Source organism: Asaia krungthepensis NRIC 0535 (assembly GCF_025995175.1).
GTDB lineage: Bacteria > Pseudomonadota > Alphaproteobacteria > Acetobacterales > Acetobacteraceae > Asaia > Asaia krungthepensis.
The window spans coordinates 57,193-108,081 of sequence record NZ_BAPV01000008.1 but is presented as its reverse complement, the minus strand read 5'-3'; the positions used below and the strand labels follow the sequence as shown (position 1 = coordinate 108,081).

The 50,889-nt window shown below is 61.1% G+C and carries 41 protein-coding genes and 2 tRNA genes (1 of these 43 only partly in view); 29 read left to right on the top strand and 14 right to left on the bottom strand.

Annotated features, from left to right (window positions below; genetic code table 11):
* Together AA0535_RS06015 and AA0535_RS06010 are read right to left on the bottom strand one after the other, a co-directional pair.
* Window positions 1-1,762, bottom strand: a 1,762-nt coding sequence (locus AA0535_RS06015) for a DEAD/DEAH box helicase (protein WP_408868476.1), incomplete at its 3' end; no start/stop codon positions are given.
* Window positions 1,763-2,411: 649 nt separating this feature from the next.
* On the bottom strand, window positions 2,412-2,864 hold the full coding sequence (locus AA0535_RS06010) for a hypothetical protein (protein ID WP_264815018.1): 453 nt from the start codon (window positions 2,862-2,864) through the stop codon (window positions 2,412-2,414).
* Between the two features lie 130 nt (window positions 2,865-2,994).
* On the opposite strand from AA0535_RS06010, the gene AA0535_RS06005 reads away from it, so the two are divergent.
* From AA0535_RS06005 to clpX, 5 genes are all read left to right on the top strand, one after another.
* Window positions 2,995-4,464, top strand: a complete 1,470-nt coding sequence (locus tag AA0535_RS06005; protein ID WP_264815017.1) for an NAD(P)H-hydrate dehydratase — start codon at window positions 2,995-2,997, stop codon at window positions 4,462-4,464.
* A gap of 29 nt (window positions 4,465-4,493) precedes the next feature.
* Window positions 4,494-4,578, top strand: a tRNA-Leu gene (locus AA0535_RS06000).
* Between the two features lie 102 nt (window positions 4,579-4,680).
* Complete coding sequence (gene tig, locus AA0535_RS05995) at window positions 4,681-6,012, top strand: trigger factor (protein WP_264815016.1); 1,332 nt, start codon at window positions 4,681-4,683, stop codon at window positions 6,010-6,012.
* 142 nt (window positions 6,013-6,154) lie between these two features.
* Window positions 6,155-6,793, top strand: a complete 639-nt coding sequence (locus tag AA0535_RS05990) for an ATP-dependent Clp protease proteolytic subunit (RefSeq protein WP_127102581.1) — start codon at window positions 6,155-6,157, stop codon at window positions 6,791-6,793.
* A 203-nt stretch (window positions 6,794-6,996) separates the two neighbouring features.
* Complete coding sequence (gene clpX, locus AA0535_RS05985) at window positions 6,997-8,265, top strand: ATP-dependent Clp protease ATP-binding subunit ClpX (protein ID WP_264815015.1); 1,269 nt, start codon at window positions 6,997-6,999, stop codon at window positions 8,263-8,265.
* A 144-nt stretch (window positions 8,266-8,409) separates the two neighbouring features.
* On the opposite strand, the gene AA0535_RS15750 is transcribed toward clpX, so the two are convergent.
* The gene (locus AA0535_RS15750) at window positions 8,410-8,616 is read right to left on the bottom strand and encodes a hypothetical protein (RefSeq protein ID WP_373319288.1); all 207 of its coding nucleotides are present in this window, start codon (window positions 8,614-8,616) and stop codon (window positions 8,410-8,412) included.
* Between AA0535_RS15750 and lon the strand changes: the two genes are divergently transcribed.
* The 14 genes from lon to recO all read left to right on the top strand — a co-directional run bounded on the left by lon (window position 8,516) and on the right by recO (window position 25,367).
* Complete coding sequence (lon, locus tag AA0535_RS05980) at window positions 8,516-10,879, top strand: endopeptidase La (RefSeq protein WP_373319287.1); 2,364 nt, start codon at window positions 8,516-8,518, stop codon at window positions 10,877-10,879. The genes AA0535_RS15750 and lon overlap by 101 nt on opposite strands.
* Window positions 10,880-11,133: 254 nt before the next feature.
* Window positions 11,134-11,418: an HU family DNA-binding protein gene (locus AA0535_RS05975; protein WP_127102578.1), complete on the top strand. Its 285-nt coding sequence runs from the start codon at window positions 11,134-11,136 to the stop codon at window positions 11,416-11,418.
* A 49-nt stretch (window positions 11,419-11,467) separates the two neighbouring features.
* Window positions 11,468-11,542, top strand: a tRNA-Val gene (locus tag AA0535_RS05970).
* Window positions 11,543-11,564: 22 nt separating this feature from the next.
* Complete coding sequence (locus AA0535_RS05965) at window positions 11,565-12,305, top strand: biotin--[acetyl-CoA-carboxylase] ligase (RefSeq protein ID WP_264815012.1); 741 nt, start codon at window positions 11,565-11,567, stop codon at window positions 12,303-12,305.
* A 10-nt stretch (window positions 12,306-12,315) separates the two neighbouring features.
* The gene (locus AA0535_RS05960) at window positions 12,316-13,107 is read left to right on the top strand and encodes a type III pantothenate kinase (RefSeq protein ID WP_264815011.1); all 792 of its coding nucleotides are present in this window, start codon (window positions 12,316-12,318) and stop codon (window positions 13,105-13,107) included.
* 34 nt (window positions 13,108-13,141) lie between these two features.
* Window positions 13,142-14,788: a ribonuclease J gene (locus AA0535_RS05955; protein WP_122049448.1), complete on the top strand. Its 1,647-nt coding sequence runs from the start codon at window positions 13,142-13,144 to the stop codon at window positions 14,786-14,788.
* A 69-nt stretch (window positions 14,789-14,857) separates the two neighbouring features.
* On the top strand, window positions 14,858-16,198 hold the full coding sequence (gene proS / locus AA0535_RS05950) for a proline--tRNA ligase (RefSeq protein ID WP_264815010.1): 1,341 nt from the start codon (window positions 14,858-14,860) through the stop codon (window positions 16,196-16,198).
* Between the two features lie 2 nt (window positions 16,199-16,200).
* A complete protein-coding gene (locus tag AA0535_RS05945) occupies window positions 16,201-17,448 on the top strand; it encodes a lipoprotein-releasing ABC transporter permease subunit (RefSeq protein ID WP_264815008.1) in 1,248 nt (415 codons plus the stop codon).
* The gene (locus AA0535_RS05940; protein WP_264815006.1) at window positions 17,441-18,139 is read left to right on the top strand and encodes an ABC transporter ATP-binding protein; all 699 of its coding nucleotides are present in this window, start codon (window positions 17,441-17,443) and stop codon (window positions 18,137-18,139) included. The genes AA0535_RS05945 and AA0535_RS05940 overlap by 8 nt, the downstream gene beginning before the upstream one ends.
* A gap of 44 nt (window positions 18,140-18,183) precedes the next feature.
* On the top strand, window positions 18,184-21,603 hold the full coding sequence (gene dnaE / locus AA0535_RS05935) for a DNA polymerase III subunit alpha (protein ID WP_264815005.1): 3,420 nt from the start codon (window positions 18,184-18,186) through the stop codon (window positions 21,601-21,603).
* Between the two features lie 195 nt (window positions 21,604-21,798).
* Window positions 21,799-22,368, top strand: a complete 570-nt coding sequence (locus AA0535_RS05930; RefSeq protein WP_264815004.1) for a hypothetical protein — start codon at window positions 21,799-21,801, stop codon at window positions 22,366-22,368.
* A 259-nt stretch (window positions 22,369-22,627) separates the two neighbouring features.
* Window positions 22,628-23,410, top strand: coding sequence for a 30S ribosomal protein S2 (rpsB, locus tag AA0535_RS05925; RefSeq protein ID WP_035439212.1), 783 nt, complete (start codon window positions 22,628-22,630; stop codon window positions 23,408-23,410).
* A 208-nt stretch (window positions 23,411-23,618) separates the two neighbouring features.
* Window positions 23,619-24,524 carry a translation elongation factor Ts gene (tsf, locus tag AA0535_RS05920; protein ID WP_264815002.1) on the top strand — a complete coding sequence of 302 codons (906 nt, stop codon included), beginning with the start codon at window positions 23,619-23,621 and terminating at the stop codon, window positions 24,522-24,524.
* A gap of 33 nt (window positions 24,525-24,557) precedes the next feature.
* On the top strand, window positions 24,558-25,367 hold the full coding sequence (gene recO / locus AA0535_RS05915; RefSeq protein WP_264815000.1) for a DNA repair protein RecO: 810 nt from the start codon (window positions 24,558-24,560) through the stop codon (window positions 25,365-25,367).
* Between the two features lie 78 nt (window positions 25,368-25,445).
* Here the strand turns inward: recO and AA0535_RS05910 are convergent, their stop codons facing one another.
* On the bottom strand, window positions 25,446-26,339 hold the full coding sequence (locus tag AA0535_RS05910; RefSeq protein WP_264814997.1) for a Brp/Blh family beta-carotene 15,15'-dioxygenase: 894 nt from the start codon (window positions 26,337-26,339) through the stop codon (window positions 25,446-25,448).
* A gap of 16 nt (window positions 26,340-26,355) precedes the next feature.
* Complete coding sequence (locus AA0535_RS05905) at window positions 26,356-27,066, bottom strand: bacteriorhodopsin (protein WP_264814994.1); 711 nt, start codon at window positions 27,064-27,066, stop codon at window positions 26,356-26,358.
* A gap of 243 nt (window positions 27,067-27,309) precedes the next feature.
* On the opposite strand from AA0535_RS05905, the gene parC reads away from it, so the two are divergent.
* Window positions 27,310-29,532: a DNA topoisomerase IV subunit A gene (gene parC / locus AA0535_RS05900; RefSeq protein ID WP_264814991.1), complete on the top strand. Its 2,223-nt coding sequence runs from the start codon at window positions 27,310-27,312 to the stop codon at window positions 29,530-29,532.
* On the opposite strand, the gene AA0535_RS05895 is transcribed toward parC, so the two are convergent.
* The gene (locus tag AA0535_RS05895; protein WP_306310224.1) at window positions 29,533-30,390 is read right to left on the bottom strand and encodes an arginyltransferase; all 858 of its coding nucleotides are present in this window, start codon (window positions 30,388-30,390) and stop codon (window positions 29,533-29,535) included.
* 385 nt (window positions 30,391-30,775) lie between these two features.
* Here AA0535_RS05895 and AA0535_RS05890 point away from each other — a divergent pair, with 385 nt between their 5' ends.
* Complete coding sequence (locus AA0535_RS05890; RefSeq protein WP_264814990.1) at window positions 30,776-32,194, top strand: phospholipase D-like domain-containing protein; 1,419 nt, start codon at window positions 30,776-30,778, stop codon at window positions 32,192-32,194.
* Here AA0535_RS05890 and AA0535_RS05885 read toward each other — a convergent pair.
* Both AA0535_RS05885 and AA0535_RS05880 read right to left on the bottom strand, forming a co-directional pair.
* Entirely contained in the window at window positions 32,178-32,849 is a 672-nt protein-coding gene (locus AA0535_RS05885) for an endonuclease/exonuclease/phosphatase family protein (protein ID WP_264814989.1), read from the bottom strand. The two genes, AA0535_RS05890 and AA0535_RS05885, sit on opposite strands and share 17 nt — an antisense overlap.
* 59 nt (window positions 32,850-32,908) lie before the next feature.
* Entirely contained in the window at window positions 32,909-33,964 is a 1,056-nt protein-coding gene (locus tag AA0535_RS05880) for an AI-2E family transporter (RefSeq protein WP_264814988.1), read from the bottom strand.
* A gap of 94 nt (window positions 33,965-34,058) precedes the next feature.
* Here AA0535_RS05880 and AA0535_RS05875 point away from each other — a divergent pair, with 94 nt between their 5' ends.
* Window positions 34,059-34,901, top strand: coding sequence for a sulfurtransferase (locus tag AA0535_RS05875; RefSeq protein ID WP_264814987.1), 843 nt, complete (start codon window positions 34,059-34,061; stop codon window positions 34,899-34,901).
* A gap of 13 nt (window positions 34,902-34,914) precedes the next feature.
* Window positions 34,915-36,138, top strand: a complete 1,224-nt coding sequence (gene metC / locus AA0535_RS05870; RefSeq protein ID WP_373319285.1) for a cystathionine beta-lyase — start codon at window positions 34,915-34,917, stop codon at window positions 36,136-36,138.
* Window positions 36,139-36,142: 4 nt separating this feature from the next.
* On the opposite strand, the gene AA0535_RS05865 is transcribed toward metC, so the two are convergent.
* From AA0535_RS05865 to AA0535_RS05855, 3 genes are all read right to left on the bottom strand, one after another.
* On the bottom strand, window positions 36,143-37,633 hold the full coding sequence (locus AA0535_RS05865; RefSeq protein ID WP_264814985.1) for a YifB family Mg chelatase-like AAA ATPase: 1,491 nt from the start codon (window positions 37,631-37,633) through the stop codon (window positions 36,143-36,145).
* Between the two features lie 79 nt (window positions 37,634-37,712).
* On the bottom strand, window positions 37,713-38,963 hold the full coding sequence (serA, locus tag AA0535_RS05860) for a phosphoglycerate dehydrogenase (protein ID WP_264814984.1): 1,251 nt from the start codon (window positions 38,961-38,963) through the stop codon (window positions 37,713-37,715).
* A gap of 55 nt (window positions 38,964-39,018) precedes the next feature.
* Window positions 39,019-39,819: an inositol monophosphatase family protein gene (locus AA0535_RS05855; protein ID WP_264814982.1), complete on the bottom strand. Its 801-nt coding sequence runs from the start codon at window positions 39,817-39,819 to the stop codon at window positions 39,019-39,021.
* Between the two features lie 155 nt (window positions 39,820-39,974).
* Between AA0535_RS05855 and AA0535_RS05850 the strand changes: the two genes are divergently transcribed.
* The 4 genes from AA0535_RS05850 to smpB all read left to right on the top strand — a co-directional run bounded on the left by AA0535_RS05850 (window position 39,975) and on the right by smpB (window position 43,019).
* Window positions 39,975-40,706: a 3-deoxy-manno-octulosonate cytidylyltransferase gene (locus tag AA0535_RS05850; RefSeq protein ID WP_264815024.1), complete on the top strand. Its 732-nt coding sequence runs from the start codon at window positions 39,975-39,977 to the stop codon at window positions 40,704-40,706.
* Entirely contained in the window at window positions 40,703-41,542 is an 840-nt protein-coding gene (locus AA0535_RS05845) for a prephenate dehydratase (RefSeq protein ID WP_264814981.1), read from the top strand. The genes AA0535_RS05850 and AA0535_RS05845 overlap by 4 nt, the downstream gene beginning before the upstream one ends.
* Window positions 41,543-41,627: 85 nt before the next feature.
* The gene (gene dapA / locus AA0535_RS05840) at window positions 41,628-42,524 is read left to right on the top strand and encodes a 4-hydroxy-tetrahydrodipicolinate synthase (protein ID WP_264814980.1); all 897 of its coding nucleotides are present in this window, start codon (window positions 41,628-41,630) and stop codon (window positions 42,522-42,524) included.
* A gap of 3 nt (window positions 42,525-42,527) precedes the next feature.
* The gene (gene smpB / locus AA0535_RS05835; protein WP_264814979.1) at window positions 42,528-43,019 is read left to right on the top strand and encodes an SsrA-binding protein SmpB; all 492 of its coding nucleotides are present in this window, start codon (window positions 42,528-42,530) and stop codon (window positions 43,017-43,019) included.
* A gap of 884 nt (window positions 43,020-43,903) precedes the next feature.
* Here the strand turns inward: smpB and AA0535_RS15725 are convergent.
* Window positions 43,904-44,575 (bottom strand): cold-shock protein, encoded by a 672-nt coding sequence (locus AA0535_RS15725; RefSeq protein WP_304500893.1) that lies wholly within the window; start codon window positions 44,573-44,575, stop codon window positions 43,904-43,906.
* Between the two features lie 294 nt (window positions 44,576-44,869).
* On the opposite strand from AA0535_RS15725, the gene AA0535_RS05820 reads away from it, so the two are divergent.
* Entirely contained in the window at window positions 44,870-45,910 is a 1,041-nt protein-coding gene (locus AA0535_RS05820) for a lipid A deacylase LpxR family protein (RefSeq protein WP_373319284.1), read from the top strand.
* A gap of 132 nt (window positions 45,911-46,042) precedes the next feature.
* Here the strand turns inward: AA0535_RS05820 and AA0535_RS05815 are convergent, their stop codons facing one another.
* Together AA0535_RS05815 and recG are read right to left on the bottom strand one after the other, a co-directional pair.
* Window positions 46,043-47,641, bottom strand: a complete 1,599-nt coding sequence (locus tag AA0535_RS05815) for a GGDEF domain-containing phosphodiesterase (protein WP_264814978.1) — start codon at window positions 47,639-47,641, stop codon at window positions 46,043-46,045.
* Between the two features lie 140 nt (window positions 47,642-47,781).
* A complete protein-coding gene (gene recG / locus AA0535_RS05810) occupies window positions 47,782-49,896 on the bottom strand; it encodes an ATP-dependent DNA helicase RecG (protein WP_264814976.1) in 2,115 nt (704 codons plus the stop codon).
* A gap of 118 nt (window positions 49,897-50,014) precedes the next feature.
* On the opposite strand from recG, the gene mfd reads away from it, so the two are divergent.
* A protein-coding gene (gene mfd / locus AA0535_RS05805; RefSeq protein WP_264814975.1) for a transcription-repair coupling factor crosses the window boundary here: on the top strand, window positions 50,015-50,889 show its start. 2,581 nt of this gene lie beyond the right edge of the window; 875 of the gene's 3,456 nt are visible here — the first part of the coding sequence; it begins with the start codon at window positions 50,015-50,017; the stop codon falls past the right edge of the window.

Here is a 50,889-nt window from a genome sequence, read left to right as displayed (position 1 = left end):
CGCCATGGCGGTTGTGGCGGCCACCGCGATCCTTCCCGTGACGGCGCTCCCGACGCTCGGGCTGGGTGCCCTCCTGCTCCGGATCGGCCCACGGCAGCGTCTCGATACCGTCGATCTCGATCATGGGAATCGGGGCGTGCTTCAGCTTTTCGATTGCCTCGGCCAGCTGCTTCTGGCGCGGCGTGGCCAGGCTGAATGCATGGCCGGTCTTTCCCGCGCGACCGGTGCGGCCGATACGGTGGATGTAATCCTCTGCATTGAACGGCAGGTCGAAATTGAACACATGCGAAAGCCCGCCGATATCGATGCCGCGCGCGGCCACATCGGAGCAGACAAGGATCTGCAACTCACCCGCCTTGAAACGTTCGAGCGTCTTGAAACGCAGCGACTGGGCCAGATCGCCATGGAGATGACCGACCGCGAAGCCATGCTTGTGCAGCGACTTGTAAAGGACGTCGACATCGCGCTTGCGATTGCAGAACACGATGGCGTTCTGCACATTCTCGCGCTTCAGCAGCTTGCGCAGAACGCGGCGCTTATCGGCCTCATCGACGACAAGGAGCGCTTCCTCGATGGTTGTCGCGACCGAAGAGGGGCGCGATACCGTAATCTCTTCCGGCAGATGCAGGAACTGATCGGCCAGCGTGCGGATTTCTGGCGCCATGGTTGCCGAGAAAAGCAGTGTCTGACGACGAACGGGCAGCATGGAGACAATACGGGTGATATCGGGGATGAACCCCATATCAAGCATGCGATCGGCTTCGTCGATCACGAGTATGCTTGTCTGGGTCAGCAATAACCCGCCACGATCGAACAGATCCATCAGGCGGCCCGGCGTTGCAATGAGGATATCCACGCCCTGGTTCAGCACCGCGCGCTGATCGGCCATGCTCTCGCCGCCAATCAGCAGCGCATGGTTCAGGCGCAGATGCTTGCCGTACAGGGTCAGGTTCTCCGCTACCTGAAGGGCGAGTTCACGCGTCGGCTCCAGAATCAGGGAGCGCGGCATGCGCGCGCGGGCGCGCGATCCGGCCAGACGCTCGAGCATCGGAAGCGTGAAGGAGGCCGTCTTGCCTGTACCCGTCTGGGCCACGCCAAGCACATCCTGCCCGCCCAGAACCACGGGGATAGCCCGGGCCTGGATCGGAGTTGGATGCTCGTACCCCATTTCCTCAATGGCGCGCATGATCGGCGTGGAAAGGCCGAGTTCGGAGAAAAGCGGCTTGGGCGCGTCGACGAGAGCCTTCATCGCCTCATCGAGAGGCGCAGCCGTGATCTCGGGCTCGGCCGCCGGGGCAGTTTCACCGGTGGGAGCCGAAGAGCTCTCCGCGCTCTTGCGGCCTCCGCGGCCGCGACGCCCGCGCGATGCGGCCGGAACCTCGGCCGGGGCTTCACCGGCAGGTTGGGCAACGACGGAAGAGACGGGCTCGGCCTCCTCTACGGGCTTTGCGGCGATGACCGGCGCATTGTCCTGCGCGTCGGCTTTCGCTTTGGCATCCTTCACCGCGGCGCGACGGGCCGGTGCAGCGGTCGTGCTCGAGGCATTGCGCTTGCGTCCTGGACGCCCCTTGGCCGGAGCTGCTTCACGGGGGAGTTCGGCAGGGGGCTCTGCTTGTGTCTCGGCTGCAGCCTCGGCAGGCTTTGCCCTCGCCTTTGTGGCGACTTTCTTAACCGTGGAGGTCTTTGCTGCGGCCTTCGGGCCGGGCTTGCGACCGCGCGCGGGCTTTGCCGCCTCGGTCTCTGCCGGGGCAGGCGCGGGGATCTCGGCAACAGATGCCGCGACCGGGTTCTTGCGCGGGCGACCGCGACCGCGCTTGACAGGCGGCGCTTCAGTCGCAGGTGCCTCAGCGGCGACGGACTCCGCCTTGACCTCGGGAGCTTTGGCGGCAGCCGCTTTGGCTGGAGTCCTAGTTGTCTTCGTCTTCGTCGACTTGACGGAGTCTGTCTTGATGTCGGTCTTCACAAGCTTGGTGGGCTTGCTCGATGCTGCTTTCGTGCCGGCGCCAGGCGTTTTTGCCGCTGCACTCCGTGGCTTACGGGCAGTTTTGACCTTGGTGGTGCCTGTCTCTGTTTCGGGCTGCGCGTCGCGCGGCTGCGTGTCAGACACGGCCTCCATCACGGGGTGTTCCGTCTTCGAAGTGGAACGTTTCTTGCGTGAGGGGGAGGTTTTTGCGGAACCTGCGGTCGATTTTGCGGTCAAACTGCTCTCTGATAACTTTGGAGGTCTAGAAATGATGCGATGCTTCGGCATGGCATATTTACAGAGCGGCCAACGAAGATGGCTGGCCAATCGCCTGTGCGTTATCCCGAAATCCTGCAAAAGGCAAGATTTTACGGCGTTCCAGGCAGGCACTACGCCTTACGGCCCTGTGGGCCGGGTTTTGCGTCAAAAAGAACGTGGGATAGGGGGCTCAGACATTCCCGCCCATGGCGGCGAAAAATACCGTTAGCACCCCGACTGCCACCATCAAGATAACACGCTTGCGTACGGCATCGAAGAGTGCAGGCTGAGGGCGGATGGCACGACGCAGGCTCTGAAAAGGACCGAAATAAGCGCTCAGGAAAATCAGCGCCATGATGAGCGCCAGGCCCTGCATGATATTGATCGGCAAGGTCATGGAACCGAAACCGCCCATATGAATGACCAGCAGCCAGCCCGTGATCAGGGCCGTGGGTACGATATGGAGCAGAGCGCGAAAATAACGCGCGATCAGCTGGATCTGGACATTCTGTCGCTGCGCCGGTTCGAGCAGGGCCACTGTGCTGCGGCTGACGAGCGCCGCATACAGCCCGCCGCCAATCCAGTAAGCCATGCATAGCAGGTGCAGCGCAAGGATGACGCTCCAAAGATACGGGTTGGACATGAGGGCTCCACGGATAAGTCAGGGCGACGGGCAGGCACTCCTCACAAGGGTGGGATGATGCATACCGGCGGTTTCTTGCAACGTTCCCTAGCAGTCTGCGCAAAATCATCAACAGCGGAGTAAGCCCGAGATGCATTCAGCCCTGCGTTTTTCCCTCCCCACACCTCAGGAATGTGCCGTCATGGATGAGATGGCGGGGCGTTCGGTCGGGATCATTGCCCTGATGGAGCGTGCCGGATGGGCTGTGGCGCGGGCCATCAGGGCACGGTTTGCGCCGTGCCGCGTGCTGGTGCTGTGTGGTCCGGGTAATAACGGGGGTGATGGCCACGTGGCGGCGCGTTATCTTGAGCGCGCTGGCTGGCCTGTGCAGGTGGCCTTGCTGGCGCCGCCGCGCGAGGGCGGTCCCGCGGCCGAGGCAGCGGCTCGGTTTTCCGGGCGGCGGGTAGAGTTCTCCGCTGAAAACGCCGCGCGTGCAGATCTGGTGGTCGATGCGATTTTCGGCGCAGGTCTTGACCGCGCCCCCTCTGACACCGTCATGGCGGTTCTCAGAGCGTCACGCCGACTGGTGGCGGTTGATCTGCCGAGCTTCGTTAACGGATTGACCGGGGCAGTTCTCGCTGAAAGGCCTCCTTATGAGGTCAGTGTGACCTTCGTTCGCCCAAAGCCCGGCCATGTGCTCTATCCCGGGCGCACCCTGTGCGGTGAGGTCGTCTGTGCGGATATCGGAATGCCGTCGGACTGTATTGCTCACGCGCAACCACGGATATTCCTGAACCGGCCCGGACTATGGTCTATCCCGGCCATGACGGCGCAGGATCATAAATACAGCAGGGGCGTGGTCAGTCTCTGCGCTGGAAGGGTCATGCCGGGGGCGACGCGCCTTGCCGCGGCGGGCGCCCGCGCCAGCGGGGCAGGGCTGGTGCGAATCAGTGCCGGCGTGTCTGCCGAGGCTTACAGGCTGGGTGCGCCAGGGCTGGTGATCGATGACGCGCCGCTCGAGGCGCTGCTGGAAGATACGAGGCGCAATGTCTGGCTTTGCGGACCCGGCCTGACCCCGGATGAGGTCGAAGACACTCTGCCGCTGCTGGTTGCGTCGAAGAAATGCGTCCTTGCTGATGCAGGCGCGCTTGGCTGGGCGGCTGGGGCTCCCGAGAAGCTGAGGGGTGTCTCGGTCATCACCCCTCATATCGGAGAATTTACCAGGCTCTTCGGCGCTCCCGGTGACGATCTGGTGTGCGCGGTGAGGAGCGCTGCTGGTCGTATCGGGGCTGTTGTGCTGCTCAAGGGGGCCGTCAGCGTGATTGCAGCCCCTGATGGCCGCGTTGCACTCAATGATCACGCAAGCCCGGCGCTGGCCACAGCGGGCTCGGGCGATACGCTGGCCGGTGTGATCGGAACTCTGCTTGCTGCGGGCATGCCTCATTGGGACGCCGCCTGTGCAGGGGCGTGGCTCCATGGTGAGGCAGGGTTGCGCGCGGGAAACTGGCCCATTGTCGAGGCGCTGGACGCCCATCTGGGCGATGCCCGCGCCGAGGCGATCGATCAGGCGCGGCGCCTGTCTTGTGAAACGGACAATCTTGCTGTAAAGCGGCGCGCTTGACGGTGCAGCCCTGGCTGAACCGAGTATGTGCGGGCGTGGTGGAATTGGTAGACACGCCAGATTTAGGTTCTGGTGGCGCAAGTCGTGGGGGTTCAAGTCCCTCCGCCCGTACCAAAAAATTTCTCCTTAGTCGGGGCTTCCTGCCTTGCCCGTGCTGCGATGAAGCCGGGCGCGGGGCCCCGATGGCAACCCGGTCAATAGAGGATCGCCTGACAGATGCAGGTTACCCAAACGCAATCCGAAGGTCTGAAGCGCGGCTTTACCGTCACTGTGCCGGCTGGCGATCTGGAGGCGCGACGCGCCGCTCGTCTCGCCGAGCTCGGCCGCACCATCAACCTGCCTGGCTTCCGCCCTGGCAAGGTGCCCGCCTCGCTCGTCAAGCAGCGTTATGGCGCCGCCCTGAATGGCGAGATCCTCGAGCAGGCCGTCAACGAAGCGACCAACAAGGTGCTGGAAGACAACAAGCTGCGCCCGGCTGTGCAGCCGAAGGTCGAGCTGGTCTCCGGTGGTGAGGGCGAGGGCGATCTGGAATTCAAGATCGACCTCGAAGTTCTGCCCGAAATCGCCGTTCCTGACCTGTCGGGTCTCGAACTCACCCGCCTGACGGCTAAGCCGAGCGATGAGACCATCGACAAGGCTCTTGCCGAACTCGCCAAGCGCCAGCGCAGCTTCGAGACGATCGGGGAAGACCGCGCTGCCGGTAAGGGCGATGTTGTGAACTGCGACTTCGTCGGCAAGCTCGACGGCACGCCGTTCGATGGCGGTACGGCGCAGGACGTCAATGTCGAAATCGGTGGCGAGGGCTTCATTCCCGGGTTCGCTGAGCAGCTCGAAGGCATGAAGGCCGGCGAAGAGAAGGTGATCACGGTCACTTTCCCCGCCGAGTACCAGGCCAAGGAACTGGCTGGCAAGGAAGCGACCTTCGACATCAAGGCGAATGCGCTCAAGACTCCGGTTGATCCGGCGCTTGACGATGAGCTGGCCAAGAAGATCGGTTTCGAGAATATCGCCCAGGTTCGCGACATCATCGTCAAGCAGGCGGAAGGCGAGTACGGCCAGCTGTCGCGTCTGCGCATCAAGCGCGAGCTGCTGGATGCCCTGTCGGGCAAGACCGACTTCGAAGCGCCCGAGAGCATGGTTGAAAGCGAGTTCGGCCAGATCTGGCAGCGCGTCGAGCAGGATCGTGCCTCGGGTGAGATGGATGAGGAAGACGCGGGCAAGGATGAAGACACCCTGCGCGCCGATTACCGCAAGATTGCCGAGCGTCGCGTCAAGCTGGGTCTGCTTCTGGCAGAAATCGGCCGCACCAAGGAAATCACGGTCACCCGTGAAGAACTGATGCAGGCCGTCCGCCAGGAAGCCATGCGCTACCCCGGTCAGGAGCAGGCCGTTTTCGAGTTCTTCAGCAAGAACCCGCAGGCAGCCGATGGTCTGCGCGGCCCGATCCTGGAGAACAAGGTCGTCGATTACCTGATCGAGCTGGCCAAGGTCACCGACAAGGAAGTGACGCCGGAAGAACTGGCTGAAATCCCGCCTGCCGATCTCTGATCGGCTGAGTCGCGCCGCGACTCTTGGAGTCCGTTCGTTTTTTGACGGACGGGCTCTAGGCGTTCATGGTGGCCATACCAAGATGAGAGAAGTCACGCACCGGCCCTGATGGGGCCGGTGCCAGTTAGGAACGGAAATGGCCATGAGGGATCGCGATCCTGTCGAGATCTTCAACAACGCGCTCGTACCGATGGTCGTCGAGCAGACGTCACGCGGTGAGCGCGCTTTCGATATCTATTCCCGCCTGCTTCAGGAGCGGATCATCTTCCTGACCGGCCCGGTCTATGACCAGGTGGCCGCTGTCATCTCGGCCCAGCTCCTGTATCTTGAGAGCGTGAACCCGAGCAAGGAAATTTCCTTCTACATCAATAGCCCCGGCGGTGTGGTCTCGGCCGGTCTCGCAATGTACGACACCATGCAGTATATCCGCTGCCCCGTGAGCACGGTGTGCATTGGTCAGGCCGCTTCCATGGGATCGCTGCTTCTGGCGGCAGGTGAGAAGGGGCGTCGGTTCTGTCTGCCCAACGCCCGCGTGATGGTGCATCAGCCTTCCGGCGGCGCTCAGGGGCAGGCTTCCGACATCGAGATCCAGGCGCGCGAAATTCTCGAGATCCGCAAGCGTCTGAACGAGATCTATCGCCACCATACGGGCCGCAGCCTTGAGGAAATTGAGCAGAAGCTCGAGCGCGATACCTATCTTTCGGCTGACGAGGCCAAGGCTTTCGGGCTTGTGGACGAGGTCGTTCAGGCTCGCCCCAAGAGTGTTGCCGAGCAGGGCTGATCCTGCTTTCCGGTTGTGAGGTCCGGCCCTCCTGCCGGGCCTCAGGCAGGGTTTTCAGGCCCTGCATCGCCCCCATGCCAAGTATCCTATTATTGCCCCGTGCCGGGAGGGGCTTGCCGGGCTCTCGCTGTCCGGCCTAAGTTTGGAATTCCCCCGACGCGACGTGACCTGACGGTCGCTCGGGTCGGGGAGGAGGAGCAACGATGACGAACAAGACCGGCGATTCGAAAAACACCCTGTACTGCTCGTTCTGCGGCAAATCGCAGCATGAGGTACGCAAGCTCATTGCCGGTCCTACCGTCTTCATCTGCGATGAATGCGTCGAACTGTGCATGGATATCATCCGCGAAGAGCACAAGACGCATCTTGTGAAGTCGCGCGACGGTGTGCCGACCCCCAAGGAAATCTGCAAGGTTCTCGATGATTATGTGATCGGCCAGTTCATCGCCAAGCGTGCGCTGTCTGTAGCTGTCCATAACCATTACAAGCGTCTGGCTCATGCCCAGAAGAGCAATGATATCGAGATTGCAAAATCCAATATCATGCTCATCGGTCCGACCGGATCGGGCAAGACCCTGCTGGCCCAGACACTGGCACGTATTCTCGACGTGCCCTTCACGATGGCCGATGCCACCACACTGACCGAAGCTGGTTATGTGGGTGAGGACGTCGAGAACATTATTCTGAAGCTGCTTCAGGCCGCCGATTACAATGTCGAGCGCGCTCAGCGCGGCATTGTTTACATCGATGAGATCGACAAGATCTCGCGCAAATCCGACAACCCGTCGATCACGCGCGACGTGAGCGGCGAGGGGGTGCAGCAGGCGCTTCTGAAGCTGATGGAAGGTACGGTCGCCTCGGTGCCGCCGCAGGGTGGCCGCAAGCATCCGCAGCAGGAATTCTTGCAGGTCGACACGACCAACATGCTCTTCATCTGCGGCGGCGCTTTTGCCGGGCTGGACAAGATCATCTCGGCCCGCGGCAAAGGGTCGGGCATTGGCTTCGGGGCCGATGTGCAGAATCCCGACGACCGCCGTCTGGGTGCCGTGCTGCATGACGTCGAACCCGAGGATCTGCTCAAATTCGGTCTGATCCCCGAGTTTATCGGTCGTCTGCCTGTGGTCGCCACGCTTGAGGATCTGGATGAAGACACGCTGGTGGCCATCCTGTCGAAGCCCAAGAATGCGCTTGTGAAGCAGTATCAGCGCCTGTTCCAGATGGAAGGCGTCGCGCTCACCTTCACCGATGACGCACTGGTGCAGATTGCGCAGCGCGCTATTGCCCGCAAGACGGGCGCGCGTGGGCTGCGCTCGATCATGGAGGCCATCCTGCTCGGTACCATGTTCGATCTTCCCGGTCTCGATGGCGTTGAGGAGGTCGTGATCAACAAGGATGTCGCTGAAAATCGTGCGGCGCCCGTTTATGTTTACGGCAAGGGCAAGGCCAGTGAGCCTGCCGAGCAATCGGCCTGATCCTGCGGGGTAAAACCGGAGGGGCGCCTTGCCGCGGTACCCCTCCATTCTCATATACAAGGTGGCCGCCTGTACAGGCGGTGCTTACGCGGCGTCGTTCACGCCAAATTTCGGGTGACCTTGCCGAGATCGTCCTCGAGGAGATCAAGATTCCATGACTGAGAAAAAGAGGAAGACCGCGGCGTCCAAGCTGAATACCGCCGCTCGTGCGGAAGAAGCCAAGACGAAGACCGTCGAGACGATTGCTGTCCTGCCCCTGCGCGACATTGTTGTCTTCCCGCATATGATTGTTCCGCTCTTTGTCGGGCGTGAAAAATCGGTTCGTGCCCTGGAGGCCGTGACGCGTGACAACAAGCAGATCCTGCTTGTTGCGCAGAAGAACGCCTCCCAGGATGATCCGCCGGCCGAGGACATCTACCGCTTCGGTACGGTGTCGACGATCCTGCAGCTGCTGAAACTGCCGGATGGCACGGTCAAGGTACTGGTCGAGGGCATCCGTCGCGCGCGTATCAAGGAATTCCACGACGTTGACGGCCATTTCGAGGCCGAAATCGAGGATGTGGAGGACGCACAGGAGTCCGGAAGCGAAGCCGAAGCGCTCGGACGCACGGCAATCTCCCAGTTCGAGCAATACATCAAGCTCAACAAGAAGATCGCGCCGGAAGTCATGGTCTCGCTGAACCAGATCGAGGATCTCTCGAAGCTGGCCGATACGATTGCGAGTCATCTGAATCTCAAGATTGCCGAGAAGCAGGAGATTCTGGAGGGCGGTTCGGTCAGCCAGCGTCTGGAGCAGGTTTTTGCTCACATGGAGCAGGAAATCGGCGTTCTTCAGGTTGAGAAGAAGATCCGCAATCGCGTCAAGCGCCAGATGGAAAAGACGCAGCGCGAATACTATCTGAACGAGCAGCTCAAGGCGATCCAGAAGGAACTGGGTGAAGGCGAGGACGGGCGCGACGAGACCGCTGAAATCGAAGAGCGGATCGCCAAGACGAAGCTCAGCAAGGAAGCGCGTGAAAAGGCGCTGGGCGAACTGCGCAAGCTGCGCGGAATGAGCCCCATGTCCGCTGAGTCGACTGTGGTGCGTAATTACCTCGACTGGATCCTGTCGATCCCCTGGAAAAAACGCTCCAAGGTGTCGCGTGATTTTGCGGCTGCGGAAGAGGTGCTCGAGTCCGAGCATTACGGCCTGGAAAAGGTCAAGGAACGCATTCTTGAATATCTGGCGGTGCAGACGCGCTCGCAGAAGCTCAAGGGGCCAATCCTTTGCCTTGTTGGCCCTCCGGGCGTCGGCAAGACTTCTCTGGCGCGCTCCATCGCCAAGGCGACGGGCCGTCAGTATGTGCGCATGTCGCTTGGCGGTGTGCATGATGAGTCTGAAATCCGCGGTCACCGTCGCACCTATATCGGATCGATGCCGGGCAAAATCGTGCAGGGCATGAAAAAGGCCAAGACGTCGAACCCACTCTTCCTGCTCGATGAAATCGAGAAGATGGGGTCAGACTGGCGCGGCGATCCATCTTCTGCCTTGCTCGAGGTGCTGGACCCCGAGCAGAACAGCACCTTCAACGATCATTATCTCGAAGTAGATTACGATCTGTCGGACGTGATGTTCGTTACCACGGCGAACAGCCTCAACATGCCTCAGCCTCTGCTCGACCGCATGGAGATTATTCGTCTCTCGGGCTATACTGAGGATGAGAAGGTCGAAATTGCCCGACGCCATCTGGTGGGTAAGCAGGCCGAAGCGCACAACCTCAAGCCGCATGAATGGTCGATCAGCGACGCAGCGCTGCGCAGCTTGATTCAGCATTACACGCGCGAAGCAGGCGTTCGTAATCTTGAGCGTGAGATCGCCAAGATTGCACGCCGGGTTGTCAAGCGGCTCGTCACATCCTCAGTCGAGACGATTGCCATCACCCCTGAAAACTTGGGGGAGTTCTCCGGGATTCGTCGGTTCAAGCACGGCGAAACTGAGTCGGAAGACTTGGTGGGCATGGTATCGGGTCTCGCCTGGACTGAGGTCGGTGGCGAGATTCTGACCATCGAGAGTGTCATGCTGCCGGGTAAGGGCCATGTTAAGGCCACCGGCAAGCTGGGCGAGGTCATGCAGGAGAGTGTGTCTGCTGCCGTGTCCTATGTCCGCTCGCGGGCCCAGACCTTCGGTATCAAGCCGTCGCTCTTCGAGAAGCGCGACATCCATGTGCATGTCCCTGAAGGGGCAACGCCCAAGGATGGTCCATCTGCGGGCGTAGCTATGGCGACGTCGATCGTCAGCGTCATGACCGGGATTGCCATCAAGCGCGACGTGGCAATGACGGGTGAGATTACCCTTCGTGGTCGCGTGCTCGAAATTGGCGGGTTGAAGGAGAAGCTCTTGGCAGCAACGCGCGCTGGTATCGCAACGGTGTTCATTCCCAAGGACAACGAAAAGGATCTGGCGGAGATACCTGCGAACGTGAAAGACGCCTTGACGATCATCCCCGTTTCTCATGTCGATCAGGTTCTGGCTGCGGCTCTCGTTCGGCCGCCGGAGGCAATCGAATGGGACGAGGAGGACGATGTGCCGACAACACGCGCCGCTGAAAGCCTGTCGAGCCAGTTGCCACACTGAAGTATCATAAGAGCGAAACGTATGATGGCCGCCCTTTCCGGGCGGCCATTGTCGTTTTTGGAGCATAGCACAGGCATGGAGATGGTACTCAGGTGAGTGCAGGAAAGACGCATCCTGCGCTAAAGCGTTAATCGGTCCGCCCGGGGCGTTATCTGCGCTGTTGACGTTAGGGAAAACGGCTTCATAGTGCGGTGCAAGACGCGCCGAAGGATCGGCATCGCAACGGATCACGATCAGTTCTAAAAGGGAATGAGATGGACAAGCCGCTGAACAAACAGGAGCTCATCGCGGCCGTCGCTGAGAAGACCGATCTTCCCAAGGCGAAGGCGGGTGACGTGGTCGAGGCCCTGTTCTCGAGCATTGAGGAAGCGCTGGCCCGCAAGCAGGAAGTCCGCCTTGTCGGATTTGGCTCCTTCGTGACCGCCACGCGCAAGGCGGCCAAGGGGCGTAATCCGCGTACGGGTGAGGAAATTGATATCCCCGCTTCGGTTTCTGTCCGTTTCCGCCCCGGCAAGGGCTTGAAGGATGCCGTCAGTTAACGTATCCCCTTTTTCACGACAGGCGGCGATTCGTTCTCGCCTGTCCTGAGGGCGATTAGCTCAGCGGTAGAGCGTCTCGTTTACACCGAGAGGGTCGGCGGTTCAATCCCGTCATCGCCCACCATTCCTCAGACTACGGAAGCGCGATGAGCCTGACACCAGGCTTTCCCTGGACCCTGACCTGTCACGAGACACTGGGGTCCACCTCCGACACCTGCAAAATCGAAGCAGAAAATGGCGCGCCTCACGGGAAGGCTGTTCTCGCCTTCCAGCAGAACGCCGGCCGCGGAACGCGCGGGCGTGTATGGAGTGCTCCCGAGGGTAATCTCTCCTTCTCTTTCATCTGTCGTCATCCACGCATCGGACCGCTCGTCGAGGCCATGCCCTTCATGGTGGCCGTGGCGCTGCATGACGCACTCTCACCCCACGTACCCGACGTCTCGCTGCGCCTGAAGTGGCCGAATGATGTCACTTGCCAGGGTGCCAAGCTCAGCGGCGTGCTGATCGAGCGGGGGGGAGGGATGGAAAACGGCTGGATCGTGACGGGTATCGGCACCAATCTTAAATCTGCCCCGCAGATCGAGGGACGCAAGACAGTCTCTCTTGCTGCCCTCGGTTCCAGCATAGAACCTGCCCCCCTGGCGCACGAAATCCTCGACCGGTTCGGGGGCTGGCTCGCCCGTTGGGAGCGCGATGGTTTTGCGCCAGTGCGCGCTGCCTGGCTCGACCGTGCGCATGAACCGGGTTCGCGGCTTGCGGTCCAGAGGGGGGGGAACTATATTGAGGGTTTCTTCGCAGGTCTCGATGAGTGCGGTCGGCTTCTCCTGCAGACCGACCGCGACGAGGTTCAGATAATCGCGGCGGGGGATACTCTACTGCTTGGGTGAAGGATGGTCTGTGCTTCTCGTTGTCGACGCCGGTAACACGAATATTGTCTTTGCCGTCCATGACGGTAAGGATTGGCGCGGCACATGGCGTATTTCGACCAACGATCAACGGACCTCCGATGAATATGCCGTCTGGTTGCTCGGCCTGATCGAACTCTCCCATCTCAATCATCGCGCCATCTCACGCGCCATTATCGGTACGGTCGTTCCGGCCGCCCTGTATCATCTCCGCCGTCTTTGTCGCGAGTGGCTCGATATCGAGCCGCTTATCGCAAACAACGCCCTGGATTGGGGGTGTCCGGTCAAGGTCGACACACCGGCAGAGGTCGGCGTCGATCGTCGCCTGAACGGCCTTGCGGCCCAGCATTTCTTCGGTGGTCCTCTCGTGGTGGTCGATTTCGGGACCGCGACGACTTTCGATGTTGTCGATGAAGACGGGGCGTTTTGCGGCGGGGCGATTGCGCCGGGAGTCAATCTGTCGCTCGAGGCGCTTCATCAGGCCGCCGCGCGTCTGCCGCGCATCAGCGTCGGGCGTCCGTCTTCCGCTATTGGACGGAGCACGACTGTCGCCATGCGATCGGGGCTTTTCTGGGGGTATGTTGGTCTGGTGGAGGGAATTGTCTCGCGCATCGCGCTTGAGATGGCCACGCCGATCAAGGTGATCGCCACGGGCGGCCTCGCTCCGCTTTTTTCTGAGGGAACAGATCTGTTCCAGCATGTTGCCCCAACACTCACGCTTGATGGGCTGCGCCTTCTGGCTGCGCGCAATGCCACGGGCGAATTTATTCCGGCACCAGGATGAAGGTGCGTTTTTTTGACTCTTTTAGGACCATTCGATGAGCATTACTGAAAAAGGTCTGGCCTTCCTGCCGCTCGGCGGGACGGGTGAGATCGGCATGAATTTCAACCTGTACTGTCTCGATGGCAAATGGCTTGCCATTGATTGCGGTATCGGGTTTTCGGGCAACGATACGCCTGAAGCTGAAATACTCATGCCTGACCCACTTTTCATCGCCGAGCGACACAAGAGCCTGTGTGGTCTTGTGATCACCCATGCGCATGAAGACCATCTCGGCGCCGTCGCGCATCTCTGGCCGCAGCTGCGCTGCCCGATCTACGCCACACCCTTCGCCAGCGCCGTTTTGCGCCGTAAGCTGGGTGAAGCGCATCTGCTGTCGCAGGTGACCATTCATACCATCCCGATGGGCGGGCATTTCGCGGTCGGGCCGTTTGATCTCCAATTCATCAACGTTACGCATTCCGTGCCTGAGGCCCAGTCGCTGGTGCTGCGCACCCCCTATGGCACGATCGTGCACACAGGCGACCTGAAGCTGGATCGCGAGCCTGTAGTGGGCCCCCTGACCGATCTCGACGCTTTCAAGGCTGTGGGCGATGAGGGCGTTCTGGCCATGGTGTGCGACAGCACCAATGTCTTCCGTGACGGGATTTCCGGCACAGAAGGCCAGGTGCGGGACTCCATGGCCGATCTGATCAAGACGCTGCATGGCCGCGTCGCGATCACCTGCTTTGCCAGCAATGTGGCACGTGTCGAGAGCATCGCGCGTGCGGCGAAGGCGGCCGGGCGTCAGGTGATGGTTGTCGGGCGTTCTCTGCGTAATCTCGAGGTTGCTGCGCGCGAATGCGGCTATCTGCAGGATATCCCGCCCTTCCTCGATGAGCGCGAGGCGAATTCGGTTCCGGATAACCGCTTGCTGATGATCATCACGGGCAGCCAGGGCGAACCCCGCTCGGCCCTGTCGCGCATTGCCTCGGATGTTCACCCGAACATCTCGCTGGGTGAGGGCGACACGGTCATCTACTCATCGCGCATGATTCCCGGCAATGAGCAGGCGGTCATGGCGGTGCAGGATAATCTCACCCGTCGCGGCGCCACAGTGCTGACCGACAAGGATCATCTGGTCCATGTATCGGGCCATGCCACGGCGGATGATCTGCGTCATCTCTACAGCCTTGTGCGCCCCAAGTTGAGCGTTCCAACCCATGGCGAGTGGCGCCACCTGACCGCTCATGCTGCTCTCGCTCGTGAAACTGGGGCTGAGGCGATCCTGCTTGAGGATGGTGACCTGCTGCGACTGGGCCCGGATCACGCCGAGGTGGTGGATACCGCCCCCACGGGTCGTCTCGCGCTCGATGGCGGGCGTCTGCTGCCCATGACCGGCGGCGTTCTGGCGGCGCGTCGCAAGATGCTGTTCAACGGCATGGTCATCGCCAGCTTTGCGGTTGACGATGAGGGCTATGTGATTGGCATGCCCAAGATCAGCGCCCCCGGCCTTCTTGAGTCGGAAGACCCCGAAAGCACGCGCATCTCGGAAGAATTTGCCGATGCCATTGACGAGATCCCCGATGATCTGCGCCAGGACGACGATGCCTTCCGTGACGCGGCCAAGACGGCCCTGCGCCGCGCATTGGGGCGCAAGCTCCAGAAGCGCCCTCTTGTCGATGTCCATCTGCTGCGGGTCTGATTCCGCAGCCTTTGCCACCACCGCGCCCTGACGGGCGCGCCATTTTCTTTTCCAGAACGGTCATTCACGATGCGCCTGTCCCGCAGCTTCCTGCCCACCCTCAAAGAAGTGCCCGCCGAGGCCCAGATCGCCTCGCATCGACTGATGCTGCGTGCCGGTCTCGTGCGTCAGACATCGGCAGGTATCTATGCCTGGCTCCCGGCAGGTCTGCGCGTACTGCGCAATATCGAGCAGATCGTACGGGAAGAGCAGAACGCCATCGGCGCCCAGGAAGTGCTGATGCCAACCGTCCAGTCTTCCGAATTATGGAAGCGCTCCGGCCGTTATGACGCCTATGGACCGGAAATGCTGCGTATCCGCGACCGGCAGGACCGCGAGCTGCTTTATGGACCGACCAATGAGGAAATGATCACCGATCTTTTCGGTCAGGCGGTCAAATCCTATCGTGAGCTGCCCCAGGCGCTTTATCACGTACAGTGGAAGTTCCGCGACGAGCTCCGCCCTCGTTTTGGCGTGATGCGTGGCCGCGAATTCTTCATGAAGGATGCCTATTCCTTCGACGCGTCCTATGAAGACGCCGTTGCCGCCTATCGCCGCATGATGCTGGCTTATCTGCGCACCTTCCAGCGTCTGGGTGTGCGGGCCGTGCCCATGAAGGCCGATACCGGGCCTATCGGTGGCGATCTGAGCCATGAATTCCTGGTGCTGGCCCCCACGGGTGAGAGCGGCGTCTTCTTCGACGCAGCCCTTGAGGAGCAGGACTGGCTGCATGAGGCCGTCGACATTGCCGACCATGCGAGCCTTGACGCCTTCTTCAGCGGCGTCACGAAATTCTATGCCGCTACCGACGAGATGCATGACGAGAAGGCGTGGGAAGACGTGCCTGCCGAGCGTCGTCGTGAGGGGCGCGGTATCGAGGTCGGGCATATCTTCTATTTCGGCACCAAATACACCGAGTCCATGGGGATTTCGGTCAGCGGTGCCGATGGCAACCAGTTTTTCCCGGAGATGGGGTCGTACGGCATCGGTGTGTCGCGCCTTGTCGGCGCAATTATCGAAGCCAGCCATGACGAGGCCGGGATCATCTGGCCGGACTCGGTTGCGCCTTATCGCGCTGCCATTCTGAGCCTGAAGCCCGGCGATGAAGCCGTGGATGCACTGTGCGAACAGCTCTATGCCGCAGCGCCTGACGCATTTCTGTATGACGATCGCGGCGAGCGTGCAGGCGTGAAGTTCAACGATGCCGACCTGATGGGTCATCCCTGGCAGATGATCGTCGGCCCGCGCGGTGCGAAGGAAGGCAAGGTCGAACTCAAGCGCCGTGCGACCGGCGAACGCTTCGAGCTGACTGTGGAAGAAGCACTTGCGAAGGTGCTGGGTACTGATTCAGCAGGCAAGGACGCCGCCTGATCATGTTCAACCGCTTCGAGCGCGTGGTGGCGGGGCGCTATCTGCGCGCCCGTCGCGGAGAGCGCTTCGTTTCCATCATTGCGATTTTCTCGCTTATCGGCATCGCGCTCGGCGTGGCGACGCTCATCATCGTCATGGCGGTGATGAACGGGTTTCGCGCTGATCTGATGGGCCGCGTGCTCGGGCTGAATGGCGATCTGAACATCTTCAGCGCGGGGCACAGCATCACCAATTACCAGGATGATGTTGTTGCCATACGCGAGGTCAAAAACGTCACCCGCGTCACGCCGATGACCGAGGGGACCGTGCTCATCGATGCCGGAAATTATTCCACGGGCGGCGTGGTACGCGGGATTTTACCGTCTGACCTCCGAGACCTGCATGCCCTGAGCGACAATATCACCGACGGCAAGCTGGATGATTTCAAGGGTGACGATGCCATTGCGATCGGCACGACTCTGGCCGCACGTGCCGGATTGAGTGTGGGCAGCAAGCTGACGGTCGTTTCGTTAAATGGCCGTGCGACACCGTTCGGGAACATGCCGCGCGTCAAGGCCTATCATGTCGTCATGATTTTCGATGCGGGCGTTAACGACTACGACACCAGCGTCGTCCTCATGCCGATGGAAGCCTCGCAGCGCTATCTGATGATGCCCGGCGCGGTATCGCTCATTCAGGTGGCGACCCGCGACCCGCTTGAGGTTACGCCTGTCACACGCGCCATTGCCCAGCGTCTGGATGACCCAAGGCTGCGTGTGATGGACTGGACCCAGAGTAATAACGCGTTTCTGGGCGCTCTGACCGTGCAGCAGAACGTGATGTTCCTCATTCTCACCCTGATCATTCTGGTGGCCGCATTCAACGTCATTTCCTCCATGATCATGATGGTCAAGGACAAGACGCGCGATATCGCGGTGCTGCGCACATTGGGCGCCAGCCGCGGTGCTGTCATGCGGATCTTTCTGATGTGCGGCGCCTCGGTGGGCGTGTCCGGCACGCTGATCGGTTTCGGGATCGGGGTCGTGTTCTGCCTTAATATTGAGCGCATCCAGCATGGTGTGGAGCATCTGACCCATACCAGCCTGTTCAACCCGGAATTCTATTATCTCGAGCACCTGCCAGCCAAGCTGATCTGGTCGCAGGTCATTGAGGTTATGGTCATGGCGCTTGCTCTGTCTTTCGTCGCAACGCTCTACCCGTCCTGGCGCGCGGCCAAAACCGATCCGATCGAGGCGCTGCGCCATGAGTGAAACAAGCCCTGCGACCGTCCCGGTCCTTTCCCTGACGGACGTTACGCGTCGCTTTCGCTCGGGCGAAGAGACGCTCGAAATCCTCAAGGGCGCGTCTTTCGATCTGTTCCCCGGAGAGATCGTGGCTCTAGTCGCGCCAAGCGGTACGGGCAAATCGACACTGCTTCATATCGCCGGGCTGCTCGAAGCGCCGCAGGAAGGCAGGGTGCGCATTGTCGGGCGTGACACGGCCTCCCTGTCGGACACAGCACGCACGCATATACGACGCGACGAGGTGGGTTTCGTCTATCAGTTTCATCACCTTCTCGCCGAGTTCACGGCACTGGAGAATGTGGTTCTCCCCCAGCATATTGCAGGCGTTTCCCCCCGTGATGCGCGCGCGCGCGCAACCGATCTCCTGACGCGCTTCGGTCTGGCGCATCGCCTGCATAATCTACCCGGTAAGTTGTCGGGTGGAGAGAAGCAGCGCGTGGCCATTGCCCGCGCTCTGGCCAACCGACCTAAGCTTCTTCTGGCTGACGAACCGACCGGCAATCTGGATGTGCATACTTCCGATGCCGTGTTCGACGAGTTGCTGCATGCGGTTCGGAGCGAAAATGTGGGCGCGTTGATTGCGACCCATAACGAGGAGCTGGCGTCGCGTATGGATCGTGTCGTGACCCTGCGTGATGGGCGGATCGTCTCACGATAAAGAAAGGGATGAAGGGGGCGTTACGGTCTGATAGACCATGACCCATGTCCCATGCCCCCTTCGTTCATCTTCGTAATCACTCCGCCTATTCGCTGAGCCAGGGGGCGATACGCATACCCGATCTGGTGGCTCTGGCCGCTGAATCCGCCATGCCTGCCGTGGCGTTGACCGATACAGGCAATCTCTTCGGGGCGCTTGAATTCTCGCAGTACTGCACGGGTAAGGGCGTGCAGCCCATCATCGGTTGCCAGCTCGCATTGCCATCGCGCAGCGACAAGCCCGGTGCCCCGTCAGAGCCCATGGTGGCGCTGGCCCGTAATGAGGCGGGACTTGCCAATCTGCAATTCCTCTCTTCCGAGGGATTTCTCAAGGGCGATCCTTCCGACCCGGCCATTCTGCTTGAGACATTCTGCGCTCATGCGGACGGGCTCTTTCTGCTGACTGGCGGGACGCGTGGGCCATTGTTCCGCCTGCTTGCCGAGGGGCAGGAAGATCAGGCCATGACGCTGCTGCGCCGCTTGCAGGAGAGCTTCGGCGCTCATATGGCTGTCGAGCTGCACCGTCATGGTCTGCCTGAAGAGAAAGCCGTCGAGCCCGGCATGATCGCCGCTGCTGACCGTCTGGGGCTACCTTTGGTCGCCACCAACGAGTGCTTTTTCTCCAAACCGGCCATGCATGAAGCCCATGACGCGCTGCTCTGCATCGCGCAGGGACGCACCATGGCGGAGCAGGAGCGCTGGCGCGTCACGCCCGAGCACTGGTTCAAATCCCCCGATGCCATGCGTGCGCTTTTTGCCGATCTGCCGGAGGCTTGCGACAATACGCTCATGATTGCGCAGCGCTGCGCAGTGAAGGTTTCGACTCGTCCACCGCTCCTGCCGGTCTGTCCCAAGGTGAATGAGGGAGCGACCGAGGAAGAGACATTGCGGGCCATGTCGGAGGAGGGGCTGCGCCAGCGCCTGTCGCGCATGGAGGCTGATGACGACACACGCAGACGCTATGAGGAGCGTCTGGAGATGGAGCTCGGGATTATCGGGCGCATGGGCTTTCCTGGTTACTTCCTGATCGTTGCCGACTTTATCCAATGGGCGAAGGAGCACGATATTCCCGTGGGGCCGGGGCGTGGATCGGGTGCGGGCTCTCTCGTGGCCTGGGCGCTCACCATCACCGATATCGACCCGCTGCCGTTCAACCTGCTCTTCGAGCGATTCCTGAATCCAGAACGCGTCTCGATGCCTGACTTCGATATCGATTTCTGTCAGGACCGGCGCGACGAGGTGATCCGCTACGTGCGCACCGAATATGGTGGCGAGCGCGTGGCACAGATCATCACCTTCGGTAAGCTTCAGGCGCGCGCTGCGGTGCGCGATGTCGGGCGCGTGCTCGGCTTGCCTTTCGGCATGGTCAACCGCGTGGCCGAGCTGATTCCGAACAACCCGGCCAAGCCCGTCACCCTCAAACAGGCGATCGATGGCGAGCCGCGCCTGCAGGAAATGCGCGAGAGCGACGAGGCGCTGCGCCGCCTGATGGAAATCGCTTTGCAGCTCGAGGGGCTCTATCGTCATGCCTCGACCCATGCCGCGGGTGTCGTGATCGGGGATCGTGAACTGGTCGAGCTCGTGCCGCTCTATCGCGATCCCAAGAGCGATATGCTGGTCACGCAGTACAATATGAAATTCGTCGAGCAGGCCGGGCTGGTGAAGTTCGACTTCCTCGGCCTGACCACGCTCACCATTCTCAAGCGTGGGATCAATTTCATCGCGCAACAGGGCATCGAGGTCGATCTGGCCACCCTGCCTCTGGATGACGCGCCGACCTATGACATGCTGGCCCGTGGCGATGCGGGCGGCGTTTTCCAGTTCGAAGGCGCGGGCATGCGCGACGTGCTCAAGCAGATGCGCCCTACACGGCTTGAGGATCTGATCGCGGCGGTAGCGCTCTATCGTCCGGGGCCCATGGCCAACATCCCCGATTACTGTGCGCGCAAACATGGTGCTTCCTGGGAGCCGCCCCATGAGGAAATTCGCGATATCCTGTCCGAGACCTATGGCATCATGGTTTATCAGGAGCAGGTCATGCAGATCGCGCAGAAAATGGCCGGGTACAGCCTGGGCGGCGCCGATCTGTTGCGTCGCGCCATGGGCAAGAAGATCCGCGCCGAGATGGACACGCAGCGCGAGATCTTCGTCAAAGGTGCGACCGGGCGGGGGATCACCCCCGAGAAAGCTGCCGAAGTGTTCGACCTTATGGCGCGTTTCGCGGATTATGGGTTCAATAAATCTCACGCCGCAGCCTATGCGCTTGTTTCGTATCAGACGGCCTGGATGAAGGCGAACCATCCGGTGGCGTTCCTTGCCGGATGCATGTCGCTTGCCCGTGAAAAGACGGACAAGCTGGCCTCGCTCTGTCAGGAGGCGCGCCGGATGAAAATCAAGGTGCTTCCCGTCGACATCAATCGCTCGAAGGCCGATTTCTCGCTCGAAAAGCAGGAGGACGGAAGCTGGGCCATCCGCTACGCCTTGGCCGCGGTCAAGCGTGTGGGGTTCACGGCCATGCAGGCCATCGTGGATGCGCGTGGCGACAAGCCGTTCGCCAGTCTCGCCGATCTGGCGTCGCGCTGCGATGCGAAACAGCTCAACAAGATCCAGATCGAAAATCTGGCCAAGGCGGGGGCTTTCGATTCCCTAGACAAGCCGCGCCATATCGTCTTTGCCAGCTCGGAAATCATCATGCGCCGTGCGCAATCCGACGCGCAGGAGGCGGCTTCGGGTCAAATCGGGCTCTTCGGTGCCTCGGCGGAGCCTGAGGAGCTGCGTTTGGCCGAGGCCCCGTACTGGCCTGAATTCGAGCGTCTGGCCGCAGAGGCCGAGGCGATCGGATTCCATATGTCGGCGCACCCGCTGGATGCCTATCGCTCGGTCCTCAAGCGGGCCAATGTGCTGACATCCCAGAATCTCATGACCGCTGCCGAGAACGGATCCTATCGCGTACGTATCGCGGGCTGCGTGGTCGACAAGAAGGAGCGTCCCACCAAAAGCGGCAGCAAAATGGCGTGGGTACGCCTCTCCGATGCGACGGGTGGTTGCGAAGTAACGCTGTTCTCGGAAGTGCTGTCGCGTTGCCGCGACCTGCTGGTGGCCGGTCAGGCCGTGATGGTGACGGCCGATCTCAAGCTGGAGGGCGACGCCCTGCGTATCACGGCCAATGACGTGACGGATCTGGAGAAAGCAGCGGCACAGGAAAGCTCGGAGATGCGCGTGTGGATCAGCGAGGCTTCAGCGGTGACGAAGGTGCGTGATCTGCTCAGCAGTCAGGGCAGAGGGCGCGGCAAGATCGTGCTCGTGCCAGCGGTGGACGAGACCAAGGCTGTGGAGGTGACCTTGACCGGGCATTTCCCGGTCACGCCACGTCTGGGCGAGCAATTGCGGACGATCCAGGGAGTATCGCGCATCGATCATTTGTGAGTCCCTTATGGTTGCCAGAGGGCGTCGGGACTGAGGAAACGAGCAGATTATCCCTCCGCGTTCCATCGCCGAGGCTCAAGGTCGATTTATCGCGAAACGGGGGTACATATAGAGGTGTATAAAAAACAGGGAGCATCACCGCCCGTGAAATCTATACTACATTCCAGAAATATTGCACCATTTCGGAGCGCTGGCGTGGTTCTTGCGCGTATGCTCAAAACCCGACTTGGTCTTGATGTCACCCAGTCTTGTCGTCTTTTGATCGTTGTTAGTTTTGCGCTCTTTTCCATAGGCTCGTCGATCGCGAGCGACAACCTGCCTCCGGCGCTGATCAAATTCATCGCAGATACCAAGTTGACGCGATATGGAGTGGCGCTGACGGATCTGAACGACGATGGGTTCGAGGAGGCGCTGGTATACGCTATTGCTTCGAAAGACGGAGATGGTTCGGATGATTTCTGCGGTAGCGGCGGCTGTACCCTCTACGTGCTGTCACTGCACGGTAACACGTATCGACGTGTTTCACGTATCACCATTGCCAAACCACCTATCCGGGTTCTGCATGCGAAAACAAACGGATGGCACGATATAAGCGTCCGGGTCTGCGGCGGCGGGATCTATCCCTGTTACAACGCAGATCTGCGTTTCAGTGGGCACGCGTATCCGACCAATCCATCGGTCGTATCGCCTGTGCCGGATGACAAACAAGCAGGGATGACCCTGCTGACTGACGACGTTTTCAGGACGCCATCCACAAATCAATGAGCGGCAGATGCAGCTTGGGCTCCGTCTTGTCGTGAGACAGACCTAGATTTCGGGTTATGGGCTCCGTTTTTCCGGTCTGTCTCCGCTTCGTCCTTGCCTTTTGTGGCAAAAAAGGCGATACCGCGCCCGTCTGGCTTTTCTGGCGGCTCTGCTGCCGGGGGAGAGGGGCAATTCGCACGTATGACGACAGACTCTCTGGTGCCCGTGAAAACGCGCAATGTCATACGGAGGCACAACCAGAAGAACAGGAATTTGCATCATGGCGATGCCTGAATTCACCATGCGTCAGCTGCTCGAAGCCGGCGTTCACTTTGGTCACCACACGCGTCGCTGGAACCCGGCGATGGCACCGTATCTGTTCGGTGTCCGCAACCAGGTTCACATCATCGACCTGCAGCAGACCGTTCCGATGCTTGATCGCGCCCTGCAGGCCGTTCGCAACACTGTGGCCGGTGGGGGTCGCGTGCTGTTCGTTGGCACCAAGCGCGCTGCTGCCGAGCATGTGGCTGAGGCAGCAACCCGCTGCGGCCAGTACTACGTCAACCATCGCTGGCTCGGCGGTATGCTGACCAACTGGAAGACCATCACGGGTTCGATCAAGCGCCTGCGCCAGATCGACGAGATGCTCTCCGGCGACACGCATGGTCTGACGAAGAAAGAAATCCTCGACATCACCCGTGACCGCGAGAAGCTTGAGCGTTCGCTCGGCGGCATCAAGGAAATGGGCGGCCTGCCGGACATCCTGTTCGTGATCGACACGAACAAGGAGAAGCTGGCGGTTGAGGAAGCCAACAAGCTTGGCATTCCGGTTGTTGCCGTTCTCGACAGCAACTCCAACCCGGCTGGCGTGACCTACCCGATTCCGGGCAATGACGACGCCATCCGCGCCATCACCACCTATTGCGACCTCGTGTCGCAGGCCGTGCTCGATGGTATCTCGGCTGAAATGGCTGCTTCGGGTGCCGATTTCGGTGCGTCTGAAGAACTGCCGGTCGAGACGGTTGTTGAAGAGACCACGGCAGAAGCTCCGGCTGAAGCCTGAGATGCGTGCGGGAGATCGTGAGGTCTCCCCCAGCATTCGGAATTTCTGGCGTGCCCGGCTGAAAAGCTGCGGCGCGCCGTTTCGTTCCTAGAGCCTGCCCCGCGCTTTCCGAGTGCGGGAAGGGGCTCAGGTTCTTTATTGTGGCGAGCATTGTCGTCCGATCAGCCGATCGGGTCTGACAGGACAATGCTCAAGAGGAGTTTGGAACATGGCGGAAATCACTGCTGCCCTCGTTCGTGACCTGCGCGAGAAGACCGGCGCCGGCATGATGGACTGCAAGAAGGCTCTTACGGAAGCTGCTGGCGACATGGATGCCGCCATTGACTGGCTGCGCGCCAAGGGTCTGTCGCAGGCTGCCAAGAAGTCGGGCCGCACCACGGCTGAAGGCCTCGTGGCCGTTGCTTCGGGCAAGAACAAGGCCGCCATGGTCGAAGTCAATGCCGAGACCGATTTCGTGGGTCGTAACGAAGCCTTCCAGGCATTCGTCGAGTCCGTGGCCCACGCTGCGCTCGAGGCCGGTGACGACCTCGACACCCTGTCGCAGGCCAAGCTGCCCACGGGCCGTACGGTTGCCGAAGAGCTGACACACCTGATCGCCACGATCGGTGAGAACATGTCGCTGCGTCGCGCCAAGGTTCTGACGGTTCCTTCGGGCATCGTTGCTTCCTATGTCCATGGCGCGCTGCGTCCGGGCGTTGGCAAGATCGGCGTTCTCGCCGCTGTCGAAGCTCCTTCGGAATCCGAAGCCCTGCTGACACTGGGCCGCCAGATCGGCATGCATGTTGCCGCAACGCGTCCGGCTGCTCTGGAAGTTGCCAGCGTCGATCCGGAAGCTCTGGAGCGCGAGCGCCAGGTTCTGATCGAGCAGGCTCGTGAATCCGGCAAGCCGGAAGCCATCATCGAGAAGATGATCGAAGGCCGTATCCGCAAGTTCTATGAAGAAGTCGTTCTTCTTGAGCAGGTCTGGGTGCATGACGGCGAAACCCGCGTGTCCAAGGTTGTCGAGAAGGCCGGCGCCAAGCTGATCGCTTTCGAGCGGTTCCAGCTCGGCGAAGGCATCGAGAAGGAAACCAGCGATTTCGCCGCCGAAGTGGCTGCTGCCGCTGGCGCCTGATCGTCTGATCGCGCCTCAAAACGGGCGCGGCGCATGAATTTCGAGTGCGCCGCGATCGTCCTCTCCGCCCGCTGCTACGGCGAGGGCGGGGCGGTCGTCCATCTCTTCACTGAAGAGCATGGACGCATTGCCGGTCTGGTGCGTGGCGGCTCGTCACGACGTCAGGCCGCACTCTGGCAACCGGGCAATCTGATACTGGCTCGCTATGCCTCCCGCCTGTCCGACCAGCTCGGGCATCTGAGCGGTGAGATGGTGCAGGAAACAGCCGTCAGGCTTCTTGACCGCCCTTTACAACTCGCTCTGGTTCAATCTGCGGCAGAACTTGCCGACGCAGCCCTCCCGGATCGAGAGCCTCATCCCGATTTTTTTCTGCAAACCGTGCGCGATCTGGCGGCATTCTGCGTGTTGGCCGATCCTGCACCTGTCGTCGATTATGTACGCTGGGAAACGGCTCTTCTGGCGACGCTGGGCTATGGGCTCACGCTCGATAGCTGTGCCATTTCCGGGGATACAAGCGATCTCGCCTTTGTTTCTCCCCGGACGGGACGTGCCGTGAGCCGATCGGCTGCGGGCGTCTGGGTCGATCGTCTCCTGCCTCTGCCCCGCTTTCTGACATTGCAAGGCGCTGAATATGAGGGAGATGACCCCGCTGCCTGGGCCGCGGGCCTCACACTGACTGGGCATTTCCTCTCCCGACACTTGTTCGGAGCGCGCCACAAGCCTGTGCCTGGCGCCCGTGAACGGCTGGAGCAGCGTGTGCGGGCGCTGGTCGAGACGCAAATAGCCGCAGCACAGAGCAACGATGCGGTCACCCCGTCCCAGCGGGACGATGCTTCCTCCTGATACAGATCTGCCTGAGCGTGCCCTGACAGAAGACACCCAGACACAGGGCATTTGGGCAGAACCCTCAGACGGGAATGCTCATCTGGAGAGGGCGGCTCTCTCGCGTTCCATCACAAGGGCGAACAGCATGTGGGGTAGAGTGAGCGCAGCCAGGAGCTGGAAGGTAAGCGCCAGCAGGCGCTCGGGGATCGTCCCTGTATAGAGCGGGTAGAGCGCTGCCCCGATGGCAAGCGTTGCGATCGTCAAAGGCATGGCATGGCGCATGGCTGACGCCTGCGAGACAAGCCGTGGCCAGGTCGGGTCCCTGATTAGCGATCCAACATGGGCCGGAGCGTGCTGAAAGACGAAATAGATCATGAAAGCCTGGAGCGGCGGAAGTGCAGCAAACAGTGCAAGCAATTCGATCAGCGCGAAGACCCTTCGGAACCGCTCTCGAGCAGAGGCTGCCCCCAGCCAGGCGCTTGCGGCGAGACACCAGACCGGGAACATCCAGACAAGCCATGCCGGTGGCATGTCCAGCCGTGACGGGGGCGCCATGGCGCTCAATAACAGGGCGGTGGCGTCTGGATGAAAAACGCTGGGCAGGATCAGGGGAGCGCCGCCGAGCACAAGAAGGGCGGGCAGGGCGTTGCTGCCTTCTCGCATCTCCGTGCCGAAATGCCACAGCGAGAGCGCGAGAAAGACGTTGAGCGTGGCGATCGGGAAGAGCCGCCATGAGAGTAATACGAGCAGCACCAGCAGCAGATAGGGCAGGGCAAAGACAGGAAACCAGAGCGGCCCGAAGGACGGACGCAGTCTCTGCCGTGCCATTTCGCCGTCAAGCGCCCCATGCGGTAGACCGAAGAGGATGATCACGGCCAACGCCATGATCGTATTGCCCAACCAGAGCGCGGCACCGCAGGAAAGCGCGACACAGCTCCAGTAAAGCAGATTGAACCTGTTGAGCGGCCCGATAGTGGTCAATTGTGCCATACCGGGCCTTGCGCCTTCAGATCGTGGTCAGCTTGCGATCATCGCTGAGACTCAGGAAGCCAAACCCCACCTTGGCGAGGACATCGGTGATTGCGATGATCAGCACGCTGGCATAATCCGGCACGATGCCGAGCCCGTCCGGAGAGAGGGCGAGAATGATCGGGTAGATCATCCAGAGCACCGACAAGATGGCGGCGCTGCGCAGATAGGCGCTCTGCACTTCCGGGCGCTCGAGGCGATTGGCCTGAAGCTGCGACACCCAGATGACGTAGTAGACGCCCAGAAAAGCGACGCAGGACAGGACAAACCAGATCCAGCGATCAATCACGTTTTCAGACGCGCTGAAGGCGAAGGCCGTGATGATCATGATCACATCCGCCGCAACAGCGCCCAGCAGAAGGTCGGCACGCTTGCGCCCGCGAAACATGCCGAGGAAACCGAGGCCGACCAGCAGAAGCGGCGTGGTGAACACCCAGTCGATATAGCGGCCAAACCAGAAAATCCGGGTCGTGCTGGCGGCGCCAGCGAGAGTGGCATCGGTGGGCAGGAGAACAGCACCCTGACCGGTTGCCATGGCCACGTAGAGGCATCCCGCGATGATGGGCACGATGCCATGGGCGAGGCTCATCACCCCTTCGGCTTCCGTGCGCCTTTTGCCCAGGAGAAGCAGGGCCGTGCCACCGGCAAACATGATCAGGGCCGTCAGCCAGAGAACCGTCAGGGTCATATTCGCAGTCTTTCACGAGAAGAGGAGAGCGATGAACGGCGGTTGACACATAAAGTTGTAAATCGATTATATTGACATCATCCATTCCCGTCTGCGCCCCGCGACAAGACCATGGCGCCCTCCCATGGTGGGGGCGTGCATCGTGCCGATGGGGCAGAGCGCAAACGGGAACAAAAACGGGGTATTTGCACTGGACAGGGCGCGCTCCCCCGCCTTATCTGCCCTGAAACGAAAGGGCGTCGCATGAGTCAGGATCTGGCAGGTCATATCGAGGATACCAAGCTCGCCGACGCGCTGAGCGAGCGCTATATCGCCTATGCCATGTCGACCATCATGGCGCGTTCACTGCCCGATGTGCGCGATGGAATGAAGCCGGTGCACCGGCGCATTCTCTACGCCATGCAGCAACTCAAGCTGGACCCGACCGCCGGTTTCAAGAAATGCGCCCGTGTGGTCGGTGACGTGATCGGTAAGTTTCACCCCCATGGTGACGCCGCCGTCTATGAGGCACTGGTCCGTCTCGCGCAGGACTTCGCCGTGCGGTATCCGCTGGTCGAGGGGCAGGGTAATTTCGGCTCGATCGACGGCGATAACGCAGCAGCCATGCGTTATACGGAGTCCCGACTGACGGCTGTGGCCAAGGCCCTTCTCGAGGGGATCGAGGATGACGCGGTCGATTTCCGACCCACCTATGACAATGAGGACGCCGAGCCCGTCGTTCTGCCGGGGGCTTTTCCAAACCTGCTAGCCAATGGCGCGGCTGGCATCGCGGTCGGCATGGCCACCAGTATTCCGCCGCATAATGCCGCCGAGATCTGTCGCGCCGCGCGCCATCTGATCGAGAACCCGCAGGCGCCCGTTGAAGCCTTGATGCAGTTTATGCCGGGCCCAGACTTTCCCACCGGTGGCGTGCTGATTGAAGACCCCGCGAGCATGGTCACAGCCTATGAGACGGGGCGCGGCAGCTTTCGGACCCGCGCACGCTGGGAAGTAGAACAGGGGCGTTTTGGCACCTGGACCGTGATCGTGACCGAGATCCCCTATCAGGTGCAGAAATCACGCCTGATCGAGCAGATCGCGGAGCTGATGGAGCAGAAGAAACTGCCGCTCCTGGCCGATATACGCGATGAGAGCACGACCGATATCCGTCTGGTTCTGGAGCCCAAGACCAAGGGGATCGAGCCGGAAGTGTTGATGGAGACGCTTTTCCGGGTCACGCCGCTCGAGAGCCGCTTCAGCCTGAACATGAACGTTCTGGATGCCAATCGTGTGCCTCGCGTCATGGGGCTGCGCGAGGTTATCCAGTCCTGGCTCGACCATCGAGAGATCGTCCTCGTGCGTCGCTCTCAACATCGCCTGAACGCGGTCGAAAGGCGTCTGGAGATCCTCGAGGGCTTTCTGGCCGTCTATCTCAATCTCGACGAGGTCATCCGCATCATCCGTGAAAGCGACGAGCCCAAGCCCGAATTGATGCGTGTGTTCAGCCTGACCGATCTGCAGGCCGAATATGTGCTCAACATGCGATTGCGCTCGCTGCGCCGTCTCGAGGAAATCGAGATACGCAAGGAGCGCGATGCCCTGCTGAAAGAGAAATCGGGGCTTGAGGGCCTGCTGGGCAGCGAGCGCAAGCGCTGGACGCGCATTGGCAAGGAACTCGATGCGACGGCTGCCAGCTTCGGCGAGGGCGCGCTCGGGACGAGGCGTACGCAGATTGCCGCGCCCCCTGCACCAATCGATCTGAGCGCGGCCATACAGGTCGATCGCGAACCCCTCACCGTGCTGCTGTCACGAGAGGGCTGGGTGCGCGCCATCAAGGGGCATGGGATCGATCCCGAGAGCCACAAGTTCAAGGAGGGAGATGCGTTCGGCCTGTCTCTCGAATGTCAGAGCACCGAGCGTCTGTGCCTGCTCGTGAGCGGTGGGCGCGCCTTCACGCTCAAGGCGGCCGACCTGCCGCGCGGCCGTGGTTTTGGCCAGCCCATACGCGTTCTGGCCGATTTGCCTCAGGATGAGGAGATCATTGCCTTCTTCACGCTTGACGGGAACGGGCGTCACGTTCTGGCCAGTGAGTCCGGACGTGGCATGATCGTGAGAGACGCCGATCTGGCGGCCGAAAAGCGTACGGGCAAGCAGGTATTGACCTTGCGTGACGGTGATCGGGCGGCGTTCTGCGTGGCGGTGACCGGTGATCTGATCGTGACCATGGGGAGCAACCGTAAGGCACTGAGTTTTGCGGTAGAAGCCCTGCCGGAATTGACCAAAGGTATGGGTGTGACCATCCAGAAGCTCCCCGCAGGCGTCAGACTTGTCGAGCTGCGTCTGTTCAGCCGGGAGCCGGGGCTCGTCTGGCATGAGGGACAAAAACCCCGCAGCGAAGCCGATCTGGCGGTCATTGCAGGCAAGCGCGCCGATCAGGGCAAGGCTGCTCCTCAGTGGATGACCCGCAAGGCTCCCGCGCGAAGCTGATCAGTATCGCTCGCTCGCAGCGTTGTCCGGCAGGGCAGCGCCATCGGGCGACTGGTCGGGCGCTGGCTGCATGGTTGTCAGAGGATCGAATTTCGGCGCTCCGGGTGTTGCCGAGCCCGACAGGGGAGCGGCCTTTGTTCCGTGTTGATCGGCCAGACGGTGCCATTGTCCCGCTCTCAGGATCTCGGCGGGTTGGAAGCGCGATTTGTATCCCATCTTGACACTGCCCGGCACCCAATAGCCGAGATAGAGATAGGGCTTGCCGCGGCTAGCAGCCTCGGCAACGAGCCACAGGATCGATGCGGTCCCAAAGGACCGGTGCGGGTCATCCAGGCAGTAGAATGTATAAACCGCGGACAGCCCATCAGAGAGTATGTCGACGAGGGACACACAGACCAGTCTGCCTTCGCGGGTCCGGAACTCGAACACGCTCGTCTCGACCGGGCTGGTTTCGATCATCGACTGATAATCATCCAGTCCCATCAGCGCCATGTCGCCATCGCCATGGCGATGCTCCTGATAGGCGCGAAACAGCTCATATTGCTCTTCAGTGGCGATGATCGGCCGTTCGGTGACCACGAGATCCGCGTGGTCGCGTCGCACACGTCGCATGGTACGATCGGGTCTGAAGGCGAGAACCGGCAGGCGTATGGGAATGCAGGACTGGCAGTTGCTGCAGACGGGCGCGTAGACGATGCCGTGACTGCGGCGGAAGCCCGCGCGTGAAAGCCGGTCATGCAGCTGATCAGCTTCCACCCCCGAGAGCTCGGTCATGACCTTGCGTTCGGTGCGACCGGGCAGATAGGGGCAAGGTGAGGGCTCGGTCGTGTAGAAGAGCTGGGGTCGATGCGCGGACATAACCACCCTTTCTCTCCTTCACTCAAAGGGCGTACCGAGCGGCGGCGGCCCATTATTCACCTCAGAGGCCCGTTTTTCGGGGGCCGATCTCAACGCAAGCACTCAAGCCCTGCAAGGCCGCCGATCCGGTCCTGACTGACCGGGCCGTATGAGAGGACGGCGCCGCGAAATCGGCCAGCCTTTCTGTCGAACCGCGATCGTCGCCTCTGCCCGACGCGTCCCGGACGCCCTCCGCATCCAGACCATGCCCATAACCCTTGCGGCCCCTTTCGGGCCGTGGGGCCCGTGGACGAGCAGGATGCGCCTTTCTTCCATATTTTATGATGAATTTCAGAGTTGCAAGGTGCCGGTCTTTGAATTTCGCTCGAATACGCTAACGTTATGAATGATGAGCTGGCCTGTAACCCTGTTCGATGCCTTCATGATCCTGCTTCGGTTGGGTCTGGCGGTGGCGGTGACCCTTCACGTTCTGAGAACGAAACAGAACACGGCGGCATGCGCCGGTTGGATCGGGGTGAGCTGGCTCATGCCGATTTGTGGTGCGCTGCTCTATCTCATGTTCGGGATCAACCGCGTTCGGCGTCTAGCCCGGCGTCTGGTGAGCGATCATCACTGGCGCGGTCGCGGCATGGCCTATTCCGCGCAGATCCGGCTCAAGGGAGAGTTCGCGCCTCTGGCACGCATGATCGGCAAGCTGACCGAGCGTCCCCTGCTGGGGGGCAATGCCATCATCTGTCTGCATGATGGCGACAACATCTATCCGCGCATGCTCGACGATATCGCCTCTGCGCGGGTTTCGATCCTGCTCTGCTCCTACATCTTCCGCGATGACCGCATCGGTCAGCAATTCGTGGAGGCGCTCGCCGCTGCCCAGAAGCGCGGTGTGGCGGTGCACGTTCTGGTGGACGGCATTGGCGGCGGGTACTTCATGAGCGGTATCCACAAGGCCCTGCGGGCACGCGGCATCGCCTGCGAGCGCTTCATGCACTCGCTCTGGCCCTGGAAGATGCCGTTCATCAATCTGCGCAATCACCGCAAGATGCTGATCGTGGATGGCCGTGTCGGCTTCATGGGGGGGCTGAATATCGGCGAAGAGAATCTGCGCCGACTGCGGATCAAGCATCCTGTCGCAGATACGCATTTCAGGCTGGAGGGGCCGGTCGTTCATCAGCTGAGCGAGGCTTTCGCCCGGGACTGGTCCTTCACATGCGGCGAGCAGCTCGACGGGGCGGTCTATTTCCCGGAGCTTCAACGTCAGGGCGAGATCCCGATGCGGGTGGTGACGTCAGGACCCGACAATGATCTGGAGAAGATCGAATTCTCCATGCTGCAGGCGATTGCGCTGTCGCGTCATTCCGTTCGCCTCATGACGCCCTATTTCCTGCCCAATGAACGGCTTGTTTCCGAGCTCTGCCTCGCCGCGCTGCGCGGCGTCAGGATCGATATCATCCTTCCTCGGCGCAGCAACCACCGCCTGATCGATTATGCGCGCGATGCGAGTCTGGCGCCCTTCCTTCAGGCCGGCTGCCATATCTGGATGAATCGCCCTCCCTTCAACCACGCGAAACTGCTGGTAGTGGATGATTCCTGGTCCTTCGTCGGAAGCAGCAACATCGATGCGCGCAGTCTGAGGCTCAATTTCGAGATCAATCTCGAGATCTACAGTGAATCGGTGGCGCAGGAACTGGCCGTGTTCATGGAGAGCCATCGCTCAGGTCGGCTAACCCATCATGCCCTCGACAGCATGAACGCGTGGCGGAAGATACGAAACGCCTCTGTCAGACTGTTCATGCCCTATCTTTGAGCCGCCTGCGGTCTGCCAGCCGTTGAAAAAAGGCGCGATGGGCATCAGGGGCGTCCAGACGCAGGGTGACGCTTATGGGATGATGGTCCGAGCTCTGATTGGGCAGGACCGAACTCCGCAACGGGGTCATGTTGCGTACGAGGCAACGATCGAGCCTGATCGGCAGGATGTCCGCCATGCGATGGGTCGGCTCACGCGGGCCAACGTCGCGAAACCCGGGCAGGAGGGTTGGCCCGACCAGATTGAAATCACCCATGACGAGCGCGTGGGGGCGCAGGATGGGGGCGATGCGGCGCAACTGGCGGCGATTGAGGATTTGTCCGTGAGACAGATGCACATTGGCGATGGAGAAGGATCCGAAATCGATCAGCTGCGCGGTCCGTTTAACGACCAGCCCGGAAGGAAGCGCACAGGAGATCGGGGCTCGCCTGAAAGCAAAGCGGCTCCAGCAGGCCGTTCCGTGAATGCGGTCGGGCAAGGGGATACGAGCGTAATGGCCGCCCAGGATGGAGGGCAGGCGATCGAACGTCCCAACGGCCTCCTGCATCAGGAAAATATCTGGCTGCAGGCTGCGCGCAAGATCGACCACTTCATCCAACGGCGCGCCCACGGCGCGAAGCAGGTTCCAGCTCAGAATCGTAAAACTCTGTCCCAAATGAGGTACAGATCTGTCCTGTATTGGTTGAAGAGGCGATTCTTGGGAGAGAGCCAGGCTCATTGCACCAGTTTCTTTTCGGTCTGATAGGCGCCGCGCGCGAATTCAGTTGTCAGTGTATAGCCCACGCCGAGCAGCACAGGCCCTAGGAAAATGCCTAATCCGCCCAATGTGACGACGCCGCCCAGCACTCCCAGTACCGTGAGCAGATAGGGAAGCTGTGCACCGCGCGCGATGAAGGCAGGGCGGATGATATGATCTGCGCCAGAGATGAAGACGATGCCGTACCCGGCAAGGAAGAGCCCCCATCCCAGGTGATGATGGAGTGCGAGCCAGATCGCAGCGGGAGCCCAGACCAGCGGCGCCCCGACCGGGAAAACCGCAACGAAGGCGGCCACACCCCCCAGAAGCACGGGAGCGGGAACACCCGAAATGAAAAGCCCGATCGACGTCAGGACGCCCTGGACGATGGCCGTGCCCAGAATGCCATAAACCGTGCCACGAATGACCCCACCGATGATCGTGATCAGCCGATCCGCATAGGTGCCGGTGATGCGCGTCAGCACCGCCTTGATGACCCGGCCTAGCGAGTCGCCGCTGATCCAGAAAAACAGGGCGATGAACAGGGCCATCACGAGTTCCGCCAGCCCGCTTGCCATCTGCATCAGGGCCTTCAGGGCGTAGCGCGCGATTTGCCCAGCATAGGGGTGCAGCGCCTCGCCCAGTCCGCGTACGTCGTGGCTCCAGTGCAGATAGGCATTGGAGAGCTGTGGGCCGAAGGCAGGCAGGGAAGCCAGCCAGCTCGGCGTGGGATGAGTGCGCCCGAGCGCCTCGATCTCGGCGTTGATCCCGCCAATGATCAGCGGCAGATCGGCAATGCCGGTCGAGGTGAGAAGGGCGAGTGGCATCACGATGGCTATGGCGCTTCCTACCATCATCACGACCGCCGCCAGGGAGGGGCGCATATGCCGACGCAGACGCTTGAAGAGGGGCCATGTCGTGAATGTAAGAATGGCTCCCCACAGAATGGCGGAGAGAAAAGGCCATAAGACCACGCCGCAGCCATAAGCGACGCCAAGCAGGAGCAAGCCAAGCATGATGCGTTCGGTCGTCACGAAATCTCCCGTCGCCGCCTTTGGCACCAGTTGACCGGATAGTCGTTCTGGCTGCTATCGTGCGGTTCTCAACCCGTTCTTGCAAGGTCTGCCCATGACGCTGAAACCCCTCATCGATGCGCAGACCCTGTTGACGCTGCCAGCGCGTCGCTACCGTTTCCTCGACGCCTCGATCCTGCTCCCCGGGCAGGAGGGCGATCCTGAAGCGGATTTCAAGGAGTTAGCGCTTCCGGGCGCCATTCGTTTCCGGATCAACGAGATCTGTGATCAGGGCAACACCCTGCCGCATATGGTGCCGGGACCTGCGCTCTTCGCCGATTTCATGACGGCGCATGGCATCGATCGTGAGACAGGGCTGGTATTCTATGACCGTGCTGGCAGCATCGGGGCGTGTCGCGCTCATTGGATGGCTGATCTCTTCGGTCATGACTGTGCCCACGTGCTCGATGGGGGGCTGGCGGCCCTGCAGCAAGCGGGTATCGCCCCCGATGCCCTCCCTGAACCGGCGCCGCATTCGGACACTGCTTATCGAACGCGTGCCCGCTATGCCCGTCTCGCCGGAAAGGGCGATGTGCTTGCCGCGCTTGGGGATCCGGATCGCGTGATCCTCGATGCACGAAGTGCGGGGCGGTTTCACGCCCGTGTCGCTGAACCGAGGCCGAACACGCGTGGCGGGCATATGAGAGGGGCAGTCAATCTGCCTTACGGAGACGTGCTCGATGCCGAAGGGTATTTCCTGCAGCCTGAGGCGCTTGTTGTGCGTTTGGCGGCCTGCGCAATCGGCGCGAGGCAGGTCATCACCAGTTGCGGCTCAGGTTTGACAGCCGCCACGCTGACCATGGCGCTTCGTGTTGCGGGGCATGCGCCCGGGCAGCTTTACGACGGGTCCTGGGCAGAATGGGGAAGCGACCCCACTCTCCCCATCGAGACCTCATAGGAGACTGAACAGAGTGGAAAACACCGCAAAGCAGGTTACTTCTGGCTGGAAGCGCCTGTCCTCCCTCCTGGTTCAGGGTGGTCGCCCGGAGCCGACACCGCAGGAGGGAAGTTTCGTCAATGCCCCGGTCACGAGGGGTTCGACCGTGCTCTTCCCCTCGCTGGATGCCATGAAGGAGCAGGGGCTGCGCAGCCACGAGCATGAGCTCATCTATGGCGCCATGGGTTCTCCCATTCAACACGAGCTCGAGAAGCTGATTGCGCTGATCGAGGGGGGAACGCATACACAGGTGGTTTCCTCGGGCCTCGCCGCCTGTACCCTGCCGCTGCTCGCTTTTCTGAATGCGGGCGATCATCTGCTTTTGCCTGACTCGGTTTACGGGCCGACGCGGCGTTTTGCCGGAACCATGCTTGCGCGCATGGGTATCGAGACAACCTATTACGCACCTCTGGCCGATGAAGAGGCCTTGCGTGGCCTGTTGCGTGACAATACGCGCGTCATTTTTGCGGAGAGTCCCGGGAGCCATACTTTCGAAGTTCAGGATATTCCGATGCTGGCGCGCGTGGCCCATGAGCATGGTGCGCTGCTGATGCTCGATAACACCTGGGGGATCGGTATTTTCCAGCCTTTCCGCCACGGGGTGGATGTGTCGATCCAGGCCCTCACCAAATACCCGGCGGGACATTCCGATGTGATCGCCGGAGCGATCACGGTCGCCGATGGCGCGCTCTGGAAGGATCTGCGTGATTCAGCCATCCAGATCGGCCAGCTAGCCGGGCCGGACGAATGCTGGCTGACGCTGCGTGGATTGCGCACCATGGCCGTACGTCTGGAGCGGCAATCGGCCTCGGCGCTGCTGGTGGCCCAATGGCTGCGAGGTCGGCCGGAAGTGGCAAAGGTACTTCATCCCGCCTTCGAGGAATGCCCGGGTCACGAATTCTGGGCACGTGATTTCGAGGGCGCAAGTTCACTCTTCGGCGTTGAGTTACGCGCTGATCTCTCGGTTGCGGCGATGCGTGACATGATCGATGCGCTTGCATTATTCGGTATTGGTGCGTCCTGGGGCGGGTATGAAAGTCTCGTTCTTCCGACCACTGGCGGGGTGAGGCGCTCGCTGCCGAACGCCATGCCGGAGGGGCCGAGCTTTCGCCTGCATATCGGGCTGGAAGACCCGAATGACCTGATCGCCGATCTCGAGGGCGGTATGGAAGTGCTCCGCGCCTCGGTAGCGGGCTGACGTTTCAGCGAAGCCGGAATCCCAGGGCCTCGCGCAGATGCGGGGCCTCCACATCGGTAGCGTGGTCGAGATCGGCGATGCTGCGTGCGACGCGTAGCAGCCGTGTCAGACCGCGCGCAGAGAGGCGGAGTTTCGTCCCTGCCTCGCTGACCAGCGTGCGGGCATCGGGACTCAGAACGATGTCGAGGGCACTGACCTGGGCATTGGGAACGCCCTGTCGGGCGATCTGTCTGGCGCGGGCGGCCACAACACGTGCCCGGACGACCGCGCTTCTCTCCCCTGAGGGAGCGGTTATCATGTCGAGCGGGGAGACCGGGGTGACGAAGAGCGAGAGGTCGAGCCGGTCCAGCATCGGGCCTGATAGTCTTGCTTTATACTCTTCCCCGCATTGAGGAGCCTTGCGACACGCCCGTTCCGCATCGCCCAGATAGCCGCAGCGGCACGGATTCATGGCCGCGATAAACTGGAAACGGGATGGGTAGAGCACCGTCTGCCGCGTACGGGCGACAGTAATCACCCCTGTTTCGAGGGGCTGACGCAGGGATTCGAGACAGGCGCGGGAAAACTCCGGAAGCTCGTCAAGAAACAGCACCCCGTTATGGGCAAGGCTGACTTCCCCGGGACGCGACCGCGCACCGCCACCGACAAGGGCGGGCAAGGTCGTGGAGTGATGCGGCGCACGAAAGGGCGGCTCGGTGATAAGTGTGCTGCCTGTGGCCTGACCGCCTAGACTGTGAATGCGGCTGCATTCGAGTATTTGTTCATGGATCAGGTCAGGCAGGATTGAGGGCAGACATTGCGCGAGCATGGATTTTCCTGCGCCGGGCGGGCCCGACATCAGGAGGGAATGCCCCCCGGCGGCCGTGATTTCGAGTGCGCGCCGCCCCATATCGAGACCCTTGATGGTCGACAGATCAGCCCCTTGCGGTGTGGGGGGCACACGTTCCAGTTCGGGCGCCGGCAGGACATGGTCACCGTTAAAATGACTCAGAAGGTCACGCAGGCTCCTGGGGGCGAGAATATCGAGCGCATCGCTGGCCCAGCGTGCCTCCTGCGCCTGTGGGGCGGGGCAGATCAGGCCCAGCTGAAGCCCGATCGTCTCAAGCGCTGCCGAGAGTACACCCCCTGTGGCCTGCAAGCGGCCATCCAGCGATAATTCGCCGATTGCGGCATAGGCGCTTATCGCTTCGTGCGAGAGAATCCCCATGGCGGTCATGATGGCCAGTGCGATGGGCAGATCGAAATGCGAGCCTTCCTTCGGAAGGTCAGCGGGCACCAGATTGATCAGTATGCGCTTGGGCGGCAGGGCCAGGCCCAGGGCACCAAGGGCAGCACGGACGCGTTCACGAGCCTCACCCACTGTCTTGTCTGGCAGGCCCACGATCACGAAAGCGGGCAGGCCTGAGGCAATCTGGATTTCGACGGTGACCGGAATGGCGTCGATGCCCGCAAACGCGAAGCTCTGGATACGGGCGATGGAAGAGGAAACGGTCACGGCACCAACGAATGATCAGGAACAGAAAATTCTGTTCCTGATCATTACTAGCGGTGCATCAATAATTCATCAAATTACTTCAGCGCTGATAGATCAGCCTGGCGCGCATGGTGCCTTTGAGGTCGCGCAGGCGGTTCAGCAGACGTGTGTCGAGTTCACTATCGGGGCTCGCATCGGTTTCCACCACCACATAGCCGACCTCGCCATCCGTCTGCAGATATTGCGCGACGATGTTGCAATCCTCGCTCGAGAAGATCTCGTTGATCTGGCGCATGATGCCGGGGCGGTTTTCATGCACATGCATGAAGCGTGTGCCGCGGGGGCGCTCGGGCAACTGAACAGGGGGGAAATTCACTGCGCCCAGCGTGGAGCCGACATCGGAATACTCGACAAAACGTTTGGCGACTTCCACGCCGATACGCTCCTGAGCTTCCATGGTCGACCCCCCGATATGGGGGGTGAGAATGACGTTGGGCAGGCCCTGAAGCGGTGAGACGAAGCTCTCTCCGGCGCCCTTGGGCTCTTTCGGGAACACATCCACGCCGGCACCCATCAGATGGCCGTCGCGGAGCGCAGCGGCGAGCGCCTCGATATCCACCACCGTGCCGCGTGCATTGTTCAGCAGAATCGAGTTCGGCTTCATGGCCCGGATTTCGGCCTCGCCAATCATGTCCTTGGTCTGTTCGGTCTGCGGTACATGCAGGCTGACGATATCGGACTGGGCCAGCAGGTCATTCAGCGTGTCGACCGGGGTAGCATTGCCATGAGGCAGCTTGTCCACCGTGTCGTAATAGATGACGCGCAGGCCAAAGGCCTCGGCCAGAACGGAGAGCTGCGAGCCGATAGAACCATAGCCGACAATCCCCAGCGTCTTGCCGCGAACTTCCCAGGCATTGACGGCGGATTTGTCCCAGCCACCGGCATGGCATTGCTCGGAGCGCGACGGAATGCGTCGCAGGAGCATCACGATCTCGCCCATGACCAGTTCGGCCACCGAGCGCGTATTGCTGAAGGGAGCGTTGAAAACGGGAATGCCTGCCATGCGTGCTGCGTTGAGATCGACCTGATTGGTTCCGATGCAGAAACAGCCGATCGCCATCAGGCGGTCAGCAGCCTCGATCACCGGTGCCGTGAGTTGCGTGCGTGAGCGGATACCCACCATATGCACGCCTTTCAGAGCCTCTGACAGGGCCTCGCCCTCGAGCGCCGTCTTCACACAGGTCACCTGCTTGTAGCCCTGGGCGGCAAGATGCTGGGCGGCGCTTTCATGAATGCCTTCGAGCAGAAGGATGCGAATGCGGTCTTTGGGGAGAGAAAACGAGGCTTCCATGTCTGGCTCCTGTCAGCGGCGCAAATCCGAAAAGCGGTGCTAGCCCATACGCGGGTCAGGGGGAAGGGCGAAGACTGGCGATGGCCTGGGAGAGAAGCACCTTGTCCCCGCAGGCCAGCACCGTGCCGTCGCTTTCCAGCGTCAGAGGGGCGCCTTGCCAATCCGTCATCACGCCCCCCGCGCCGGTGACCACGGGTACAAGTGCGGCCCAGTCCCACGGCTTCATGGTGCATTCGGCGATCACGTCGATCTGCCCCAGAGCGAGCAGCCCGTAACCATAGGCATCGCCGCCCCAGCTCGTGCGCCGCGTGGCCGCCTTGAGAGCGGCGAAACGTGCATCGAAAGGCGGGATCAGCATGTCTGGCGAGGTGCAGGAAAGCTCTGCCGCGCCCAACTCCGGGCAGGATCTCGTGCCGACGATGCCGGGCAGCGTGCTGGACTCGAAGCGCGTCGTCTCGCCTTCCACGCCGATCCATCTTTCGCGGGTGAGTGGCTGATCGATGATGCCAAGAACAGGCTTGCCACGCCAGAAGAGCGCGATCAGCGTGGCAAAGCTGGGGCGGCCCGTGATGAATGCGCGTGTCCCATCGATTGGGTCCAGCACCCAGACGAATTCTCCCTCGATGCCGGAAAGGCCGAATTCCTCTCCGAGGATCGCGTGGTCGGGATGGGACTGCGCGATCATGCTGCGCATTGCTGTTTCCGCCTCGCGATCGGCGCGTGTGACCGGGCTCTCATCGCTCTTGTCATCCACCGTCAGCCCTGACCGGAAATGGGGGGTCACGGCGTGACGGGCGGCATCGGCGCAGGCGAGCGCGGTTTGCAGACAGATGGCGAGATCGGGCAGCGGTGACATGGCAGGCAATCCGGAAAGGGAAGGGGCCAGAGAAGACGGGCGCCCCTCGCGTGACGGGGGCAGCAACGCGCCGATTGACGCATCCTGGGGGGTGCGGCATGTCTGGCTCTGCGCTGCGACCTTCACAAGACAAGCGGAAAGCCTGCTTCTACCTCATGAACCCCATCATCGTCATCCCATCGCGTCTTGCCTCGACGCGCCTGCCAAACAAGCCGCTGGCGGAAATCGACGGCGCCCCCATGATCCTGCATGTCGCGCTGCGTGCCAAAGCGGCCTCACTCGGTCCCGTTCTCGTCGCGTCCGGAGATCAGGCGATCCTCGATGCGCTGGCAGGGCACGGGATCGAGGGCATTCTGACCGATCCCGCGCTCCCGAGTGGGTCTGACCGGGTTCATGCCGCCCTGCGTGATCATGACCCCAAAGGGCTCCATGATGTCGTGATCAATCTTCAGGGGGATCTGCCTCTGATAGCGCCGGACAGCATTGCTTCCGCTCTGATGCCCGTGGCGCAGGAAGGGTTCGATATCGGCACGCTCGTCGCCCCGGTCGAGACAGAGGAAGAGGCTGAGCGCAATTCGGTCGTGAAGGCCGCATGCGCCTTTACGCCAAATCGGCCTGTGGCCCGTGCTCTTTATTTCTCGCGTCAGCCTGTCCCTTGGGGCACGGGGCCTCTCTGGCATCATATCGGCGTCTATGCCTGGCGTCGCGAGGCGCTGGCGCAATTCGTTTCCCTGCCCCCATCGCCGATGGAGCAGAGGGAGTCGCTGGAACAATTGCGTGCGCTCGAGGCTGGTATGTCGATAGGCTGTGTGGCGATTGACGAAGCGCCGCTTGGCGTCGATACGCCTGAAGATCTCGTCCGTATCCGTCAGGCGCTCCGTTCATGACACAGATCATTGCTTTTCAGGGGCGCCCCGGCGCCTATTCCGATCTCGCCTGCCGCATTGCGCGGCCGGGCTGGGAAACGCTCCCATGCCCGACATTTCAGGCTGCTATCGATGCGGTGCGTGAGGGGCGCGCGACACTCGGGATGCTTGCTTGCGAAAATTCGCTGGCTGGCCGCGTGCCGGAAATTCATGCCCTGCTGCCTGACGCAGGGCTGCCGATCATTGGCGAGCACTTCCAGCGTGTCGAGCATTGCCTGATCGCTCTTCCCGGGACGAAGCTGGAAGAGGTCAGGCGCGTTCACACCCATCCTGTGGCGCTGGGGCAGATACGCAATCTGCTTCGTGAACTCGAAGTCGAGGCGTGTTCCGCCTTCGACACGGCCGGGGCAGCGGAGATGATCCTCAAATGGCAGTCGCGTGAAGACGCCGCCATCGCGTCCTCGCTCGCGGCCGAACTGAACGGGCTGGAAGTGCTGCGCGCCAATGTGGAAGACGCTGCGCATAATACGACACGCTTCTATCTTGTGGCGCGTGAGGCAGCCTGGCCCGCCGCCGATGCCGAACGTGTGATGACAACACTTGTTTTTCGTGTGCTCAATCGTCCGGGCGCTCTCTATGAAGCGTTGGGCGGCTTTGCCGAGAGCGGGGTGAACATGACCCGTCTCGAGAGCTATATGAGCCCTGGCACACTGACAGCCACTGGGTTTCTGCTCGATGTCGAAGGCCATCCGGAGCAACCTGCTCTGCGTCGCGCCCTGACGGTGCTCGAGGGGTGCAGCGAAAATATTGCCATATTGGGTGTCTATCCGGGCAGTCCGTCCCGCTATCCGGAATAGGGACGCGCGCCGCGATATCCATTTGACAGCGGCGTTTAGAGTTCTATTTAGCAGCAGATTCGATCAACGCGGCAGGTGAGGCAACATGGCACGGAACAAGGATTTCAAGGGGTCTCTGACCGCGCTGCTGACGCCTTTTCGCGAAGACGGGACGGTCGATCTGGCTGCCCTGGAACGCTTCATCGACTGGCAGATCGATCAGGGTACGGCAGGACTAATCCCGGCAGGGACCACCGGTGAGAGCCCGACCCTGACCCATGACGAGCATGGTTTGGTCGTTGCGCATACGGTCAAGGTGTCCGGCGGTCGCGTGCCGGTCATGGCCGGTGCAGGTTCGAACAGCACGCATGAGGCGATCGGCATGGCGCGTCATGCCAAGGCGGTCGGTGCCGATGCCTTGCTGGTTGTCGCGCCTTATTACAACAAGCCGACGCAGGAAGGGCTGTATCAGCATTTCATGCTGGTGGCCGATGCGACCGATCTGCCACTTTACGTCTATAACGTGCCGGGACGTTCGGTTGTCGAAGTCCTTCCGGAAACCATGGCGCGTCTAGCCCAGCATCCCAACATCGTGGGCACGAAGGATGCGACAGCCAATCTGTCGCGCCCGTTGCAGCTTCGCGCCTTGTTGGGGGACACACCGTTCACGCTTCTGACGGGTGATGACGGAACCACCGTTTCCTTTCTCGCCGCAGGCGGTACGGGCTGCATCAGCGTGACAGCAAATATTGCACCACGCCTTTGTGCCGACATGCATGCAGCCTGGCAGGCTGGCGATGTGGCCAAAGCGATGCAGATCCAGCAGCGCTTGACCCCGCTTCACGATGCCATGTTCTGCGAGAGCAATCCCGGCCCGGTAAAATATGCAGCCTCACGACTGGGCCTCTGTGAAGCGACCGTGCGTCTGCCGCTCTGCGAACCGGGCGCGGCCTCGCGCGCTGTCATCGACGAGGCCATGAAGAAAACCGGCCTGTCAGGATAAAAAGTGGCTGAAAAGAAGAAATCCGGTCTCATTTCGCACGGCATCGCCGCGCAAAATCGTAAAGGCCGGTTCAATTACACCATTCTCGAAACCGTTGAGGCAGGGCTGGTCCTGAAAGGGCCAGAGGTAAAGAGCCTGCGTATGGGGCGCGCCGCCATCAACGAGGCTTATGCTGGCGAACGCGACGGCGAGATCTGGCTGTTCAACTCCTATATCCCGGAATACCAGGGCGGGGTGCTGTCGCGTTTCGACACGCGCGCGCCACGCAAGCTGCTTCTGCACAAGAAGCAGGTGGCGCATCTCCTTGGCGCTGTCTCGCGCGCCGGGGCGTCACTCGTGCCGCTGGATGTGCATTTCAACGCACGCGGCCGCGCGAAGCTGACGCTCGGCTTGGGGCAGGGGCGCAAGAAGGAAGACAAGCGCCATGCTATCGCCGAGCGCGACTGGCAGCGGGACAAGGCGCGCCTGCTGCGCAGTAAGGGCAAGGATTTCTGAGTTGGCAGCGTCTCACGTCTGAAGACATAGAGTGCTCGAGGTTATCGTCAAAAAGCCATCTCTTATCCGGGGTGGCTTTTTTCATGCCCGGTTTACAGCGCATCTACAGTCCGCATACCATGCCCGCACCTCTCGCGTCAGTTTTTCCGAGATGATACCCAGCCTTGGCACTCGACCCATTTTGTGCGGCGAGGGCTGTGGCTCGTAGGGGTCCATAGTACGCGGTCATCGCAATGGCTCGTTCATAGGCAGGTGACGGGAAGCTGAGGGTCACGCTAGCAACGAATTAGCCATTCTTACTGCCGTGCATAAGTGAGCGCGTTCACTGACTGCATCTATCTTTTTAGATGATGAAGGCTGGCAGCTGCATCTTCAGGGGGCGTGTGGTCCTCGATGGAGATGGGCTTGGTATGGTAAGCGTACCCGATGGTTGAGACAGAACGGTCTGACGGCTCCGCTGGCATATGCGACGGAGCGCAGGGCTCAGCGTGGTGTCGCTCTCGAGGCGACCGCTGCCAGATAGGAAAGTGCGGCCGCGCTGTGAGTCGCTCGCCCCCTGCATTGTGGGCGGTGAATTGAGCGCGTGTATCTCATGGAGCGACCCTGATCGGTCATTCTCAAAGCGATTCATACAGGAATCGCGCGCCATCCTATAGGGACAGCGAGTTCTTCGCCTTCTTTGCCCGCTCCTCAGGCAATCGAATGCAGGGATCGCGTGTGAGCAGCATATAGCAGACTTCGTTCGCGGCGCCGCCGAAAGCAGGGATCACGGTACGACAAGCTGAGGTACAATCCACAAGCTGAGGCACAATCTGCAGCGATCGAAATTTGGACACAAAAAAACCCGGCACGGCGGCCGGGTTTTTTCGGGATCAGAAAGCTGATCAGGCGATGTTGATGTCGGCTGCTTCCGGACCCTTCTGGCCCTGAACAACCTTGACGTCGACAGCCTGGCCCTCGTTCAGGCCGGAGAGGCCCGAGCGCTCGAGAGCGGAAGCATGGATGAAGATGTCCTTGCCGCCATTTTCCGGCGTGATGAAGCCGAAGCCCTTGGTGGCATTGTACCACTTAACGATGCCACGAAGGTCCTGGGCCTGGGACAGGTCAGGGGCCGGACGAGCCGGACGACCACCGCCGAAAGCGGGGCGCGGTCCAGCCGGGTTGAAAGCAGCGCGCGGACGCGGGGCCTCAGCCGTGCTCGTGTCGACGTTGAGGACCTCGGCGACCTGACGACCCTTCGGACCCTGGCCGATGCGGACGTTCAGCGTGGTGCCCGGGTTGACGCTGGTATGGCCAGCGGTGGACAGCGCATTGGCGTGCAGGAAAACGTCACCCGATCCATCAGCGAGCTCGACAAAGCCGAAGCCCTTTTCGCTGTTGAACCACTTGACGCTGGCACCCACTTCCGGGCCAGACGCCAGAACCTGCGGGCCACCTGCAGGAGGACGACGATTTTGCATCCCGCCGCGGTCACCGAAGGAGGGTGTCATGAAATCGTCGTCGAATCCGCCGCGGCGCGGGGAACGTGGGCTGCGGTCGGTACGGTTGCTTCTCAACGGTCTAATCCCGAGATCTGAGCGGTGATCCATCTGCGTGAGAATCACCAGTGTTGTAAGTCGAAACGGTGTGCACGGGCCTGCCGGCTGAGACGGAACGGGCGATGTCCACAAGGGGTTTCATCAAGACCCTAACACGGTTTTTTCCGACTATGCCACTGGAAAACGTGGCTCGATTACCACGATCTTCTTCATATCGCGTTTTTATGAGGGGATAGTCTACCAGTTCCGATGCAGCTCTGTTCTCAGATGCGTGGAATGGGATATGGTGACGGCCTATTATTTCGGAAGGGGATGGAATTGCGCTGTTCAAAGTCGCGCTGGCCGAGAGCCAGACAGGTAACGACCGGCTCGCTCTCGATTGTCGGTCTTGCGCTGGCCAGCGCGGTTGCCGCCCACGCCACACCGAAGCAGGATCCCTACGGTACCTGGACGCTACAGGGCGAAAACGACGCCGTCTCGACGTTCAAGGGAACATCCGACCAGTATTATACCTCGGGTCTGCGTTTCAACTGGACCTCGGGCACCGATAATCTGCCCAAGCCCTTTGCCGATGTGAACCGATTCCTCCTTGGTGACGGCGTGCAGCGTGTAAGCCTGGGCGTCCAGCAGCTCATCTATACCCCGCGTGACACGCAGCTCGCCCAGCCGCTCCAGGGTGATCGCCCTTATTCGAGCCTTCTTCTGGGTACGGTCAATTTCATCAATGACACTGATCTGTCGCGCAGTGTGGCGGGTATCCAGTTTGGTGTGATGGGACCTGCTGGTCTGGGTCGCCAGTTGCAGAATGGTTTTCATGGGGCGATCGGCGACACCAAGAATCGTGGCTGGCACACCCAGCTTCAGAACCAGCCGATCTTCCAGATCCAGGCCGGGCGTATCTGGCGTCTGCCGATTGTCAATCTTTACGGTATCAGCGCCGACGTGCTGCCTGCTGTTTCGGGTGCAGCGGGTGATTATCGTACCTATGCCGATGCAGCGGGCACGTTCCGTATCGGTCAGGGCCTTGATAGCGATTTCGGTAATGCGACCATCGGGCCGGGGCTCGACGGCACGGATGCGTTCGTCGCGACCCGTCCCGTTGCCTGGTATCTGTATGGAGGCGTCGAAGGTCAGGCTGTCGCTTATGACTCCACCCTTCAGGGCAATACTCTTCGGTCGAACTCTCCTCATGTCAGCAAGACCTGGGATGTCGGCATGATTCATGCCGGTCTCGCGGTCATGTGGCATGGCGTGCGCCTCTCTTACAGCCAGAACTGGCAGACGGCGCAGTTCAAGACTGCCAAGGCAGGCCTGTTCAACTATGGCTCGCTCAAGCTCTCGGTCAAGTTCTGAGGGCAATGGCTCAACTGGTTTGGCCATCTTAAAAAAGGCCCGGTTACCTGATGGTAACCGGGCTTTTTTTGTTCGATCTCCCGGGCAAGTCGGGCCACAGTTCGGGGAGCACCTGCGGTCGAAGGCTACAGTTCAAAGATAATCGGGCGTCGGTATGCCTAGCAGATAGCCTTGCACCTCTTCGCAGCCGTAGGAGTCAAGAAAAGCCATCTGGCGCTCGGTCTCGACCCCTTTGGCGCAGCATGAGATTCCGAGGCGGCGCGCCATCTGGATGGTCTGACCCATCACTTCATTCACACGGCGGTCGTCATTCAGGCGTTGCATGAAGGAGCGATCGAACTTGATCTGATCGACCGGGAAATTGGCTAGCCGCTCCAGCGATGAGTAACCCGCGCCGAAATCATCTAAGGCGACATGCACGCCAAGCGCCCTGAGGCGGGATAACTCCTGATAGGCGATATCCCGTGGCCCGAAAGAGCGTTTCTCCGAGAGTTCGATCTGCAGTCGACTCGGTTCTAGCCCCGTTTCCTCGAGTATGGTCTCCACCATTCCAGAAATCAGACGCTTGGCGAGCCATGTGGGCGAAATATTCACACACACGCGCAACGGGTGGCTCCAGCCGACCGCCGTTTCGCATGCGGCACGTAGGGCCCATTGATCAAGTCTCTCAATAAGCCCACCATTTTCGGCACACTGGATGAAGACATCCGGAGGAACCTGCCCCGAGCCCGGGCGCTCCCAGCGCAGCAAGGCCTCCAGCGCCACGACGGTCTGGGTACCGGGTGAGATGATGGGCATCCAGTTCAGGGAGAGTTCGCTGCGCTCGACAGCCAGCGCCAGATCGCGTTCGAGTCCCGATGTGCCAATCAGCGCTGCAGTGCTGATCGGTGACGCCCGCCTCTCATGAGCGCCACCATGACGACGTATTTCCGCGATGGCAGCATCGACTGCCTGCAAAAGGGATGCGGCGTTGGCACCGTCATCCGGGAACAATGCCCAACCAATTGAGAAAGCCGGTTGTATTTCGCCGTTATCGATCTGGATCGGGGGGCTGAGCGCCTGGCGAATACTCGCTATCAGGGTACGTGAGGTCACCAGCGAAAGCCCGGGAGGCGAGACGACGATGATATTGCCTCCACCGGCATAGCCGAGAAAGGCCTGCCCCGGGAGGATGGTCCTGACACGGCTGATCGCCTCATCGATGACCCGGTTCGACGTCGCCCACCCGTGGCGCAGGTTGAGCGTATTCAGCTGATCGAGATCGATTTCAAGCACTGAGAAACTTGCCTTGCGCGTCTCGCAGGACGTGGTCTCGATCAGGCTCGTAATATGCGCGGCGCAAAGCCCCCGATCAGGCAGGTCCGGTCGTCGCGTTTGCAGCGTTTGGTTGACCAGGATGGTCCGGGCACATACGGCAAGGTAGGGTGCCAGCTCGCGCAGCTCGCTCTCCGATACAGAGAAGGGAGCTTTCGCAAGCAGGGTAAGGTCATTATCGAGACTGATGCCGAAGTTATGCCCCGTTTCTGTCTTTTCGAGGTAAAGGTCGCCTGCGTCGCATACGGCTCTGACACATGCCGCCGTGACCTCGCAGTCGCTGCTTCCATCGCTCGCGATCTCGATAAGCTCGCCCGCACTGTCAAACCCGCGAATGCAGATTGAGGAGGCGCTCAACAGCCGTCGTGCGATTTCGAGGATCGCAGTATGTGGCTGGAGCTGGGTGATCGGTGACATGTCGCCTCTCTCTGACGGGAATATAGGTTATGAAAGACAAACCGGGTTTGAGCAAGCATAGCGACGCATACTCATTATTTGTCGTCTCATGTTATTTCAAACTATTAAATAAGTATTTCTGTAACCAATATACCCGGGCTCTAGCCGGCTCGATTTATCCGGTTTGTGTCGTTCCGGTCGAATATCGCGAGCAGGTCACGGAGTTCTGCACAGCAATGCCCCTGCGAGGATAATTTTTCTGTGAGGGAGAACGTATCCTGATGAGCTTCTCCAAGTAACGCTTCTGCGTCCACGCCTTCGGTAAGGCGGAATAACGGGAGACCCGATTGCCGGTTGCCTGTGAGGTCGCCGCCACCGCGTAATCTGAAATCCCTGTCCGCTATGAGAAACCCGTCTTCGGTTTCGCGCAAGAGGGAAAGCCGTTCCTTGCCGGTTGCGCCTGTTGCGTCATCATAGATCAGAAGGCAGAACGAGGCTGCCGCGCCGCGTCCCACCCGGCCGCGCAACTGATGCAGCTGGGCAAGACCGAAGCGCTCGGCATGTTCGATCACCATGACCGAGGCATTCGGGATATCTACCCCCACTTCGATGACGGTCGTGGCCACGAGGAGGCGGGTCTCACCCAGTCTGAAGCGGTCGAGTTCGGCCTGTCTCTGCGCGATTTCCTGACGCCCATGCGCCAGTCCGACGGGAACGGTCAGACGCTGTGACAGATCGGCCCAGCGCGCTTCCGCCGCAGCGACATCGAGCACCTCGCTCTCTTCCACCAGGGGGCAGACCCAGAACACCTGCGCCCCTCGTGCAAGAATGCGCGTGATCCCTCCTATCACCTCATCCAGCGTCGAGAGCGGATGCAGCGAGGTCTGGATCGGTTTGCGGCCGGGCGGTTTCTCGTTCAGGCGGCTGACGCTCAGATCGCCCCATTGTGTGAGCAGCAGCGTGCGCGGAATAGGGGTGGCGGTCATGACCAGAATATCGGTCTGGGCGCCCTTGCTGCCCAGGAGAGAGCGCTGCTGAACGCCAAAGCGATGCTGTTCGTCGATCACGGCGAGTCCGAGGTCATGAAAGACGACTTTTTCCTGAAACAGCGCATGCGTGCCCACAACGAGCCGTGCGGTGCCATCGGCAATGGCTTTAAGCGCTAGGCGGCGCGCCTTGCCCTTGACGCTGCCTGAAAGATACATGCAGGCCACACCGGAAAGACGAGACAGGGTTTCGAAATGCTGGCTCGCCAGAATCTCGGTGGGCGCCATGAGCGCTGCCTGCGCCCCTGCTTCCACAGCACGCAACATGGCGAGCAAGGCAACGAGCGTCTTTCCTGCGCCGACGTCTCCTTGCAACAGACGCATCATGGGCACGGGCGCTTCCATATCCGCATCGATCTCGATGATGGCCCTCTTCTGGGCGCCGGTCGGCTCATGGCCGAACCGCGCGAGCGCAGCGGCTCGGAGCAAATTATTGCCGATCAGGCTGCGTCCTTGCTGGGCGCGTGCCTCTCGACGGGCCAGTGCCAGAGAAAGCTGGTCGGCAAGACACTCATCATAGGCAAGACGCTCCCGGGCCATGAGTGCAAGGCGGGACCAGTCTCTGGCTGTATCGGCAGGGTCAGGCGCGGTTGGGGGGCGGTGCAGAATTTCAAGCGCTGCGGCGAAGTCCGGCCAGTCGTGGCGTGCAAGCCGATCGGGCGGGATCCATTCTGCCAGAGGCGGCAGCAGGTCGAGCGCCCTGTGCATGGCGCGGCGCATGATGGAGGGGAACAGCCCCGCCGTCAGTGGCCAGACCGGGTCTATTGCCGGAATGGTATCGCGGCGCGCCCAACCTACCATGTAATCCGGATGGGGCAGGGTCAGGTTCAGGCCGTAGCGTTCCAGCTTCCCCGAAACCGCGAGTTCATCGCCGACCGCGACCGAGCGGATAAAGGCCTGATGAAAAAACAGGATCTCGACATCGTCGCTATTATCCGTTGCGCGTATCCGGAAAGGCTGCCGGGGGCGGGACGGCGCCGCGATATCGAGCACGCGCAGCCGTGCTGTGAGGGTAGCGCCCGGCATCAGGCGTGTCCGGGCCTCGGCCAGAGTCATGACGCTGCGTCTGTCCGTGTAACTGCTCGGCAGGGTGAATAGCAGATCCATCACGCGCGGGCCGCAGGCAACCTTGCGCAGGAGATCGGCGTAACGGGGGCCGATGCCTGACAGAGTGCCAAGCGGCGCGAGCAGGGGTGAAATCCGGTCGATCTCTGGAGACATGGCCTTCATGGAACATGGGCTGACAGCAGGAATTCGACAGGCTATAGGATAGAACCGTCATGGAACAAAACGAAACCATCGCCTGGCAGCCTGACTGCATTGTGGCGCGCGTGCTTTGGATTTCTGGATGACCGATACCCCCAGCTGGCCGACCGTTTGGGGCGTGCCGGAAGCCTATACCGCTTTTCTGCTGCGCCGCCGTCTGGGTGAGCATGATGGCCCCCTGATCCATGTGGCGCGCGACGATGCCGCCGTCGCTGCCTTGGCCGACATGCTGGCCTATGTCGAGCCTGACGTGCACGTGCTGCGCTTTCCCGCCTGGGATTGCCTGCCCTATGACCGCGTATCGCCCAACCCGGCGATCACGGCGGAACGCGCTGCGACTCTGACGCGCCTGCTCGAGCCTGCGGGCAAGATACGGCGGATTGTGCTCACCACGGTTCATGCGCTCGTCCAGCGCGTCCCGCCGCGCGATGCGTTTCGTAACCAGGCCATCGCGGTCAAGAAGGGCGAGAGCCTGGATCAGGCAATGCTGATCGAGCTTCTGATCGCGAGCGGCTATACCCGTACCGATACGGTGATGGAGGCAGGGGAATTCGCCACGCGTGGCGGGATTTTCGATCTGTTCCCCGCGGGAGAGAGCGAGCCGATCCGCCTCGATCTTTTTGGCGATGAAGTGGATAATATCCGTCGCTTCGATGTGTCGAGCCAGCGCTCTACCGAGACGCTCGCAGCCTTCAAGCTGCGCCCGGTTTCGGAATATGCGCTCAGCCCCGATGCCATCAGTCGCTTTCGGTCTGCATGGCGGGACCTGTTCGGGCCGTCTTCCGCGTCGGATGTGCTCTACGAGAATGTCTCGGAGGGGCGTCGTTTCCCGGGGCTCGAACACTATATCCCGCTTTTTCACGAGCATATGGACACGCTGGTCGATTATCTGCCCGATGCATCGATCAGCATGGACCATCAGGTGCCCGATATCCTTGCGGCAAGGCTGGAGATGAT

Excerpts from the sequence above, each read along its gene's own strand:
- AA0535_RS06010 (WP_264815018.1), bottom strand. The coding sequence starts at position 2,864 with ATGTCCAACCCGTATCTTTGGAGCGTCATCCTTGCGCTGCACCTGCTA.
- AA0535_RS06005 (WP_264815017.1), top strand. The coding sequence starts at position 2,995 with ATGCATTCAGCCCTGCGTTTTTCCCTCCCCACACCTCAGGAATGTGCC.
- tig (WP_264815016.1), top strand. The coding sequence starts at position 4,681 with ATGCAGGTTACCCAAACGCAATCCGAAGGTCTGAAGCGCGGCTTTACC.
- AA0535_RS05990 (WP_127102581.1), top strand. The coding sequence starts at position 6,155 with ATGAGGGATCGCGATCCTGTCGAGATCTTCAACAACGCGCTCGTACCG.
- clpX (WP_264815015.1), top strand. The coding sequence starts at position 6,997 with ATGACGAACAAGACCGGCGATTCGAAAAACACCCTGTACTGCTCGTTC.
- AA0535_RS05975 (WP_127102578.1), top strand. The coding sequence starts at position 11,134 with ATGGACAAGCCGCTGAACAAACAGGAGCTCATCGCGGCCGTCGCTGAG.
- AA0535_RS05965 (WP_264815012.1), top strand. The coding sequence starts at position 11,565 with ATGAGCCTGACACCAGGCTTTCCCTGGACCCTGACCTGTCACGAGACA.
- AA0535_RS05955 (WP_122049448.1), top strand. The coding sequence starts at position 13,142 with ATGAGCATTACTGAAAAAGGTCTGGCCTTCCTGCCGCTCGGCGGGACG.
- proS (WP_264815010.1), top strand. The coding sequence starts at position 14,858 with ATGCGCCTGTCCCGCAGCTTCCTGCCCACCCTCAAAGAAGTGCCCGCC.
- AA0535_RS05945 (WP_264815008.1), top strand. The coding sequence starts at position 16,201 with ATGTTCAACCGCTTCGAGCGCGTGGTGGCGGGGCGCTATCTGCGCGCC.
- AA0535_RS05940 (WP_264815006.1), top strand. The coding sequence starts at position 17,441 with ATGAGTGAAACAAGCCCTGCGACCGTCCCGGTCCTTTCCCTGACGGAC.
- dnaE (WP_264815005.1), top strand. The coding sequence starts at position 18,184 with ATGTCCCATGCCCCCTTCGTTCATCTTCGTAATCACTCCGCCTATTCG.
- rpsB (WP_035439212.1), top strand. The coding sequence starts at position 22,628 with ATGGCGATGCCTGAATTCACCATGCGTCAGCTGCTCGAAGCCGGCGTT.
- tsf (WP_264815002.1), top strand. The coding sequence starts at position 23,619 with ATGGCGGAAATCACTGCTGCCCTCGTTCGTGACCTGCGCGAGAAGACC.
- recO (WP_264815000.1), top strand. The coding sequence starts at position 24,558 with ATGAATTTCGAGTGCGCCGCGATCGTCCTCTCCGCCCGCTGCTACGGC.
- AA0535_RS05910 (WP_264814997.1), bottom strand. The coding sequence starts at position 26,339 with ATGGCACAATTGACCACTATCGGGCCGCTCAACAGGTTCAATCTGCTT.
- AA0535_RS05905 (WP_264814994.1), bottom strand. The coding sequence starts at position 27,066 with ATGACCCTGACGGTTCTCTGGCTGACGGCCCTGATCATGTTTGCCGGT.
- parC (WP_264814991.1), top strand. The coding sequence starts at position 27,310 with ATGAGTCAGGATCTGGCAGGTCATATCGAGGATACCAAGCTCGCCGAC.
- AA0535_RS05895 (WP_306310224.1), bottom strand. The coding sequence starts at position 30,390 with ATGTCCGCGCATCGACCCCAGCTCTTCTACACGACCGAGCCCTCACCT.
- AA0535_RS05890 (WP_264814990.1), top strand. The coding sequence starts at position 30,776 with ATGATGAGCTGGCCTGTAACCCTGTTCGATGCCTTCATGATCCTGCTT.
- AA0535_RS05875 (WP_264814987.1), top strand. The coding sequence starts at position 34,059 with ATGACGCTGAAACCCCTCATCGATGCGCAGACCCTGTTGACGCTGCCA.
- serA (WP_264814984.1), bottom strand. The coding sequence starts at position 38,963 with ATGGAAGCCTCGTTTTCTCTCCCCAAAGACCGCATTCGCATCCTTCTG.
- AA0535_RS05855 (WP_264814982.1), bottom strand. The coding sequence starts at position 39,819 with ATGTCACCGCTGCCCGATCTCGCCATCTGTCTGCAAACCGCGCTCGCC.
- AA0535_RS05850 (WP_264815024.1), top strand. The coding sequence starts at position 39,975 with ATGAACCCCATCATCGTCATCCCATCGCGTCTTGCCTCGACGCGCCTG.
- AA0535_RS05845 (WP_264814981.1), top strand. The coding sequence starts at position 40,703 with ATGACACAGATCATTGCTTTTCAGGGGCGCCCCGGCGCCTATTCCGAT.
- dapA (WP_264814980.1), top strand. The coding sequence starts at position 41,628 with ATGGCACGGAACAAGGATTTCAAGGGGTCTCTGACCGCGCTGCTGACG.
- AA0535_RS05820 (WP_373319284.1), top strand. The coding sequence starts at position 44,870 with ATGGAATTGCGCTGTTCAAAGTCGCGCTGGCCGAGAGCCAGACAGGTA.
- AA0535_RS05815 (WP_264814978.1), bottom strand. The coding sequence starts at position 47,641 with ATGTCACCGATCACCCAGCTCCAGCCACATACTGCGATCCTCGAAATC.
- recG (WP_264814976.1), bottom strand. The coding sequence starts at position 49,896 with ATGAAGGCCATGTCTCCAGAGATCGACCGGATTTCACCCCTGCTCGCG.